Origin of the sequence: Sporosarcina beigongshangi (assembly GCF_033485195.1) — a bacterium.
Lineage (GTDB): Bacteria > Bacillota > Bacilli > Bacillales_A > Planococcaceae > Sporosarcina > Sporosarcina beigongshangi.
Map to the genome: position 1 here is coordinate 1 of NZ_JAWLIR010000039.1, position 47045 is coordinate 47045.

Sequence of the window (47045 nt, forward strand, 5' to 3'; positions counted from 1 at the left end):
TTGTCTAAAAATAAAAACCGAAGGTTTGTCTTGTGAACTTGTACAATGGAATGCGAGAAAGGGGAGGTGTGGTGGAGTTCGAAGAAGTGAAGGAAGGAGGATCGAAGCGAAAGTCGTTACGAAGAACGGCTTTTGCGAACAAGAGCGAAGGGTTGAGCGTACGGATTTTAACACGGAAGTTAAGCTTTCCAGCGCCGATGGTAGTTGGGGGTTTCCCGCTGCAAAACGAAAGGCGGCCTTTCGTTTCTGCGTGATTTACGTGCTTTTTGCGTAAATCAAAGCAAGGATTTTCAGGACGTCGCCGAGCACATGGTCATTATAATTAGGTAATGGCTTTTTTGTTGTTTATTTTTAATGAAAACTCATTAAAAGTCATATAAAGACTTCGAATTTCTAGTTACAGACTGAATAAATCCCAGGTATCCTCTATAATAGAGAGAGGTAAAGGAAGTGAAATTCACGATGGGAAATTCAAACCGCCCGCTTGTTGAGGCATTACTAAAATTTAATGCAGCAAACCCTGTTTCGTTTCACGTACCAGGACATAAAGGAGGAAGTCTTTCTGGGTTACCGTCTGACTTACGTTCGGTGCTTCGTTATGATTTAACGGAGTTAACAGGCTTGGATGATCTTCATGAGCCGGATGGGGCGATTGACGAAGCACAAAGGAAGCTTTCTTCATTTTATGGCTCGGATCAAAGTTTTTTCCTTGTTAATGGATCGACAGTCGGAAACTTGGCAATGATTTATGCGACGTGTGGTGTAGGTGATACTATTATCGTTCAGCGCAATGCACATAAATCAGTGTTTCATGCTATAGAGTTGACTGGTGCGAGGCCGGTGCTTGTTGCGCCGGGGTGGGATCAGACGACAAAGACAGCTGGGCTGATGACAGTCGTTCAAATACGTGAAGCGCTAGTGGCTTATCCTGACGCGAAGGCGGTTGTTGTGACGCATCCAACCTATTATGGGACAACTGGGGAAGGCTTGGAAGAGATGATAAAGGCTTGTCATACATACGGGGTCCCGGTCTTAGTCGATGAAGCTCACGGAGCACATTTTGCTGTTGGGAAACCGTTTCCTCGCTCAGCGTTGGATATGGGGGCAGATGTTGTTGTCCACTCAGCACACAAGACATTGCCAGCCATGACAATGGCTTCATTCTTGCATGTAAGGTCAGACCTTGTTTCTACTGAAAGGGTTGCGCATTATTTGCAAATGCTACAGTCAAGTAGCCCATCGTATGTATTGATGGCATCATTGGATGATGCCCGGGCATATATAGAAACTTATGATGGAGACGATAAAGTTTTATTTATAGAGAGACGTTTGGCTTTTATAGAACGGTTAGCGACGATTCCCGGGCTCCAGGTGATTGGGTCGAATGATCCGTTAAAGCTGATTATACGGGTAAAGGATTGTTCTGGGTTTGAATTGCAGAGGGAGCTGGAAGTGGAGGGCATTTACGCAGAGCTTGCAGATCCATATCAAGTGCTTTTCGTTTTACCGTTGTTGAAGGTGGGCACGGATTATCCATTCGAGGAGATTGCTAAGAGGATGGAGTCTGCTGTTACTCGTTTACACTTAGTGCGTGAAAAGCGGAATGTGCTTGAAATGCCTTTACTTAATGAAGGAATTTCTTATCTTACATACACAGCTAGGCAAATGGTGCAAATGGAGACGGAATGGATTTCGTATGATGAGGCGGTAGGCCGCGTGGTGGCAGCTTCTATCATTCCTTACCCACCGGGGATTCCATTGCTAATCGGAGGAGAAAAGATTGGTGATGGGCATATTCAAACGCTGATGAACTTGCTTCAAATGGGGGCAAAATTTCAAGGAGCAATTCGAGTCGATGAAGGGCAGATAGTTGTCGTAAAGGAAGGGACTGAGGAATAACATGGTACAGAAAGGTATTTTTATAACATTTGAGGGGCCTGAAGGGGCGGGGAAGACAACAGTTATTGCGGAGTTGTATAATCGCTTGAAGGCTGAGGGACGGGATGTACTTCTCACGCGTGAACCGGGTGGTATACGTATAGCGGAGAAAATTCGTGAAATCATTTTGGATAATCAGCATCAGGAAATGGATGCAAAGACAGAAGCACTGCTTTACGCGGCTGCGAGGAGACAGCATCTTACGGAGAAGGTGATGCCTGCACTTCGTAGTGGTTCGATTGTGTTATGTGACCGTTTTGTCGATAGCTCGCTGGCCTATCAGGGGCGTGGTAGAGGGCTTGGTATTGATGAGGTGTTGTCTATAAATGAGTTCGCAATTGGCGATACAATGCCGGATTTGACTGTTTTCTTCGATATCGACCCGGAAATAGGGCTGGCACGTATATTGAAGAATAATGAACGTGAACAAAATCGGTTGGATAAGGAAAGCCTTGATTTTCACAATAAGGTTTATGAAGGATACCAAGAAATTATACGTCGCTATCCGAATCGGATTGTTCAGACGGATGCTTCTCTTTCTGAAAAGCAAGTAACGGAAAACGTTTGGGAAATTATATGCACGCGACTCATGTAATAAGCTAATTCATGATATAATAATGGAAAGCGGAAAAAAGGGGAGATTACCGTGAAATTAATTGTGGCAGTTGTACAGGATCAGGATAGTAACCGGTTGTCCGCAGCGTTGACTAAAAATGACTTCCGGGCGACAAAGTTAGCCAGCACAGGAGGATTTCTAAGGTCAGGAAATACAACGTTTCTAATTGGTACCGATGATAGCCTTATTCCAAAGGCGCTTGAACTTATCCGAGAAAATTGTCGTTCACGGGATCAGATGGTAGCACCTGTTTCTCCAATGGGTGGTAATGCCGATTCTTACATTCCTTATCCAGTAGAAGTTGAAGTTGGCGGGGCAACGGTATTTGTTCTACCAATCGAACATTTTCATCATTTTTGATGAACAGAGGTGAAGCGAAATGAAGGTCAATGGCGATTACCGTGCTGGTCTTGATAAAATGAGAAAAGATCCCTTGCAAACACCACAAGGCGGAGCAAGATTTGGGCAAATGGTTGTCAAACAAGAGCAGCGCCTTCATGGTGAGCAGATCACTAGGTTGCTTGGTGATATTTCATCAGCCGGTGATCGAATTGCACGTTCACGTAATTTACGTGATATGGCTAAGTTTAAAATGCTTGTCCGACGTTTTCTCAAGGAAGCTGTTGAGTCAGGAATGGGATTGAAACAGTCGCATTCGTGGAATCGTTTTGGCGAGGGGCGCCGTTTAAAACTTGTCGAGACGATAGATGAGCGGCTGATCGAGTTGGCAGAAGACTTATTGAATGAAGAGAAGACATCTGTCGATTTATTAGCTAAAATTGGTGAGATTAAAGGTCTCCTCATTAATTTATACATGTGATCCCGTGTTTTCTGTCATATGAGAAACACGGGCTTTTTTCAAAATAAGGGGTGTGTCAGGAGAAATGAAGCAGCGACTTTTTAAAGAGCAAAAAATTGTCATGGAACGATTAAGTTCTTCCTATAAAAATGGACGAATTGGACATGCGTATCTATTTGATGGTGAATCAGGGACGGGAAAAGAATTGGCAGCCCTTTTTTTTGCTCAACTTCTTCTGTGCAGTCAACCTGAAAATTTTGTTCCATGTGAAACATGCCATTCCTGTCGACGTGTCACATCCCATAACCACCCTAACGTCACTATGATTCAACCAGACGGACAAGATATAAAAAAAGAGCAAATGTCTACCCTGATTTATAATATGACTAAAAAAGGGTATGAATCAGGCAGGAAAATTTACATTATTTCAAAAGCTGATCGTATGAATGTTGCCGCGGCGAATACACTGCTGAAGTTCCTCGAGGAACCTGAGGGAGATGTAACAGCTATTTTGTTAACAGACGCTTATCAATCGATCTTGCCGACAATTCAATCGCGTTGTCAGCGAATTTCCTTCCTACCACCATCAAGAGAAGTGATGATTAAAGGGCTTGTTGAACAAGGAATTACTTCGTCGATGGCAGCAACAGTGACGATGGTGACAGCTAGTCCGGAGGAAGCATTTCGGCTTGCTAGTGACGATCAATTTGCACACATGCGAAAGACAGTGTTAAAATTGGTTGAAGCATCGGATCGACATGTCCATGAAGCATTGTTATTTATCCAATCGGAATGGTCTCCTTTATTTAAAGAGAAGGAAGAATCTGAACGTGGTTTAGATTTGTTACTATATGCTTATCGAGATGTGGTGGCATTTAAAGCAGGTCTACAATCAACGCCAGCATTTCCAGACCAGCAAGAATTTTTTAGGAGTCTTTCGATGAAGATGACATATAGTCGATTGTCTGCTAATATGGAGGCAATTTTGCAAGCGAAAAAGCAGTTGCACGGCAATATGAATCGAATGCTTTTAATGGAACAATTGGTGCTCAACATGCAGGAGGGGTTACTTGTTGTATAAAGTCGTAGGAGTCCGTTTTAAAAAAGCGGGTAAAATATATTATTTCGATCCAGTTGAATTTACACTCAATGAAGGTGATTATGTCATCGTTGAGACTGTGCGCGGGATTGAATACGGTAAAGTTGCAGGTCAAGTGAGGGAAGTAGAAGAACATGATGTTGTACTACCACTTAAAAGAATTATTCGTCCAGCACAGACGGAAGATCTTGAGAAGGTAGAGGAGAATCGTTTAGAAGCTGAAAGAGCTTTCACAACGGGTGTTGACAAAATTCAAGAGCATAAATTAGAAATGAAGCTTGTCGATGTTGAATATACGTTTGATCGTAATAAGATTGTTTTCTATTTTACAGCAGAAGGTCGTGTTGACTTCCGAAATCTTGTGAAAGATTTAGCGGCGATATTCCGAACACGTATTGAGCTTCGGCAAATTGGTGTACGTGATGAGGCGAAGATGCTTGGTGGTATTGGACCGTGTGGGCGAATGCTTTGCTGTTCGACATTTCTGGGTGATTTTGAGCCGGTGTCTATTAAAATGGCGAAGGATCAGAACTTATCACTCAACCCATCGAAGATATCAGGGCTTTGTGGTCGCCTCATGTGCTGTCTAAAGTATGAAAATGACGAGTATGAAGAAGCAAAAGCACTAATGCCGGATGTTGGAACACATGTTAAAACACCGGATGGACCTGGCAGAGTGGTTGGCCTTAACCTTCTTGAACGTTTGCTTCAGGTAAGTTTGGCGGATCAGGATCATGTGTTGGAGTATACGTTAGAAGAATTAATGGGGCAGCAAAATAGTGTAGCTCAATTGACGAAATGATGAGGTGAGACAGTTGAAAGAAAGGAACTTTCTGGACAGGGTAATGGAATTTGAACAACAACTCGGCTCCATGCATAAGCAATTTCATGAATTGATTGGATTTGTAGCACAAATGACGGAAGAGAACCATTCACTTCAACTTGAAAACCATCATTTGCGAGAGCGGCTGGAAGAAATAGATGGGCAAACACAAGTTGCGAATAAACGTCAAGATCATAAGAAGTCAAATACAGTAGACATCGGGGAAGGTGTCGACAATTTAGCACGTCTTTATAACGAAGGGTTCCATGTCTGCAACGTCCATTATGGAGGAAGCAGAAAAGGAGAGGACTGTCTGTTCTGTCTATCTTTTTTAAATAAACAAAATGTGTGAAATGAGCCGATCCTATTGCAATGTAGGCATCGGCTTTTTTATCTGAATTCAGTGGGATACCGAATACGCTATTTCTGTATAGTGTGGGGTAAATGATTGGTAGTTTTATGAGGAGCGTAGAAATATGAAGGAAATTTTAAGGGATGACGAGCGTCTCGATTTTTTGTTGGCAGAAGACTTACGTATTATTCAAAGTCCGTCTGTTTTTTCATTTTCGTTGGATGCGGTGCTATTGGCAAGATTTGCGTATGTACCAATACGTTCAGGAAAAATTGTTGATTTATGTGCAGGTAATGGCGCAATACCGTTATTTTTGAGTGCCCGGACAAATGCGGATATTACTGCGGTTGAGTTGCAGGAAAGACTTGCGAACATGGCAGAAAGAAGCATTCATTATAATTGTTTAGAAAATAGGATTCGTATAATCAATGATGATGTCATCGGTATTGCTGCAAAAATTGGCTATGAAACATACGATACGGTGACGTGTAACCCACCTTACTTCCCAGCACATGAGGCAAGCGAAAAAAATTTGTCGGAGCATGTGACGATTGCAAGACATGAAATCCATTTGACGCTTGAACAGGCGATTCAATCAGCGAGTGCATTGCTAAAACAAGGCGGGAAGGCGGCGTTTGTTCATCGTCCTGGGCGTTTACTGGATATTGTCACCGCGATGCGCGCAAATCGACTGGAGCCGAAGCGAATTCGTTTTGTATATCCAAAGGAAGGAAAAGAAGCGAATACATTGCTTATCGAAGGGATTAAGGATGGGAAGCCAGATTTGAAAGTATTGCCTCCGCTTTATGTATACGGTGCTGATGGTGAATATACGGATGAAGTGAGGATATTACTGTATGGACAACAAGGCTAATCATCTCTTTTATGTGCTGGAATGTAAGGATGGCTCTTATTATGCCGGTTATACGAATGATCTGGAGAAGCGTGTCCGTGTGCATAATGAAGGGAAGGGTGCAAAATATACGCGTGCAAAAAGGCCAGTTCGTTGTATTTATTATGAGGGCTTTGAGACAAAACGGGAAGCGATGCAGGCAGAATATCAATTTAAACAATTAAAAAGAGAAGCGAAAGAGCGATATATTGTAAAGGGGCAGGTATCGGATGAAGTCACAAAAAAGTGCTGAACTAGGTGGAGGTAAATTATTTCTTGTCGGAACACCGATTGGAAATTTGGAGGACATGACATTTCGTGCAATCCGTATTTTGAAAGAGGTCGATACAATTGCGGCCGAAGATACTCGCAATACAATTAGGCTGTGTAATCATTTTGAGATTAAAACGCCGTTGATGAGCTATCATGAACATAACATAGAAGTTGGTGGAGAAAAGATTTTGGCTATGCTCGCAGAAGGAAAGTCCATCGCGCTTGTCAGTGATGCGGGAATGCCGTGTATTTCAGATCCGGGTGCAGATATTGCAGCCAAGGCGATTACTGCAGGATATGATGTTGTACCTGTACCGGGAGCCAATGCAGCAATCAGTGCACTAGTTGCTTCAGGGTTAGTGCCGCAGCCTTTTTTGTTTGTTGGTTTTATATCCCGACAAAAGAAAGAACGGGCAAGTCAGTTGGAAGCCTTGAAGCAACGAGAAGAGACTATTATTTTGTATGAGGCACCCCATAGGCTAAAAGAGACTCTGCATGCGCTTGAAGGAAGCTTTGGTGGGACACGTCGCATAACATTAGCTAGGGAATTGACGAAGCGCTTTGAGGAATTTCTGCGCGGCACGCTTGAAGAGGCTGTCTTGTGGGTAGAATCAAGTGAGGCACGTGGAGAGTTTTGTATTGTTATTGAAGGCAGTGACGGAACTATTGTAGAGCAACAAGATGTCTGGTGGGATGCTTTAGATGTGCGTCATCATGTGATTGAAGTGATGGAAAGAAAAGAACTTCGATCGAAAGACGCTATTCGAGAAGTAGCTAACGAACGAGGCATGAGCAGACGCGATGTTTATAAGGAGTACCACGTAGAGAATGAGTGATACTATCTTTTTTTGTAAATAACAATATCCAGAACGAAGAATCGTCCTGGACATTGTTATAGCAAAATTATTTTTTAAGGTTTTCTTGAATTTCTTGAATCAATTGTTTTGCGCCTTCAGGGCTCAAAATCAATTTTCCATCAATTAAACGTAAGTTGTCGTCAGACACGTCTCCTGTAATTGAGCATGTCATATTAGGCATATATTTCTTCAAGATGATCTTGTCTTCATCCACATAGATTTCCAAAGCATCTTTTTGAGCGATACCGAGTGTACGGCGTAGTTCGATTGGAATAACAACACGTCCAAGCTCGTCAACTTTTCTTACAATACCAGTAGATTTCATAATAAGAACTCCTTCCAAATTTATAGTTTTCGTCAAAATTCGACAAAATTCTCTTGTCTGCTTTTTATCATACCAAGACTTCCAATTATCGTCAATACAACTTACTTAAAACTATAATAAAAATAATAGTTTTGTTTTCAAAGAGGGCCTTAAAGCATGTAGAATCAGGCTTGTTAGAGTTGGAAAATGGAGTTCAATGAGGAATTTGATTGTATCGATGAGGTGCTTTCGATAGAATAGAATGTATATTTAATTACACTGGAGGAATATTCGTGGCAGATCAGAAAAACACATTTTATATTACAACACCAATTTATTACCCAAGTGGAAAATTCCATATTGGGACGGCTTATACAACCGTTGCTTCGGACGCTATGGCTCGCTACAAACGACTTCGCGGATACGATGTACGCTTTCTAACAGGAATGGACGAGCATGGCCAAAAAATTCAAGAAAAAGCAGAGGAAGCAGGACTTCCACCGCAGGAATATGTGAATGGTATTGCAGAAATAGCAAAAAAGGTATGGGGCATCATGGACATTTCTTATGATGACTTCATTCAGACGACAGAAGAGCGGCATAAAAAGGCCGTCGAAAAGATTTTTCAGACATTTCTCGATAATGGGGACATTTACAAAGGGGAGTACGAGGGATGGTATTGCGTACCTTGTGAAACGTATTTCACGGAATCGCAACTAGATAACGGTAATTGTCCGGACTGTGGGCGACCTGTTCAAAAAGTAAAGGAAGAATCGTATTTCTTTAATATGAAGAAATACGCAGATAGACTGCTGAAGTTTTATGAGGATAATCCGAAATTTATCGAACCGGAGTCACGAAAAAATGAGATGATCAATAACTTCATCAAACCGGGGCTTGAGGATTTGTCCGTTTCACGCATGTCATTTGATTGGGGCATCAAGGTGCCTGGAGATCCAAAACATGTCATCTATGTGTGGGTCGATGCATTGACAAACTATATTACAACACTTGGGTATCAGTCCGAGGATGACTCGTTGTTCAATAGGTATTGGCCAGCAGATGTCCAAGTTGTGGGGAAAGATATTGTGCGTTTCCATACTATTTATTGGCCGATTTTCTTAATGGCACTAGATTTGCCATTGCCGAAAAAAGTATTTGCGCACGGCTTCATTATGATGAAAGATGGCAAAATGTCGAAGTCAAAAGGAAATGTCGTCTATCCTGAAATGCTTGTTGAACGTTATGGCTTGGATGCAACACGTTATTTCCTTCTCCGTGAATTGCCATTTGGTCAGGATGGTGTGTTTTCACCAGAATCCTTCATTGAACGAACGAATTATGATCTTGCGAATGATTTAGGAAATTTATTAAACCGAACCATTTCGATGATTAATAAATATTTCGATGGAAATATTCCAACAACAGGGCTTGTAGCGACAGAGTTCGATGCTGATTTAACGGATTTCATCACGAAAACAGTAGAGAAATACGAAGCTTCGATGGAAGATATGCAATTTAGTACTGTGCTATCTGAATTATGGGCGCTCGTTTCACGGACGAACAAATATATTGATGAAACATCTCCGTGGGTTTTAGCGAAAGAGGAGGCAGATAACGGCAAGTTAGCATCTGTTATGCTACATTTAGCTACTTCACTTCGTCATATCGCAGTGCTGTTACAGCCGTTTATGACGGAGTCCCCAAAACAGATTATGTCACAGCTTGGTTTAGATGAAGCACTACTTGCTTGGCACACGTTAGGTCAGTTTGATATTATTCCGGCGGGTACGAAAGTGGTAGACAAAGGTGTACCGATTTTCCCACGCCTGGATTCAGATGTTGAAATCGTTTATATCCGCGATCAAATGTCCGTCTCAGCTCCAGCTGAAAATAAACCAGCAGAGAAGGTTGAAGCGGAAATCGCTGAAGTAGATGAAATCACATTCGAAGACTTTATGAAAGTTGATTTACGTGTAGCGACAGTGACAGCATGTGAGAAGATCCCTAAAGCAGATAAGTTGTTGAAGCTACAATTGGATCTTGGCTACGAGCAGCGTCAAGTTGTGTCAGGAATTGCAGAGCATTACGAACCGCAGGCGTTGATTGGCGAGAAAGTAATTGTTGTTGCTAATTTGAAACCGGTAAAATTACGCGGTGAACTATCGCAAGGTATGATTTTGGCGGGGAAATCGGATGGCATTTTGAAGCTAGCAACCGTGGATCCGACATTGGAAAATGGTGCGCAAGTTAAGTAACTAAGAAAAAAACGGCGTCCCTCATGGAAACGCCGTTTTTCTTTATTAATAAATAGATGGTGAGGCGGAAAATTGATGTTTATCGACACACATGTCCATTTAAATGCAGATCAATATGAAGAAGATGTAGAAGAAGTAATTGAACGTGCCTTAGCGGTAGGGGTGGAAAAAATGGTAGTCGTTGGATTTGACCGCAAGACAATTACTAGAGCGATGGAGCTCGCGGAGCATTACGCATTCATCTACGCGGTCATTGGCTGGCATCCTGTTGATGCAGTTGACTGTACAGCAGAAGATTTGGCCTGGATTGAATCACTGGCTGCACATCCGAAAGTCGTTGGGATCGGTGAGACAGGCCTCGATTATTATTGGGACAAGTCACCGAAGGATGTTCAGCAGGAGTTGTTTAGAAAACAAATTCGCCTAGCGCAGAAAGTGAAGCTACCGATCATTATTCACAACCGGGATGCGACAGCGGATGTTGTCTGTATTTTGAAGGAGGAAGAGGCAAAGAAAACAGGTGGTATTATGCACTGTTTTGGTGGCAGTGTAGAAACGGCTCAAGCGTGTATTGCTATGAATTTCATGATTTCACTCGGAGGACCAGTGACGTTTAAAAATGCAAGGATGCCAAAAGAAGTTGCCGCAGCTATTTCACTTGATCATTTATTGATTGAAACGGATGCACCTTACTTGGCACCGCATCCTTATCGCGGCAAGCGTAATGAACCGGCTTGGGTGACGTTAGTAGCCGAAGAAATCGCACGGTTAAAGGATTTACCGGTGGAGGAAGTCGCGCAAAGAACGACTGCCAATGCGTTAAAAATATTTAATATCAGATGAATAAATTACCAAGAAGTTTTCCATACTTTTCATGTGGAGGACTTCTTGTTTTTTGGAGAAACGAGTTCGAATGGGTTGACAGGTACGAAAGTAACCTTTATAATCAGCCGAGTGATAAAGGAGGAGTTTTTTTCATGTCAAAATGGATCATGGAAAACCTGTTCTTTCAGTCATTGAGGAGTAAACAAATAGCTGTAACCGTCGTATCACTTACACTATTTGTTGCTATTACAGCACTTGTCCTTTTTGAAGGGACACAGAAGTCGGTCACTTTACAAGTGAACGGTGAAGAACTTAAAATCAAGACGCACGCACATACAGTAGGTCATCTTCTTTCTGAACAAGAAATCGAAGTTGCCGAGCATGATTTAGTAACACCCTCAGTGAATACATCTATCGAAGACGGTCTATCGATTAGGTGGGAACAGTCGAAACAAGTTTCAATACAGGTCGATCAGGAGTATACGGATATTTGGACAACGGGTAGTACGGTTGGAGAAGTGTTGGCGATAGCTGGCATTGAATTAACCGAACACGACACTGTAAGTCCTAGTCTATCGGCTAAGCTTGAAGCAGATAATAAGATTACCGTCCGCAAAGCGTTCGAGGTAACGCTGAATGACGGGGGAGTAGAGAAGAGTGTCTGGTCTACTTCGACTACGGTCGCTGACTTTTTAAAGAGAGAGAACATTCAACTGAATGATGACGACCGACTAACTGGAAAGGCAGAAGAATATCTGAAGCCCGGCTCTGTAGTAGAGGTTGTACGAGTGGAAAAGGTCACCGATGTAGTGGAAGAACCAGCGGGCTTCGCAGTTGAAACACGCAACGATTCATCTTTGCTAAAAGGACGCGAAAAAGTTGTCCAGGAAGGAAAGAAAGGAACGGTTTCACGGGAGTTCGAAATTGTGAAAGAAAATGGTAAGGAAGTTTCTCGTAAGCTACTAGCAGAAAAAGTAATTACAGAACCGCAAAAGAAAATTGTTGCAGTCGGTTCGAAGGTAATGCTGGCAAGTGCATCCACGGGACGATCAGGTGTAGGCATATCTCGTAGTAATACCGATGCCCCATCGGGAGGTCAGGAGTTTTATGTAACAGCTACGGCATATACAGCGTATTGTAATGGTTGTTCTGGAATTACAAAGACAGGTATTAATCTACGTGCGAATCCGGATTTGAAAGTGATTGCAGTCGATCCAAATGTTATTCCACTCGGTTCAAAAGTATGGGTGGAAGGGTATGGATACGCGATTGCTGGGGATACAGGTAGTGCAATTAAGGGCATGAAGATCGATCTTCATGTACCAACGAAAAATGCAGCCTATAAATTTGGGCGACGCCAAGTGAAGATGAAAGTCATCGATTGACATAATATCCGTAGGACTGTAATTGGTCCTACGGATATTTACGTTATAGCTTACTTCTGTTGAAGCAAGCTATAACCCCGGCGGATGTCACAAATTGTGACGGGAGTTAATTGCGCGGGCGCAATCCAAAATTTGGACGCAATTACGCCGAGGCGTAATTGATCACAGCTTTTATATAATTGATCATATGCCTTCCTGTACATCCATTAAGCCACGGAGTAGAATTGAAGAAAGAATGCAATGGGAAAGAGGATTTTTGTGAACATAAAAGAAATTATCGTTGTCGAAGGGAAATCGGATACAGTTGCCGTTAAACGTGCGACAGGTGCTGATACGATTGAAACCAATGGATCTGCTATTGACGACAAGACACTTGTACGTATTCAGCACGCCTTAGAAACGCGCGGTGTAATTGTTTTTACCGATCCTGACTTCCCAGGGAGGCGGATTCGTGCAATTATCGAAGAGCGTGTCCCAGGTGTCAAGCATGCATTTTTGAAAAAGGAATTAACGATTGCTAAAAATGGGCAAGGACTTGGCATTGAGCATGCACATGATGAGGATATAAGGCGTGCAATTAGCGCAGTTTATACGGTAGAAGACCAGCCTGTGGTTGACATCCCGCTTGCCGAATTGATGGCGGCGAGGCTTATTGGACATCCCGCTGCTAAAAAACGGCGCGAACGGCTAAGTGAGCTGTTACAAATTGGTCAAGTCAATGGCAAAGGCTTGAAGAAGCGGCTTGAAATGTTTCGGATTAGCCATGAACAATTAGCGGAAGTATTACAAGTTCTCGACAAGGAGGAAAATGAATGAGAAAAGATATCGCGACTCCAGTCAGGACAAAAGAGATTCTCGATAAGTACGGTTTTTCATTTAAAAAAAGCTTAGGGCAAAATTTCTTAATCGACCCAAATATTTTACGCAATATCGTGTCACATGCAGAGCTGACCGAGAAAACGGGTGTAATTGAAATTGGACCTGGTATTGGTGCACTGACTGAGCATATTGCTAGGAGTGCGGGTAAGGTAGTTGCTTTCGAAATTGATGGGCGGCTATTGCCGGTGTTGGAGGATACATTGTCGCCTTACGACAACGTGACCATTGTACATCAGGATATATTGGAGGCAGATCTGGCTCAAGTTGTAGCAGAACACTTCGCGGATTATGACGATGTCGTTGTTGTAGCGAACTTGCCTTATTATGTGACGACGCCTATTATTATGAAATTCCTATTAGGAAAAGTGCCTATCTCGGGTATGGTCATTATGATGCAAAAGGAAGTCGCGGATCGGATAACAGCTCTTCCTGGGACAAAAGCATATGGCTCGCTGTCTATTGCCATTCAGTATTATATGGACGCAGAGGTGGCAATGATTGTACCTAAGACAGTATTTATGCCGCAACCGAATGTCGAGTCGGCTGTCCTCCATCTGACGCGCAAAGAAACAGCCCCAGCTCATGTGTTGGATGAAGACTTTCTGTTTGAAGTATCAAAAGGGTCATTTGTTCAGCGTAGAAAAACGATCTTGAATAATTTACAGTCCTCATTACCAAATGGTAAAGAAAAGAAACAACAAATTTTAGACGCATTTGAAAAAATAGATATGGACCCTGGCAGACGTGGAGAAACACTAACTATTGAAGAGTTTGCGAATCTGTCAAATGCTTTATATGAAGATTTTTTTGTTGCAAAGAAAAAATGACATATCAATTATGCTTTGGCATAATTGCGTCCGGAGCTTTTCGAGCTCGCTAAAAAATCCGTGACATCCGCCGGCGGCTTTTTCTTCATTCGGCAGAATCTTTCTGTCGAATGAAGAAAAAAAGATTGACAAACTTACTGATGAATTGTTAAAATAAAACTTTTAATTGACAGAACCTTTTAAAAGTGTTATGCTTAGACTTAGTGAGGTGTAAGCGACATGCCAAAAACATTAGCGGACATTAAGAAGTCATTGGATTCTCATCTAGGGAAACGTTTGCATTTAAGAGCGAACGGTGGTCGTAAGAAAACGATCGAAAGAGCTGGTGTATTGCGTGAAACATATCGTGCAGTATTCGTAGTTGAACTTGACCAGGACGAAAATGCATTTGAAAGAGTATCTTACAGCTACGCAGATATTTTAACCGAAGCGGTTGAAATAACGATTCTTGACGGCGTAGATTCTACCGAGTTTATCGTCAAATAATTACAGCATTTATGATTTTATTCATTTTGTAGGACATCCTTATGATCATTCTGAAAACGAGTGATTATAAGGGTGTTTTTTCTTTTGCATGGTACATACTACAATCGTCAGCTTCAAAAGGAGGAAAACCGAATGGCGAAAAAACGTAGTATTATGTCTGAGCGCTTGAAGGAAGAAATTGCGAAAGAGCTTGGGTTTTACGATGTTGTGGAGCGAGAAGGTTGGGGTGGCATTAAGGCACGTGACGCTGGAAATATGGTGAAGCGAGCTATCGAAATGGCCGAACAAGGAGTAGCACAAAAGCAGAAGTAGCTATGAAGGACCCTGAATTCCATTAAAGGCTGACAGAGGAAGAGTTGCATGTAGCGTCTATACGGCGTCTCGTGCAACTCTTTTTTAGCTAACTTCAGAGGGATCTTGCACATTTGTTCTAACCAAAACAAATCCCCCTATGGTAAAATAGGAAATAATGACAAGCTGGAATGGAGGGAGCCGGATGCTGTATGAGAAGGCGCCAGCAAAAATCAATTTAACACTAGATGTGTTACATAAACGGCCAGATGGTTTTCATGAAGTTGAAATGATTATGACGACTGTGGATTTGGCTGATCGGGTATGGATTCGTCCGACGGATAATGGACGGATTACGATCAAAACGTCTGAACGTTTTGTGCCGAATGATAGAAAAAATTTGGCTTACCAAGCAGCTGAGCTGCTACAACGGCAATATGGCATTAAAAAGGGAGTTGAGATTACACTAGAAAAAAGTATCCCTGTTGCTGCCGGTCTTGCGGGAGGTAGCTCGGATGCAGCTGCCACACTGCGGGGCTTGAATAGGCTGTGGAACTTAGGGATCGGAGCGGACGAGCTTGCTACGCTAGGTTCGAAAATTGGTTCGGATGTATCTTTCTGTGTCCACGGTGGAACAGCGTTGGCTAAAGGGCGTGGAGAGATTATCAAAAACTTACCTGCACCTCCCAATTGTTGGGTGATACTTGCAAAGCCGGCTATTTCGGTTTCGACGGCAGACATTTACGGTAACCTTGACCTCTCTATGGTCAATCATCCACGGACGTCGAGCATGATTGAAGCGCTTGAAATGGGCGATTACGATAAGATGTGTGCATCTGTTGGCAATGTCCTCGAAGGAGTGACGATGGATCTACACCCGCAAGTTGTGATGCTGAAAGAACAGATGAGGAAATTTGGGGCAGATGCTGTTCTGATGAGTGGGAGTGGTCCTACTGTTTTCGGCTTGGTTAAACACGAATCTCGAGTACCACGCATATACAATGGGCTAAAAGGATTTTGTCCGGAGGTTTATGCGGTTAGAATGGTCGGAGAGCGTCACTTTCTTGATTAAACACGTATGATTGTGGTAATGTACGATTAAAACATTCGGGTTTAGGAGATGGTACCATGAAGTGGAAAAGGAGCGAGCGTCTTGTCGATATGACCCGACATTTATTGGAATATCCACATGAACTCATTCCACTGACATTCTTTTCTGAACGTTATACCGCGGCGAAGTCCTCGATTAGTGAAGACTTGACGATTGTAAAAGAAACGTTTGAAGAAAAAGGGGCGGGAAAACTTGTGACGATGCCGGGGGCAACTGGCGGTGTGAAATATATCCCGAAAATGGCTGAGTCAGATGTCCGTGAAGTGATGACACTCCTGATGGAGCAGCTCGGTCATTCAGATCGATTATTGCCTGGCGGCTACTTGTTTTTGACAGACCTACTTGGAAATCCACGTATTATGGATCGGGTCGGGAAAGTGTTTGCTTCGGCGTTTGCGGAAACGGATATCGATGTCATTATGACTGTAGCGACGAAAGGAATTCCGATTGCACATGCCATTGCGCGTCATCTAAACGTTCCAGTCGTTGTCGTTCGTCGAGATAGCAAAGTGACAGAGGGACCAACAGTAAGTATTAATTATGTCTCGGGTTCAACTAGGCGTATTCAAACAATGGTGTTATCGAAAAGAAGTATGCGAAGTGGTCAAAAGGTCCTCATTACAGATGATTTCATGAAAGCTGGCGGTACAATGGTAGGGATGAAGAACTTGCTTGAGGAGTTTGGCTGTGAGCTGGCAGGTATTGCTGTTCTCGTAGAGGCTATTCATCCAGAGGAAGTGCTCGTCGACCATTATTTATCACTTGTGAAGCTTCATGCAGTTAATGAGAAGGACCGGACGGTTGAATTGGAAGAAGGTAACTACTTTTTGGAAGGTGGAAAATGATATGAATTATGTGGCGACAGAAAATGCACCAAAAGCAATTGGACCGTATGCACAAGCAGTTAGCGTGAATGGATTCATTTATACTTCAGGTCAAATTCCGTTAACTCCAGAAGGCCTCCTTGTCGAGGGAACGATTGAAGAACAAACGCATCAAGTATTTGCTAACTTGAAAGCAGTTCTCGCGGAAGCGGGTTCTTCATTAGATAAGGTTGTGAAAGCAACTGTTTTCATTAAAGATATGAATGAGTTTGTTGCTTTAAATGATGTCTACGCACAGCATTTTGGAGCACATACGCCGGCGCGTTCAACGGTAGAGGTAGCAAGATTACCGAAAGACGTAAAAGTTGAAATCGAAGTTATAGCATTAGCAAATTAATGACCTGTACCCGCCCTGTAACCTGGAGCGGGTTTTTTTAAGTTTTTAGCGAGAACCTTCCGTTATTCCTAATGTTTAAAAAATTGTGTAAGTAAAAGAAGGAAAACGCTTTCTTTTGTGGAATATAGACGTCATGCGCTGTAAAGACAAAAGGAGTGGTAAAGGAATGGAAGTAACAGATGTACGGTTACGCAGGGTTGAAACCGATGGAAGGATGAAGGCGATTGCGTCAATCACGATTGACGATGAGTTTGTAGTTCATGATATTCGGGTGATTGATGGCAATGAAGGGCTTTTTGTGGCTATGCCAAGTAAACGGACACCTGATGGAGAGTTCCGGGACGTAGCACACCCAATTAATTCAAATGCCCGCACAAAAATTCAAGATGCGGTGCTTACGGCATATTATCTCTCTGTCAAGGAAGTAGTATTTGAAGGAGCAGGTGCGTGAATAAAGGGAGTGAATTGCACAAGTGTAATCCAAAATATGGACGTAATTACCCCTAGGTGAGATTGGTTTTCTCCATTTAACTATGTATAGGCTGCCTGTAATAGGCAGTTTTTTTATCTGTGTGAACATATTCGAGAAAATGAAAATGATAATAATAAAAGATTATTATCAAATTGTCAAGTATATGTGGTTGAAAAAAACGGAACTTTCGGCTATAGTCAATAGTGAAAAACAAAAAAGAACGTTTAGAATTTATTTTTCATTGATGGGGGAAGTCGCATGACGAATACATATGCTGTTGTACTTGCTGCTGGGCAAGGAACACGGATGAAGTCAAATTTATATAAAGTACTCCATCCCGTTTGCGGAAAACCGATGGTTGAACATGTTATTGACCATATTCGTGGTCTTGGGATTGATAGAATTGTGACGATTGTAGGTCACGGTGCAGAACAAGTGGAAGAGACACTTGGAGAAAAGAGTGAATACGTTCTCCAAGAACAACAACTTGGGACGGCGCATGCAGTTCAGCAGGCGGAGAAGCTCATCGGTGATTTAGATGGCACGACGATTGTTGTGTGCGGAGATACACCGCTCATTCGATCTGAGACGATGGAAGCACTTATCGCGCATCACAATGAAACGGGTGCAAAAGCAACGATTTTGACGGCCAATGCAGATGATCCAACGGGCTACGGACGTATTATTCGAGGGGAAGACGGTCAAGTTCTTCGAAACGTCGAACAGAAGGATGCAACGCCGGAAGAACAAGCAATAGTCGAAATCAATACAGGTACGTATTGTTTCGATAACCGAGTACTGTTTGAAACGTTGAAAAAAGTGAAAAATGATAATGTACAAGGTGAGTATTATCTTCCAGATGTCGCTGGCATTTTGCAAGCAGAGGGAGCGCTCGTATCAGCGTATATGACGAATGACTTTAGTGAAACGCTAGGCATTAATGATCGCGTCATTTTAGCAGAGGCAGAAAGCGTCATGCGCCGCCGTATTGCTGACAAGCATATGCGCAACGGTGTCACGATTATTAGCCCGGATCATACGTATATTAGTGCTGCTGCCGAAATTGGACGTGATACGATTCTACAACCAGGCACAATGATTGAGGGGCAAACCGTTATTGGAGAAAATTGTATAATTGGTCCTAATAGTCAGATTGTAGATAGTGTTATTGGTGATGGTACGACTGTTCACTCGTCAGTTGTCTTGGCTAGTACAGTTGGCTCCACTACAACTGTAGGACCGTTCGCGCATATCCGTCCAGATTCAAATCTAGGCGATAAGGTGAAAATTGGTAACTTCGTTGAAGTGAAAAAATCAACACTTGGAGAAGGAAGTAAAGTATCTCATTTGAGCTATATTGGTGATACGTCAATCGGTTCACGTGTCAATGTTGGTTGCGGCACCATCACAGTTAACTATGACGGTAAAAACAAACATATCACAACAATCGAAGATGATGCTTTTATCGGCTGTAATTCTAATTTAATTGCACCGGTGACGATTGAAAAAGGTGCATATGTAGCGGCTGGGTCAACGATTACGAAAAATGTCCCAGAAAGTTCACTTGCAATTGGGCGCGCGCGCCAAGAGAATAAAGAAGGCTATGTTAAAAAACTAAATCTCAATTAACCAGGAGGGCCACGATGCCTAATCATTATCCAGACGATAAACTGAAGATATTTTCTTTGAATTCTAACCAAACACTTGCGAAGCAAGTAGCAGATGAAGTTGGACTTCCACTTGGCCAATGCTCTGTCAAACGATTCAGCGATGGTGAAGTCCAAATCAATATTGAAGAAAGTATCCGTGGGTGCGATGTATTCGTCATTCAGTCTACTTCACAGCCGGTCAATGAAAACTTGATGGAGCTGTTAATTATGATTGACGCATTGAAGCGTGCATCTGCACGTGCTATCAATGTCGTTATGCCTTATTACGGTTATGCACGTCAGGATCGAAAAGCACGTCCACGTGAGCCGATTACAGCTAAACTTGTTGCAAACTTAATTGAAACAGCTGGGGCAGACCGTGTCATTGCAGTAGATTTACATGCACCGCAAATTCAAGGTTTCTTTGATATTCCAATCGATCATTTGGTAGGCGAACCAATTATGACGGAATACTTTAAAGGAAAAGGCTTGAATAGTGATGAACTTGTTATTGTATCTCCTGATCATGGCGGCGTAACACGTGCACGTAAGATGGCGGATCGTATGAAAGCACCTATTGCAATTATCGATAAGCGTCGTCCGCGCCCGAACGTTGCTGAAGTGATGAATATTGTCGGAAATGTTGAAGGCAAAACTGCTATCCTGATTGATGATATTATTGATACAGCTGGGACGATTACAATTGCCGCGAGCGCATTAATCGAAAGTGGAGCAAAAGAAGTGTATGCTTGTTGTACACACCCTGTGCTATCAGGACCAGCAATCGAGCGGATTGAAAACTCACAAATCAAAGAATTGGTAATTATGAATTCAATTGAGCTTCCAGAATCAAAAAAATCCGCAAAAATCATCGAATTATCACTTGCTAAACTTCTGGGTGAAGCAATTGTTCGTGTGTTCGAAGAAAAGTCCGTTAGCCCATTATTTGGATGATAGTTTAAGTAATAAGGATTGTAAAAAGCGGTGGTATGTTTCATGTCGTCTGTCATTGGGTATTTCTAGGGTGGAGTAACTTTTTCAAAAGAAAGGTGACTAAACAAAATGAGTACAACAATTCAGTCAGAAATGAGAACAACAGCAAAACAATCAACACTTACACAATTAAGACAAAACGGTATTGTTCCTGCGGTCGTCTACGGTTACAATACGGAAGCAACAACGATTTCAGTAAAAGAGCGGGACCTCTTGAATACACTTCGTGTAACCGGTCGTAATGGCGTGATCAAACTGAATGTTGATGGGAAAAGTATTAACGTAGTTTTGAATGACTATCAGTCCGACGCGCTAAAAGGGCATATTCACCATGCAGATTTCCTTGCAATCAATATGACGGAAGAGCTTGAAGTGGATGTTTCTGTAAATCTGGTAGGCGATTCTCCAGGCGTGAAGGAAGGCGGCACCCTTCAGCAACCAAACCGTGAAGTGACGGTTAAAGTGAAGCCTTCAGAAATTCCAGAGACCTTTGATATCGATATTTCACAACTGCAAATTGGTGAAACCATTACTATCGTAGATATCCGTGAAAAGTCACAGTATGAGATTTTGAACGATGATGATTATGCACTTGTCCTCATTTCTGCTCCACGTACGCAAGCAGAAATGGACGAGCTTGAAAGTGAAGTGTCAGAAACGAGTGCAGTGACTGACGAAAAACAAGACGAAGAATAATATAAAACGAGCGCACGGACAAACCGTGCGCTTCTTTTCTGTTCGACTATCTACTGTAAAAGGGAAGAGAAAACTATGAAAATGATTATTGGACTCGGAAATCCGGGTAAACAATATGAAAAAACCCGTCACAATGTGGGTTTTCACGTTATTGATGAGCTTTGTGATCGGCTGACAGCACCCGCGATGCAGGCAAAATTCAATGGCATGTATACGGTCGTTCATCGCCCAGAAGGAAAAGTGATGCTAGTCAAGCCCTTAACATATATGAACTTATCGGGTGAGTGTGTCCGACCATTAATGGATTACTTTGAAATTGATGTAGAGGATGTCGTCGTTTTATATGACGATCTTGATATTGCACCTGGAACCATTCGACTGCGTCAAAAAGGGAGTGCGGGTGGTCATAATGGGATGAAATCACTTATTGCTCATCTTGGTACAGACCGGTTCAATAGAATTCGTATTGGAGTTGGACGTCCACCAAGTGGCATGAAAGTACCTGATTATGTGCTGTCGCCATTTGGTAAGGAAGAAAGTCCATTAATTAAGGAAATGGTAGAAAAAAGTGCTTCTGCTTGCGAAGCATGGCTCGCCAAACCTTTCCTTGATGTCATGAACAACTTTAACTAAATTCAATAGGAAATAGCGGGATGAATGCTAGAAATGCATTTATTCTGTGGGAGTTCAAAATCAGCGTCATTGATCTAGTCAATTCTTGCTGAACGAAGTTATAGTAGTGTGTTACGAATAACGGAGCCGTCTTTTGCCTATACTAAAGGTAAAAAGGGGCGGAGAATAATGGCGATTCGTTATACATGTCGGCATTGCGCAACAGAAATAGGTACACTTCCTTTCGAATCTGTGAAGGATACTATCCTTCAGTTACAACAGACAGACGAGGGGCAAGAGGAACAGTTTTTGACGTATGGAAAAGATGGAGATATGACGGTGCGCTGCATATGTGAGCAGTGTCAACAGTCCCTTCAACGTTTTCCGGACTATTACACACTTCATAAGTGGCTTCAATAGAGGTATGCTTTGACGCTTTATAGCGTTCAAAGCTTTTTCGCTTTAACTTGACTCAGTGGGATGGGGGTACCCTCCCCACTGAGTCAGGTTAAAGCCTCCGGCGTGTTTGATTTTCTACTTGAACCGGTGTATTTAATGAAAAGAAAGGAAGTGTACGAGTGGAAGCGCTGTTAGATTTATTTTTACAAGAAAAAGAGATTCGAAATCTAGTTGAAGAGTTAGAGTTAGGGAAAGACCGCCAGCTCGTCGCCGGACTATCAGGAGGGGCAAAATCGGTATTTTTCAAAACACTCCAACAATCAAGTCAGCAACCGGTTCTGATTGTGTCTCCTAATTTACTACAAGCACAACGTACATACGAAGACCTTGTTAAAATGTTAGGTGATTCTCTCGTGCATTTATACCCTGCAGAGGAACTCATTGCAGCTGATTATTCGATTTCCAGCTATGAGCTCCGTGCTCAACGTGTCGACACAATCGATCATATGGCTCGGATTGGAAAAGGAATATATATTACCCCTATTGCGGGTATGAAAAAATTATTGCCGACAAAAGAGCGATGGCTGAACAGTTCGCTGTTCGCAAAAATAGGCGATACGATAGATATCTCACACTGGCTAGATCAACTTGTTTCGATGGGCTATACGAGGCAGCCAATGGTAACGGCTCCGGGTGAATTTGCGCTACGCGGAGGTATTTTAGATTTATATCCATTGAATATGGAAGATCCTGTTCGGATTGAATTATTTGATACGGAAGTCGACTCCATCCGTACTTTTTTGGCAGAGGATCAGCGCTCCACAGGCAAGCTTGAAGAGGTCACTATTCTTCCGGCCTCGGAGTTTGTTTGGGCATCGGCAGATTTGATGACCGTTGCAGACAAGCTAGAGCAAGCACTTGGCGCTAGTTTGAAGAAGATGAAGGATGCGGAAGCGAAAGAACGGTTAACGCTACATATGACAGGAGATATTGGCTTATTAAGGGACGGTATGATTCCGGAGAATATGTTGAAATATGCGTCATTTTCAGCTGTGACATCTTCCTTCGAAAGTTATTTCCCGAGTAATGGTACCGTTTTATTTGATGAGATTGGACGTGTTTTGGAAGTCGTTGCATCGCTTGAAGCGGAGGAAAAGGAATGGATGATTGCACTTCTAGAAGAAGGAAAGATTGTTCATGATGCAAAAACCTCCTGGTCGTTTGATGAAATACACAGCATGTTAGATCAGCGAAAAGTTTATTTATCACTATTTGTTCGCTCGATACCAGGTATCACGGTGAAAAAGACCGTTACATTTTCGTGTAAACCGATGCAGCAGTTTCATGGTCAGATGAATTTATTGAAGAATGAAATGGAGCGCTGGCAGCAAGGTCGTTTCAATGTGTTCATTGTTGTGAATGGAACAGAACGTATGAAAAAAGTACAATCGATTTTGCGAGATTATGATATGGAATCCGTCTTGTCTGGCAAACCATCGAGTGCAGGCGCAGTACTTGTTATCGATGGAGATTTGTCTGCTGGTTTTGAGTTGCCATTCCAACAAATTGCGGTCATAACAGATTCGGAATTATTCAAAGGGAAGCCTAAGCGTAAAACTCAACCACAAAAGATGACCAATGCAGAGCGTATTAAAAGTTATTCAGAAATCAAGCCTGGAGACTATATTGTCCATGTTAACCACGGTATCGGGAAATATATCGGGATTGATAACTTAAGTCAGGGTGGCATAGATAAGGATTTCCTTGTTATTCATTTCCGTGGGGAGGATAAGCTGTATGTTCCGACCGACAAAATTGATTTAATCCAAAAATATGTTGCATCTGGTGAAAAAGAACCGAAGCTGCATAAAATGGGCAGTGCAGATTGGAAGAAAACGAAAAGTAAGGTATCGGCTGCTGTTCAGGATATTGCAGATGATCTAATCCTTCTCTACGCCAAACGTGAATCAGAAAAAGGGCATGCTTTTGCGCCGGACGATGATTTGCAGCGTGCATTTGAAAATGCATTCCCTTATGACGAAACAGATGATCAGCTTCGTTCGATTCAGGAAGTAAAGTTGGATATGGAAAAAGAGCGTCCGATGGATCGGTTGCTGTGTGGAGATGTAGGCTACGGGAAAACAGAAGTGGCTATCCGGGCGGCGTTTAAGGCTGTGGCAGATGGGAAACAGGCTGCGTTCCTTGTGCCAACGACAATTCTCGCACAGCAGCATTATGAAACGATGAAAGAGCGTTTTTCTGGTTTCCCAGTAGAAGTGTCGTTGTTAAATCGTTTCCGGACAAAAAAGCAACAAACGGAAACGTTAAAAGGAATGAAGGCTGGTACCATCGATATTGTCGTAGGGACGCATCGTCTTCTTTCAAAAGATGTTGTCTATCAGGATCTAGGTCTATTGATCGTCGATGAAGAGCAACGATTCGGTGTGACGCATAAAGAGAAATTGAAGCAGCTGAAAACGAATGTGGATGTCCTGACACTGACTGCAACGCCGATTCCACGGACGCTTCATATGTCGATGCTAGGTGTTCGCGATCTTTCTGTCATCGAAACACCGCCGGCAAATCGTTTCCCTGTTCAGACGTACGTGATGGAACATAACTTTGGACTCGTTCGTGAGGCCATTGAACGGGAAATGGGTCGTGGTGGGCAAGTGTTCTACTTGTACAATCGTGTTGAGGATATGACGCGAAAAGTAGATGAAATCAGGCAGCTTGTTCCAGAAGCTAGGGTAGGGTTTGCGCATGGACAAATGGGCGAGTCGGCACTTGAATCGGTTATTTTAAGTTTCCTTGAAGGGGAATATGATGTGCTGGTTACGACGACGATTATTGAAACAGGTATCGATATTCCAAATGTCAATACGCTAATTGTGCATGATGCGGACCGTATGGGCTTATCGCAGCTGTACCAGCTTCGTGGTCGTGTAGGACGCTCGAATCGTGTGGCATATGCCTATTTCCTTTATCAGCGTGATAAGGTACTGACGGAAGTAGCTGAAAACCGTCTACAGGCGATTAAAGAATTTACTGAACTCGGTTCCGGTTTTAAAATTGCGATGCGTGACTTGTCCATTCGTGGGGCAGGTAATTTGTTGGGCTCGCAACAGCACGGCTTCATCGACTCAGTCGGTTTCGATTTGTATTCGCAAATGTTGCAGGAAGCGATTGAAGAGAAGCAGACGGGTATTGTGAAAGCAGATATTCAGGAGATGGAAATCTCATTGCCGGTCAACGCATATATTCCGGATGAGTATGTCCGTGATGGTTTCCAGAAGATTCAAATGTACAAACGGGTGAAAGCAATTGATAGCGATGAGGATTATAGTGAGCTTGTGGATGAAATGACAGACCGTTTCGGAGACATGCCGCTTGAAGCCGACCTACTGCTGCGTATTGCGCGCATTAAGGCGTGGGGACGTCTGGCGGGTGTTGAATCGATTAAGAAAGTGAATACACGTATTGAGGTGCGGATATCGCCGGAAGGAACAGCGACAACAGATGGTGCTAAACTGGTATCTGAATCGATGAAATTTGGTCGTGCGGTTGGTTTTACAATGGAAGGTGGTCAGCTCATCATGACTGTCGATGAGCGCCATACAGGGAAACAGACCGCATTTGATGTGTTGGAAGAAATGATGAAGCTTCTGAAATCTGCTGTAAAGGAAGCAGTTGTTTCTGATTCCGTCTAAAGGGCATGTTGCATATTTTGTCCAAACATGATGCATACTACAATTGAAACAAGATTTAACTTGAATCAGCAGAAGTTCAAACTCTTAGCTGATTCAAGCTAAGCCTCCGGCGGATGTCAGGGATTTTGAATTGTGCTGTGCACAATTCAAAATCCCGATGCAATTACGCCAAGGCGCAATTGATATTCAATTTTGTGGAAAGTGAGGCATCATGTTATGAAGGCAACGGGAATCGTCCGCAGAATCGACGATCTAGGAAGGATAGTTATTCCGAAGGAAATTAGGAGGACACTCCGAATTCGTGAAGGAGATCCGCTCGAAATTTTCACTGATCGAGATGGCGAAGTGATTTTGAAGAAATATTCCCCGATATCGGAACTGGGAGAGTTTGCGAAAGAGTACGCGGAAACGCTGTATGAAACGCTCGGCACACCTACGCTGATTAGCGATAGGGATGAAATGATTGCTGTCTCAGGTTTATCGAAAAAGGATTATTTAAATCGCCAGCTATCTCCAGACATCGAGGAAATCCTAGCAGGTCGTAAAATCGTCACTGAAAAACTTGAAAAGGCGGTGGAATGGATACCGGGACAAGTTGAGCAGGTCAAATCCTATTGCATCGCACCCATCGTAGCAGGCGGCGACACAATTGGGGCCGTTTACTTGTTATCGAAGGTCCATTTCATCGGCGAGCCAGAACAAAAAGCCGCAGAAACAGCTGCACATTTTTTATCGAAACAGATGGAGCAATAAGAATAGCCCACACGGACCGAGAGTTTGCGGTTTTTGTGGGCTGTTTTTTAATGGATAGAAGTGGTGGTAAAGGTTCTCTTTAAATTTGCTTCGGTACTTAGGGGATGCGCTTGCATAATTTACTTGCGAAAAGAATTCACCATAAACATGGGGAGAAAAGAAAAAGTGAATCCTGATAGAAGTGGTTGAATCAAAGATTCAATGAAATCTCTTTTTCATAGAAACGACTTTTACAGTAACCCCATCCGGTTTATAGACAACTTCCTCATCACAAATCTCATATCCTATGGATTGATATAATGCAATATTCTTAGGTACAGACATACGAACTTTGCATTGGATCAGTGACTTATCTTGTTCAAGTGCATACACTTCTAATGCTTTCAGTATTTCCTTTGCAATGCCTTGACCTTGTTTTTCTGGAATAACGGATAATCTATAAAAATAAATACAGTCCTCTTGTACTTGGAATCGGACCATGGCCACAGGTTGATTAGCCATATAGCCAATCAATACTTGCTCGTCATCCTCCAAAGCTGTTGCTATTGACTGGATGGTCTCCTCTAAAGCACTGGAAGGCGGAGTTTCATTTTTGTAGACTATAAATGCTTGCATCATTAAATCATGAATGATGGCGGCATCGGATGTTGTTGCGAATTTTATTTCCACGGCAATCACTCTCCTTTGAATAAATATACACAATAAATAATGTTTACTCAATGAGGTGAATAAAAAACCAACCCACATAAACCAAACTATCGGTTTACATGGGTTAGTTTCTCACGCGATCAATCCATCCTTCATCGTAATTACCCGATCCGCATACGACAACATTTCCTCGTCATGTGTCACCATCAATGTCGTGATATTCAGTGTCTTCGTTAACTCTCGAATTAATTCCATAACGTCTTTTGATCTTTTTGAATCCAGACTCGCAGTCGGTTCATCCGCAAATAACATTTTCGGTTTGTGAATAATCGCGCGGGCAATGGCGACGCGTTGCTTTTCTCCGCCAGATAGGGAAGCAGGGTAGGCATCTTTTCGACGATACATATCGACTAATGTCAGTACCTTTTTTATTTCGTCTTTTTGGACGTGTTTATTCATTTTTACTTCCGACACATCAAGCATCAGCAGCAGCTGCTCTTCTACTGTCAAAAAAGGGACGAGGTGAGAGGACTGAAAGACAAACCCAAACTCGCTCGCTCTAATTTTTCGAATTTGCTCCTGGCTCATGCCCGTCATATTTTGTCCTTCAAAAAGTATTTGCCCATCTGATGCCTGCTGCAATCCCGCTGCAATCGTTAGAATGGTACTTTTTCCAGATCCGGATGCGCCGACTAATGCGGTGATTTCGCCTTTTTGCAAAGCAAGGTTAATGCCTTTTAATACTTGTTCTTCAACTTCGCCGTTAGTAAATGTTTTGGTTACTTCATCAATTGTGAAAATGGTCATCTTATACCTCTCCTTGTTGGATGGCTTGTAGTGGTTCTACTTTTTTAATTTGCATACCAGAAAGTGTTGCACCTATGAATCCAATACCTAAGAATAGGATGGACAATTGAACCGTTGTGGCAAGGGTTAAGCTGAAGGGCATTCCTTCAGGGGCAATAAATGCAAAGCCTTGGCTGAATGCAACAGACAGTCCGAGTGCAATAACGGTGATGACAATCATTTGGTACCACATCATGCCAAATAATCGGCTCGTTTTCACACCGAGTGCTTTTAAGATGCCGTATAAACCGATTTTCTGGACGTTCATCATATAGAAGAATATCGCGAACAACATGCCGCTAATGGCGACTAAAAACCAAATAATCATATTGAGTGACAGTTGTTCTGCACTGTAGCTTGGAATAGTGTTGAGAAATTCTTTATTTGAAAAGGCTTGTAAGGACGCAATGTCCTGTGCTTTGTCCTGTCCTGGGACGAACACTAATTGCATTTCAAGGACACGGTAAATTTCTTGATAGTTGATCATACTGATGAAAGCGACAGGTGCATGGCTATATTTTTGTTGATCGACAAATCCTGTTACTTTGAATTCTCCACTAAACTGATTGTTCGTTAAGACATCTCCGACCTTAATGCCATTCGCTTCTAATGAACGATCTAGAATGATCTCTCCTGGTGCAACTGCCGGAAACAATTCTGAATCAGTTGATGTGACGAAAGCTACGCTACTTTGTTTGTCATCCTTATCGTTGATAAAGCCCATTTGAATTGACAAAGCGGTTGCTGCTGGGTGTTCTTTTAAGAGAGTAGCCTGCCTATTTTCATCTATTCTTGAAAGATTGTATGTTTCATTGGCGTCGGCATTCATGTAAAACTGTCCGTCCGGCAAATCTTTTATTAACGCTGCATTATCTTGTGATAGTCCGTTAGATAAGCCGGATATGATAAATGTTAAAAAGCTAACGAGAAAAATGATGGAGCCCAAAATCGTAAACTTTACTTTGTTCTTGCTAATTTCTTTCCATGCAATATTCATTTTTTTACGCCTCCGTTTGTTGTGAATAACTAGAGTATAGGGGAGTTAGATGAACGGAGAATGAACACAATATTACAGTTTTGGCGCAACAAAAAAGAACTGATTGTTAACAGCAAATCAGTTCCAGGGTATTAATGTTTATTAGGCGGTGCATAGTCCTTGATACTTATTCAGAAGTTGGTCCAGCTCTTGACTACAAGTAACAACAATTGGATGGGTAAAGCCAAAAAGACTAGCCTTGGCATACATATCTTGTTGTTTTAACTTGATTTGTCTTGCAAGAATGTGTTTTCTAGGAATTTTTTTGACCACAATTATCCCTCCATTAATTTTTTTTATGATAGTATCTTTAATTTAACTGGTTATATTAGGATGTACCCCAGACTTTACCAAACTAAACTTATTTTGATTAAATAAAATAAAAAAGAGCTGCAACTAGGCAACTCTTTTCCATAGAATAGTTTTCAGCAGTTCATACCTGGTTTTTTGTACCCCAAACCTTTCTTGGTAAATAGCTATCTATATCGCTGGAATCCATTCATGAATGAGACTAATGGTATACTGATTTCATTACATATAGAAAGAGGGTCGGGCATGTCTTCTGTGGATTGGAATATGAAAACGTTCATGAAAGGTGCGTCGATCTTGACGATATCGGCGATAGTTGTGAAGTTGCTTGGTGCGGTGTATCGGGTGCCGTTTCAAAATCTAGTTGGGGATAAAGGGTTTTACATTTACCAACAGGTGTATCCGTTTATCGGAATTTTTATTGTTTGGACGTCGTATGGTTTTGCGGTTGCGGTGTCGAAATTGTTGGCAGGCAGTGCGAGTCGTGGTGAGGCGAAGGCTATGATGCGAGTGGCGTTTAGCTATTTACTCGTGTTGTCACTAACATTTTTTGTGGTGTTGACGGTCTTTTCCCCGTTTTTTGCACGGGCTATGGGAGATCCAGAGCTTGTGACCTTATTGCGTGCGGGTGCTTATATTGTGTTAGTTATGCCGGCGCTTGCGGTGTTGAAGGGGTCGTTTCAATCAGAAGGTCGGATGGTGCCTGTTGCAGTGTCGGGAGTTGGTGAGCAAGCATTTCGTGTCGTAGTCATTTTGGTTGGGACATGGATTGCCGTACGTACGGGCGCTTCGCTATACGTAGCTGGCGAGGTGGCGATGTGGGGTGCGGTTGTTGGAGAAACTGCGGGCGTTGTTATTTTGGCACTCTATTTTCGAAATACATTTAAAGGACCTTTGGAAAAGGTGGATACATGGGGCGTCGTTAAAGAATTGACGGTGGTCAGTTTGAGTGTCAGCGCCAGTTCACTCATCCTTCTATTGTTTCAGCTCGTCGATTCATTTACTGTTTACAATATTTTGCTGACAAATGGTTTTGCGCAGGATGCAGCAATGGAGATGAAAGGTGTCTATGACCGCGGGCAGCCACTTGTGCAAATGGGGATTCTCATTGCTTCAACGCTGGCTTTGGCAATTGTGCCGCTCATTGCACATCACTCAACGAAAAGGGCAGGGCAGGGGGCTTTGCCTTTCATCCGCCTAACGTTTCGGACGGCATTTTTGTTTGGCTGGGCAGCAGCCGCAGGACTGGCGCTCGTGTTGCCCTATGTCAATGAAATGCTATTTGAAACACGCGCTGGATCTGTTGCCCTTATTATTTTTTCGCTGCAAATTTTTTGGCTGTCATTGATTTTACCGCTTACCGCTATTTTGCAAGGAGCAGGAAAAGTGAAAATCCCGACGTTGTTGCTGATGGCTGGACTTGTTGTAAAAATGATTGCCAATCAATTGCTTGTTCCTCTATGGGACGTCAAGGGGGCGTCGATTGCGGGTAATATCGGTTTCGCAGTCATTACGCTAGGACTCATACTGTATTTTAAAAAGGTCCATCCCATCCAGCTTGCGCCTCGCAGGTTTTACGGTTGGGTCATGGCTGCAACCGCGCTGATGGTTGCAGTAGTGCTACCGTGGATGGTCGTAGCGGACGGCTTTTTATTTGACGGATTATCAAGCCGGATGGGGGCGACGGTTATTGCATTGACGGCAGTTACACTAGGAGCGTCCGTTTTCCTGCTCGTTATTATGAAATCGCGTATAATGGCAGAGAAGGAATGGTATCTCTTGCCGTTCGGCAAACGTTTAGCTACATTACAATTACGACTGAATCAAAGAAAAGGTGACTAATATGCATTCAATAACAATTATCGGTCTCGGTGCTGGGGATTTAGACCAACTCGCCCTCGGGACCTATCGACAACTAAAAGCGGCAACAACTATCGTTGCGCGGACAGACCAACACCCAGCAATTGTTGAATTAAGAGCTGAGGGCGTGGAGTTGACAAGCTTCGATGCGATTTATGAAAAACATGATGCATTCGAGTCGGTTTACGAAGAAATCGTCGCGGAACTATTGGTTATGTGTGCCGAACAACCAGTCACATATGTCGTGCCAGGGCATCCGCTAGTGGCAGAACGAACGGTGCAATTATTAGTAGAAAAAGAGCAAGCGGGCATTGTCGAACTGAATATTGCCGGGGGAAATAGTTTTCTAGACCCGATTTTTGCGGCGCTACGCATTGATCCAATCGAGGGTTTTCAATTGCTCGACGGCACAGATATGAAACGCGATGATGTGCAAATGACGCAGCATGTCCTCATTGGACAAGTGTATGATGCATTTGTGGCATCGGAAGTGAAGTTATCATTGATGGAGAAATATGCATACGATCATCCTGTGACGATTGTAACAGCGGCAGGCTCTACAGGTGAAAAGCTAAGTACAGTTCCGTTATTCGAGCTGGATCATGTAACGACCATCGATAACTTGACGACAGTGTACGTTCCGCCAGTGCTCGAACGGGAAGGTCGATTGAAGGATTGGTCAACATTCCGTGAAATCATCGCTGCATTACGCGCACCTGATGGCTGTCCATGGGATCGTGAACAGACACATGCTTCGTTGAAAAGATATTTAATCGAGGAAGCGCATGAACTGCTGGAAGCCATTGAGCAACAGGATGATGATGCAGTCATTGAAGAGCTCGGTGACGTCTTGCTACAAGTATTTTTACATGCTCAAATTGGCGAGGACGATGGTTATTTTGCAATGGAAGACATACTTGAGTCTGTTGGTGCGAAAATGATTCGCCGTCATCCGCATGTTTTCGGGGATAAAAGCGTAGAGAACTCCGAAGAGGTGTTGTCAAATTGGCAGGACATTAAAAAAAGCGAGAAGCCACAGGTGGAATCGCTGTTGGATGGGCAAGATCGGTATTCATCTGCTCTGTTAACGTCCTTTAATTATCAAAAAGAGGCGGCGAAGGTGGGATTTGATTGGCCGACGATTGATGGTGCTTTGGATAAGTTTGCAGAGGAATGGCAGGAATTCCATGCAGAAGTGAAGAATGGTACAAAAGAAAGCCAAACAGACGAACTCGGTGACGTGCTGTTCACCATCGTCAATATCTCACGGTTTCTCAAGCTGTCTCCGGAAGAAGCGATGGTCCACGCCAACCACAAGTTCCGTTCACGGTTTTCATTCGTCGAAACAAGTGTCAAAGAAGGCCGGGGAGAATTTGCCGACTACACACTCGACGAACTCGAAGCGTTTTGGCAATTAGCGAAAGGTAGGGAACAACAATGAGACTCGATAAATTTTTAAAAGTATCCCGTCTAATCAAACGACGGACATTAGCAAAGCAAGTAGCCGACCAAGGTCGGATTACAATCAACGGCAAAGTGGCAAAAGCATCATCCGTCGTCAAAGAAAGCGATGAATTAGCCATCCGTTTCGGTCAAAAAATCGTCACGGTAAAAATCAATTTATTGAAAGAATCAACGAAAAAAGAAGACGCAGCTTCGATGTACACGATTTTGAAAGAAGAGAAGCTGGAAAAAGTGGAACCTGAATTTGTGGATGATGAGGATTGAGATTATAAAATGAGTGCTACGTGAATAGCTGTTTTGGATTGAACGGATTCTATATGATTACGAAGATATCTTGATGTGTGGGGATGCGATTTTATAGCGTCCCCACACATTTTTTTCGGTAATATTTTGGTGTTTGTTCATTTTCGAGGTGTGTGAGGAAATGGAAAACAGCGTAGTGAAGTGATTGTTTAAAATGGTGCACAGAAGCAACAGGGATTACAAAAGGTGTTTTCCGCGTGACTGTGGGGGTACGTAGCTTCTGACTCCCGGTGTTATGTCTACTAGAGGTGCATGCAACATATAAATCCGTTCAGCGTCGAATGAATTGTCGAACTAATGCGGCAGTTAAGTTTAATAGGAATGTTGCGCAAATTCTCTAAGGCAATGAACGTTTATTTATTAGAGAGGCGGGATAGTATGAGTTCTTTGGAAAAACGATATAACTTTTGGTCTCTTTATTTAATACTTGTTTGTTTAAGAGCGGCATTCTATTCGTTATATTCCAATATTAACAACACTTGGTTAATTTCACCGCCAAATTACATTCTCTTTATAATTAGTGTACTAGCCTTTATTTTAGGAATTAAAGGTCTTAAAGATAAGAGAAACTGGCGGATAAAAACAAGAAGTTGGTTAACGATAACCTTGTCGTCGATGTTATCTATCGCACTTTTTTTAGCGCTATCGTTTACATTCTTTTTTTCATCATTTGGAGCAAATGAACATATAAAGAGGGTGAGTTCTCCAGACAATAGCTTAATCATAGATTTCCATCGTTGGGACGCAGGAGCAGCGGGAACATTTGTGATAAGAGGAGAATTGAATGGACCACTTTGGTTTAAAAAGAGAATTTATTATGAAAAAAGAACTGAAAACATAAATGTTGAATGGAAAAGCAATAATAAAGTTTCGATTAACAATCATGTTTTGAAATTAAACGAAGGCGAAACTTTTGGATATTAATGTTTGTTAGCAACAATCTACTTAAATTAAGGGTGTGCTTTACTTGAAGAAAAACAGATTTGTAGCATTGACTGGAACCATATGCATATAAAAGGAGGAAACGACAAGTTGAAACTAATTTGTAAAGTCTGTAATTTAGAAATTACAGAACCATTATCGGAATTAAAAGACCTGAATTTGATAAATAAAAAAGACGGTCATGATTATTAAAATGTACCCTTTGTAAAGGACATTTTAAAAAAAGTCCTTGTATAAGCTGAACTAAAGAATCTAACCAGCTGCTGATTTCCGTTCCGAGCGTACGCTTTCCGCGGGCACGGCCTCAGCCTCCTCGTCACTGCGTTCCTGCGGGGTCTTCGGCTCGCGCTGTTCCCGCTGGAGTCGCCGCTCTCCACTTCAATCAGCTGAAGTGAGTAAGAATCATACATTCAACATATTTAGGAAACTTGAAGAAGATGGTGTCTGTATTCTACAGTCGTCATCTTCTTTAAATTCCACTGACCTCGATAATGATTGTAGTAGGTCATATAACTCTTTATCTCTCGTTTTACATCTTCCAAAGCTTCACATGATTTCATATCTATTTCATCTTTAAAATGACCAAAGAATGATTCTTGGGGAGCGTTATCCCAACAGTTCCCACGACGTGACATTGACTGGCCTAAACCCATTTTCTTCACAAGCTTTTGGAAGTGGGGGCTAGTATAATGAACACCTTGATCTGAGTGGATGGATGAATGCACCAGCAGCTAGCTTTCTACCATTCTTCTTTAATTTCTTTATTGTATTTAGGGCGATATCTAGCGTTATTTTATCGGATGTTTCATAGGCTAGAATTTCATTGGTTTCCGCATCTTTGATGGTGGATAGATAGGCACGTTTTCCTTTCCCATAACTTAAATAGGTAATGTCCGTCAATAATACTTTTCCGGCAATCCCTTGCTTAAACTTGCGATTTAAAAGGTTTGGTAGTGTACGATGTTCCTTTGTTGCTTTTGCCATCCTACGATAAGGATTCGCTTTTCGAATCGGACATACGATATCAAATTTTTTCATAATACGATGAATTCGTTTTAAATTATATGTAATTTGATACTGGCGTTCTAATGTCATTTTTATCTGGCGAGCCCCCTTGGGACGACGTCGAAAATGAATGGCCTTTAAAATGATGGCTTTGACTGCTTCATCAGCTTGATGATTTGTTTGTCGTTTTTCCACTTCCTCATCTGAAAAATATCGATAATATCCCGAACGGGATACCCCTACTAATTGACAAAGGTAGCGTACCATTCGTTTTAAATCATGCTTTTCGATGACGGTGTGTATCAATTGGAATTGTCGTTCCTCTGTTAGTTTTACTTTTTCTTCCCCAACATCCTTTCTGCTAGTTCTATCTTTCTTAGTAGTTCATTTTCCGCACGCAGAAGGGCATTTTGCGCTTCTAATCTGGCATACTTTTCATCTAAACTTAATTCACGCTTCAAAGGACGTCCTGAATGATATTTACGTGTATCTTCTAGCCCAGATAGACCATTTTCTTTATAGGCTGCACGCCAGCGTTTCAAAGCTGATTTTGCTCGTTGAATCCCCACGATATCAATATCGACCCCCGCATCTTCAAAGATTCTCCGTGAACTTTTTCCTTCTTCAAATTCTTTAATAGCCATAGCTTTAAATTCATCTATATATGTAATTCCCCTTTCACTAACAGCCTTTACATAGGAATTTCTCCTCAGCATTTTTTGTTCTTAATCATTAAATAATTTCTTTGATATAAGTTCTGCTCCGCTCTATCTATATATGTTGGATTTATGTTTTTCTTGTAAACTCCAGCGAAGGCGCCTTACTGGGGTAGCCGAAGCAATAAGACTGACAGTGATCTTCTGTCTGGCTTATTGCGGGAGGCAACCCCAAGCGACAAGCGTTGTTGGTGGAATTCTTTATGTCAACATATAATCGTTGTTATTCCCATTATAAATAAAAGTACCCCATAAGAGAGACTTTTTTTAAGTGTCTATCTCATAGGGTACATTTTCTCAAGTGAGTGCGTTTTTTTCTTTTATTGTAATTAACTTTTTGCGTTTGAATCCGTCAAAGGCTCAATATTAAACTGATAATCAATCTTAATGTCCATCTTCTCGAAAAGTTCAATCCATTTTTTTTCATCCATTGGTTTTGAGAATGGTTTTAATGTATGAATGCCTAGCTGTAATGGATCCACATTCAATTCTTGCATCTTTTTTACTAGTTCTTGTGTTTGTTTTTCAAGATTGGATTGGATATCTTTTTTTAAATCTTCTAAATCCTTCGGGTCAAATAATTGCTTTTCTCCCCGGTATTCTTCAATTCTTGAGTCTATATTCACTGTATAGGTCATTGTAGACAAGCTTTTATTGATATCCACTTTCGTTTTAGACCTAACATGACCTAGAACAACTTCTAATTCTGGGATCGGTAAAACTGCTAAGTAGTGATCGTTGTGTAACAGCTGGAAGATACGATCATCAAAAGTTGTTATTATTTCAACTAGTTTATCATTTTGAAACAGGGCTGTACCTTCATAGCTGATAGCGTCATTTTCTATTTTGAATACAGGTAAGAAAGGATCTGAATAAGGAGTATATAACAAATTTTTAAATTCATGTAGATTAACGACACTTAATTCTCCCTGATTTTTTTCCTCATAGTGCTTCAGCATTCGGTAAAAAGAGTAATCAAGATTGTCTTGTTCGTCCAATTGATTTTCCAAATATTCTTCAAAATTTCCTTTTACGATAACTAAATAGATTCTCAAAGAAATATCCGGATCAGTCAATAACACATTAATAATGGACATAATCCCCTCGTTTCTTCCGAGGTCTTCATTAATTATCAGCATTCGCATTTGCCCAGTTTTTGTTTCCTGGTAGAAGTTTATATTAAAATTCCTTAATCCCTCCTTTATTAAGCTTACTTCTTCCGTCATTACACTCTTTTTTTCTTTGCTTAGAGAAGGCAAAATCGTACTGATTTTTATTTTACCTTCATCCCCTTTACTAAGTGATAAAAATGTGACTGGAGCAAGCTCTTCAATAATGTTATTTTCAGTAAAAGGGGCACATCCAGTTAACCATAATGCCATAAATATGATTGACAATTTTTTAGCCATCTTCTTTCGTAGTCTCATGTTTATTAACCCCCTTTATCTTCATCACTACGATAATAGTAATTGGAACCACTAAGTAACTTAAGCTTCCTGCTAAAATTTGAAGATTAAGTAAAATAACCTGCTTTTCATCTGATTTCCAAATCCATTCATTCACAAGAATCATTCCAATTAAAATAATGAATACACTGAATAAAAAGCCTACTCGACTGGGTGGTCTCTCCATTTTCCCATTAGCTATTTTAGATGCTCCATAAAACAACAGTAGAAAAATTGAAACCGCAAAGACGATGTTAAATAATGTCAAAGAAAGCATGACCATATCAATACGTTCAATTACTGGATTTTGAAAATAACGGGCCATAGTGACAATTGGAAATTGACTTTTGCTTAAATAATTGGAACCGAAATAGAATAAGGACGCCATATATAAGGATACATACTCTATAACGGTTAGAGCATTGCCATAAGACAAATAGCGAAATGTCTTATTATTTGTTTTAAACCACGGTCCCAAAAATACCAGAAATTCAGGCCCTGAAAATGAAGATAAAATTAAAAATATTCCTTTCCAGGAATCCCTACTTAATTCCATTGGAATAATCGGATACAAATCACTGAGTTGAGCTATTGGAGGAAAGAAGAAAAAAGCAAAGAATAAGAACATCCAAAATGTACATAAAAATGAAATCACGACAAAACGTATAGTTTTTTCAACGCCCTTCCATGCTACATACAAACAAGACAACAGAATAAAAAAGATAAGCCAATTTGAATCTGTAGCTGGAAACATAAATATTTGAACCATTTCCGAGAATCCTAACATAATCACGAAAAGTTTAAGCAGGATAAAGAACAACCCGATGAATGAAAGGAGACGTACAAGTTTTTTTCCGAATAATTGGACAAACCCGTTGTATCCTTCGCTAGAAAACCGGGTTAAAAACCATTTGGATAAAAGAAGAATGTTTAGTTGAGACAATATGCCGACCGCTATAATCACCCAAATCATATATGAATGGATCAAAAACCTTGGCATAATCAAAAAAAAGTAAAGCATTTGGAGGCGATTTACCATCAACATGACATAGAACCCATTATAGGTTTCATTCTTATTAAATAATTGAAGGGCTTCCATCAGTTCATCTCCTAGTTTGATATCTCTTCATCTTCAGCGGTTTAAGATGTTCTGGACGCTCCTTCATTTTGACTAAAGGCCCTCGAATGAATAGGTCAAGCCAATCTTTTCCGTAGAAAGGGGCAACAGGGGATAAATATGGCTGCTTGAGTGAAGACAAGCCATTAAGGTGGGCTAAAACGATAATCATTGCCAGAACAATCCCTACTATCCCAAGAAACGAAGAAAATACAAGAAAAATGAATTGAATCAATGAATTCGCCTTTGTCACAAGGTAATTAGGAAAAAGAAAGGATCCGATAGTTGAAATCCCTACCATGACAATTAACACCTTACTTGCCAAACCAGCCTCAACTGCTGCTTGACCAATTACAATGCCCCCAATAACCCCAAGCGTTTGACCAGTCTTTGTTGGCATCCTTAAACTTGCTTCTTTTATAATTTCAATAAAAATCAACATGATAAATGCTTCCCAAAAAGGAGTAAACGGAAGCTTGCTCCTTGACTCCACCAAGATGAAAAGTGTTTGTAAAGGAATCATTTGATAGTGATGAGTTGTTAAAGCCACGTAGAATGGGACCAATGTGATAGACAGAATAAAACTTACATATCGGATGATGCGCAAAAAACTGGCAACTACCCATCGATTAATATAATCCTCTGGTGATTGGAACAAATGAAAAATAGTAATTGGGGCAACGAGAGCAAAAGGTGTATTGTCTACCAGAATCGTAATTTTTCCTAATCCCAGAGAATAAGCAACAACATCAGGTCGGTCAGTTTGCTGAAACTGAGGAAAAATACTATCTTGATGTTCCTCCATGAATTCCGCTACTTGAGAAGAATCAGAGAAGAGATCATAATTAATTTCCGAAATCTTCTTTTTGGCGGTTGAAACAAATTCTGGATTGGTCAGCCCTTCTATGTACAATAAAACCACATTTGTCTCACTTAAAGAACCAACGGTGAACTTCTCTGTTTTCAGATCAGGTGTTGGAAGACGTCTACGAATGAGCGTAATATTTTGTTCTAGCTGTTCACTAAAACTGTCTTTTGCTCCTAAAAGGATGGTTTCAGTATCGGATGGTTCAATTGCACGTCCAAGTGGATTTTCTAAAGGGATAGCGAACCAAAGGTTTGACGAAGAGTCAAATAACAAGACAGATCCTTTAAACAGCTGCTTTTTTGCCTCTTTAAAAGTGGAAATGGAGTTTATTGTTGAGTGAACAATGCATTCCTGAATGGATTGTTTGGAACAGTTATATAAAGGTTTTACAATGCTTTCATTTAATCTTTCTTGGTCAATCAGGGTTCTTACGTAGATAAGATCAACATTTTGATTTTCAGAAATGTTGATTTCCACAAATTCCGCATCATCCATTTGAACGAGGGCTTTTTTTAGAGCCTCTACTGATAATTCTGATTCTGCGTTTGATTGAGAAACAGGCTTATTTTCATTTGATTGTTTTTTCCAAAACATGTACATCCCTCACCTCTAAATGTAAAAAAGCATTTTTGGAAGAACGGTAAAATTCCATATTAATTCCATTGTTAGCTTTTTAAGTTTAAAATATACGAAACTAAATTAATAAGATGCAGAGGCACACCCTTACCTTCTTAACAGGAGGGATTATATGTTAAAAAGGATATTGATTATTAATGGAATACTTATAGTGGGAATAGCATCATTTAGCATGTTAAATAAGCATTCAGAAGTTGATACTCCCGTTGCGAATAAGGATGAACCAGAACCTTTATCTACTAAAGAACAAGAATTACAATTTTCTGCATTGAATACGGTAACTGAAAAAAATATGAGAAATATAGGGATTTGGAGTTTACAGTAAGTTCGAACTTGGAGATAGAATTGAAGGTAAAAGTTAAAGAGAATAAAGAATATTTTAATTCAGTAAAAAAGGATGTTGAGTCCATTGCAAAAAATGTAATTAAATCCGTTGTTGACATAGATATAAGCACGTATTCGGAAATATAAATACTGAGTATCAAAAAACCATTATCATTCAAACATCAATAAAAGGTTCAGATAAAGATGCACATAGTTAGCAATGGAAATTGTAGAGACAGTGAATGAAATCCTACATTCTAACACGCGTGTTGATTATCTAGTTTCTACCAATAAATAACTACAAAAAAGAGAGACCCTCTTGTACAATGTAAGTTACCACACCAACATTGACGAAACGAGGAATCTCTCATGAACAAGAATACCACGTCCCACACACTGATTCAAAAATTTCTTTCAGAAGCAGAGCTACAGGCTATTTTAACGGAGTTTAACTATACAGATACAGCCCGAAAATGCACGGTTTCTACAGTCATTTCATATTTGATTAGTGCTGCAACAAATGAATGGAAGAGCCTCCGTCACGCAGCCGATGTGGGTCCAAGTATAGGACTTATTTCTGTGGATCATTCATCACTGTCAAAGCATATGAAAACGTTAGATTACGCGATTATGAAACGTATTTTCGAAGTCATTGTTTGCGGCTATGATTGCCTATGTTTTACTGAAATTTATTCATGTACAAGGAAGTAAGGTAAAGCACATAAAACCCTTATCATTTGCAGGTTTTACACGCATGTTTCTTTGTGATGAGCTGCCAATTGAGTGGCGTATTAGTTTGAATGAAACCATAGATTTTCAATGGAGGATAAATCAATTGAACACTGTATAATTTTGGTTAATCAACACGCGTGATAAATTTACATAGTTTCCGATTGTGTGTGGATCACGATTGGCCGACTAGACACTGGACGAACTCGAAGCGTTTTGGCAATTAGCAAAGCAAGTGTGCATATAGACCTGTTTACGGTCACAGAACACACATATATCGAAAAGGATTTCATGAAAGTCCTCTTCGATCCAAACAATAAATTAGAGAAATTCAAACAAAACCAGAATCTGAAATTATCCGATAATGAGTTTCAGGATGCTGTCGACGATGTTGCATGGTTCCTTTTTCAATATAAGAAATCGTCTGCTCGGGGCAATGATATTTGGTTAGTAAGTATGCTCCACCATGTCATGACGCATTTATCAAGAGTGTTACTTCACAGGTACAATCCGGACAGGGCACAATTGGGAATGAAAACAATTGAGACATCACTTCCAGAAGGCGTCGTCCGTGTCATTAATCAGGTCTTTAAGAATATGACACCCCAAAAACATAAACATGCAGCTCAGCTTATATGTGAACTGTTGTCCAATGAAACTGAATGGGTTTTATCTTGCGTTGCAGACCCAGTTAAAATTAAACCATTGTGGGAACGAATGGTCTCTTCCTTCTGCTAAAACAAAACTACCCCTATTAATTGGATTTTTTTTAGATGAAGATGTTCAATCATAGCCCTGAAAGCGTCATGGTAAGATACCTTGATATTATCCAGGATGACATGGATGTAGCACATTTATTGTTACGATGTTGATTTTCGGTTTTGAGAGAGGGGCTGGTAGCATTTGTAAAGCTGCAATTTTGGTTGCTGAAGCCTTCCCTATCTACTAGTGTTTCCATTTGTGATTTTAAAAAAGTAAAGAAGGAATACATCGTACAAAGTGCCAGAGTCCCCGAAATTACATCTTCGGGGACTTACACTCTTTATAGAAAGCCCTCTATTCTTTATTTTCCAATCTCTTCTCTCGGGTATATTAAACAAGTAAAAAGTTCATCAATCGATATGAACTTAACCAACATGACAGAGAAATTCTCCTGTCATGTTTTTTTAGTCCTTAGCATAAGATGACTGTGAACATACAAGCGAAGGGGGAAGCATCATATGCAATTCCAGACGGACAGTCCTACGTACACAATCCCATCAGGTGATCATGTTGTGACAATGCGCAACAGAAAGAGGATGGATCTCACATCAGTAAAATCAATCGATCGCTTCGATCAAGAAGAATTTTTGATTCGGACATCGCAAGGATTGCTGCAAATACGCGGAGAGGAACTGCGCATCGTCCATCTCGATGTCGATAAAGGACTTCTCACATTGGAAGGCACGGTTGCCACCATCCAATATGACGAAGAAGAAGCAGGTTCGCGGAACTTCCTCCATAAATTGTTTGGATGAGTCTATCCGTTCAGTTTCTTAGTCTACTTGCAATGATTGGGACAGGTATTGTTGCCGGGGCATTCATGGATATGATTGGGACTGGAACTGCGCATGCCGGAAAGAAGTCATTCATTAGAAGGCGTGCGGTATGGTTTGAGGTCATTGGCTGGTTTGTTGTCGGATGCGGGACATTTTATGTCCTTTTTCTTGTTCGGGACGGGGCATGGCGAATGTATGACCCGTTTGCGCAGATTAGTGGACTGCTATTGTATGCTAGTTTATTTTATAAGCCATGCCGTTTGCTCGGGAGAATCATCTTGATGATTTTCATCAAACCGTTATGGTTCATTATTCGGTTGGTTATGTCGATTATCCAGCAAGTCTTTCGTATGATAATTAAGATTGTCGTGTTTCTTTTCACCCCATTCGTGAAGCTATTCCGCATCATTTCGAGAAACCTCTTTAATAAGAGGAAGAAATGATATATAATCGATAGACTAACGATGGTGATGTGATGAGAGGACGTGCGGGACTTGGAACAAAAGCAGCAGAGAAAATCGCCGGCAACGGTTGCAACGATTCAAACTGAATATGTCCGTTCCCTGCAACAGAAAGAAAATCGAAAAAATGCAAGGAAAGTAAGGTTATATCGCAGGTTGACGGTGTTTGCCATTATCGTAGCTGTTACCTTTGGCGGTTTAATACAAATGCAAATCAAACAAAAGCAGGTTTTGGCGGTAAAGGAGCAGCAGCGGAAGGATGTGCTTGCGCAGCTTGAAGTCGTACAAGAAGAACAAGAAATGTTGAAAAGGCAGCTTGTTAAATTGGATGACGATAATTATATTGCAAAGCTTGCGCGGAAAGAATACTTTTTGTCTGAAAATAATGAGATTATTTTCTCCGTGCCAGAAAATAAGAAGAAAAACGATAAAAAAGACGACGGAAAAGAGTAGTCTTATTGACACTCTTTTTTTGTTGGCTATAATAAGAGTAGGGATTCTGTATTTTTTACTTGAATCAGCAGAAATCCCCTGCTGATTCACGTTAAGCCTCCGGCGGATGTCAGGGATTTTTAGGGGAGTTAATTGTGCGAGCACAATTAAAAATCCCGACGCAATTACACCGAGGCGTAATTGACAGAATCATTAATACGGTTGCAAGGCTCCTAAAAGGAGCCCGCTTAAATTCTAAGGAGGAGCATTTTTTTTATGTCAATTGAAGTAGGCAGCAAGTTACAGGGGAAAATAACAGGAATCACAAACTTCGGAGCATTTGTTGAGCTACCGACGGGTGCGACAGGTCTTGTCCATATTAGTGAAGTGGCAGACAACTATGTCAAAGACATTAACGAACATTTAAAAGTAGGCGACATGGTTGAAGTGAAAGTGATGAATGTAGGAACAGACGGTAAAATTGGGTTATCGATTCGTAAAGCGAAGCCTGAGTCTGAGCAACGTCCAGAACGTCCGCAACGCCCTCAACGTCCTCGCCAAGGTGGTCGTCCTAGCCCGGTGGATCGTCCAGAGAATTTTGAAACGAAAATGGCAAAGTTCATGAAGGATAGTGAAGAACGCCTCTCGACTTTGAAGAGAGCGACAGAATCGAAACGCGGTGGCCGCGGCGCAAGAAGAGGGTAACTTGCTAGCTGTTTCAATTCAATAAAAAATATATGTCATATACAAAAGCGACAGACAATGGGGAAATCCCGATGTCTGTCGCTTTTTTAGATATGAAGCCGATGTCTAGCTCCAACAAGCACTATGCTTACTTCAGTATGGCGGCAGAGGGGATCGAACCCCCGACCTTACGGGTATGAACCGTACGCTCTAGCCAGCTGAGCTACGCCGCCGTGATTGTATCTTCTTCCAGAACAACAATATTTATATTACATGCGAACTATCATAGTGTCAAGCTATCGTAGGAAAAAAGAAAAATAGTTCGTAACGAGTCGAAACATTTTGTTTTGTAGTCGTCACGAACAGACAATTTCCCGCCGTTTCCCTATGTATACTGGGAGCATAGTAGACATAGGGGGAATGGGAAATGAAATTGATAGACAGCGTGACACGTCCGGTAGGTCAGCCAATTCGTATGTATATCGGAATGTTTAAGAAGCACAAAATTGACATGCTCGTTGCAACCTTATTTTTGTTTGGCACCTTTTTCTTGTCGCAAGCTGTGTTATTTGACGCAGCGGTGCCCTTTTTCCTTCCTGTCTGGGCTCTAGCACGAGCACGCTTTAAAAAATACCTCGTGTGGGTTTTTGTTGGAGGGATGGTAGGGAGTGCTTTTTTAGGTGTAGGACAGGCAGTTATTCAGCTACTGTTACTTGCCCTTTTCAATACAGTTGTCAGATACCCGTTCTTCCGAAAATCAGTGCCATTAACCGTAGCTGGCTGTATCATCCTAGTGCAAGTATCATGGCAATTTGTCATGTATGTAGGGCAGCCGCCTATCAACATCCAATTATCTATCGGTTTTGAGGCAATACTAGCATTAATCATGACTTTTTTTCTATTTATCGCATTTCCGCCCGTGGATCGAATCTTTTTTGGCAAGTGGACGCCGGAACGCCTCGCCGCTGCTTGTCTAGTTGGGGCGATGGCGACTACGGGGATGAGTGGACTTATGCTGGGCTATGTATCAGTGGCTGGAACACTTATTCATCTCACGATTTTGCTTTCTGCGTTAATAGGGGGGCTACCATTTGCAACAACGATTGCGATGATTATCGCCGCGATTATTGGAGTAGCAGAGTTATCATTTACCGGTATGATGGCTGTATATGGGATGACAGGCTTTGTCGCAGGTACGCTCAGTCGTTTTGGAAAAATTGGGATTGTAATAGGGGGAGCGTCTGTATCGCTCTTTTTCCTTCTATATGATTTGACATTGCCGTTAGATAGCTCGCATTTTGTCACAATCGGTATTGCGACGCTTCTCTTTTTATTGATTCCATCGCAAAAGCTAGGGGCTATTCGCAGTGTCTTCTATCCAGAAAAACAGGAGTCCACAGAAAAACGTCAAAAATGGTTGGCGGAACGTTTGGATGAACAATTGGTGGATTTCCAGCAGTTCTCCGAATTCATGTCAACGCTTGTTGGCGGACGATTTTCCTCCAGGGGGAATCAGGAAGAACCGATTCCCCAAGTAATCCCTAAAACGTGTGCGTCTTGTTTTCGTTATGCAAAATGCTGGGAATCGGCGGATGAAGATATGGCCAGGCTATTGTATGAATGGGAATCGACGTACTCTCCGACAAAAAAAGCCTCGCGTCATCGCGTTGAAGATAAGATAAAGTATAAATGTATTCGGTTTAACGGACTTGTAACAGAATTGGAGGAGCAGGCGACAACTCGTCTATTGACAGGCCAGCTTCAGCATGGTCGAAAAATGCTAGCGCTTCAATTGCGGGATATGAGCACGCATTTGGATAAGATTATGAATGAAGTGAAAGAGGATTTATCTGTGTACAAGCCTGCGGAAGATGAGCTTGCCAAGCGACTTCAAGAGAAAAACATTGAGTATTTTCAAATAGATATTTTATCGGGGGAACGAGGAGCACGTCGTATTGTTTGTTGCATCCCAGAAAAAAGGTCGGATTTTGAAACGGATACGACTGTGGCGGAACGACTTATTTTACCTGTTCTTGAAGAAATGTACGACGAGCCGTTTCAAGTCGCAAAGTCGATTGTGCAGCAGCAACCATTCCCGCATATTCAACTAACATTTGGTTCAGCCGTCCGCTTCGCACTCGATTACGGAATTGTCGCGACAGCGGGGAGTGAGTCGTTTCAAGCGGGAGATGCCTATGAGGTGTTTCCGATTCATGACGGACTTACGGCCGTTTTGCTGTCGGATGGCATGGGTCAGGATTTGAACGCTTATCGGGAGAGTCGTAAGGTAATCCGGTTAATGCGAGAATGCTTGGACCGTAAAATGGATCCAGAAACGGCGATGCATACGCTACATTATATGATGTCATTGAATGGATTGGATGATATGTATGCAACGCTTGACTTGGCGTTGATTGATTTGCAGGATGGTCGGCTTTGGTCGTGGAAGGCGGGTTCTATGAGCACGTATATTAAGCGCGGAGATGACTTTTTAAGATTGGATAGCGAGTCTGTCCCTGTCGGATTTCTCCCGTCCTTTTCTGTTGAAGCGAAAAATGAACAATTGAAGGCGGGGGATATTATTTTAATGATGACGGATGGAATGTTTAATGGGGAGGTAGCACTTGAGAAGCAAGAGAGAATTTTGTATGGCACGCTCGACAAATACGAAGAGTTCGATTGTGATAAAATCGCGGATCGCATTGTCAGTGAAATGGAGCGTAAGTTTGGAGTGGTGGCAGATGATCGAACAGTATTAGTGATGAAGATTGACCATGTCCTTCCGAAGTGGTCCAGCTTCACGCCTTACTCACAAATTATTTCTTGAAAAGTAATACGATAGGCATACCCTTGCTTCGCATAACTTGAAGTGAGGGTATTCTAAGGGTAAAATTTAACTTGAATCAGCAAATACATTTGTTGATTCAAGTTAAGCCTCCGGCGGATGTCAGGGATTTTTGGGGGAGTTAATTGTGCTATGCACAATTCAAAATCCCGACGCAATTACGCCGAGGCGTAATTGATGAAATGTAATAAATGAGGTGCTTATGCAATGGATACATTTAAACAGTCGATTTTTCAATTTATCAAAGAGTGGGCACTGATTGAGCCTGGAAGTCGTGTTCTTGTCGCGTGTTCAGGTGGTGTCGATTCGGTTGCGCT

Annotated in this window: 49 protein-coding genes, 1 tRNA gene and 1 pseudogene; 41 read left to right on the top strand and 10 right to left on the bottom strand. The window is 41.6% G+C overall.

The window, feature by feature from the left end; translation table 11 throughout:
* From R2B77_RS14985 to rsmI, 11 genes are all read left to right on the top strand, one after another.
* The coding region (locus R2B77_RS14985) for a hypothetical protein (protein WP_322555742.1) at nt 1-274 on the top strand (274 nt) is incomplete at its 5' end.
* Nucleotides 275-450: 176 nt separating this feature from the next.
* Nucleotides 451-1899 carry an aminotransferase class I/II-fold pyridoxal phosphate-dependent enzyme gene (locus tag R2B77_RS14990; RefSeq protein WP_203248935.1) on the top strand — a complete coding sequence of 483 codons (1449 nt, stop codon included), beginning with the start codon at nt 451-453 and terminating at the stop codon, nt 1897-1899.
* Between the two features lies 1 nt (nt 1900).
* Nucleotides 1901-2533 (top strand): dTMP kinase, encoded by a 633-nt coding sequence (tmk, locus tag R2B77_RS14995; protein WP_203248936.1) that lies wholly within the window; start codon nt 1901-1903, stop codon nt 2531-2533.
* A 51-nt stretch (nt 2534-2584) separates the two neighbouring features.
* Complete coding sequence (locus R2B77_RS15000; protein ID WP_203248937.1) at nt 2585-2914, top strand: cyclic-di-AMP receptor; 330 nt, start codon at nt 2585-2587, stop codon at nt 2912-2914.
* A gap of 19 nt (nt 2915-2933) precedes the next feature.
* A complete protein-coding gene (locus R2B77_RS15005; protein ID WP_203248938.1) occupies nt 2934-3374 on the top strand; it encodes a DUF327 family protein in 441 nt (146 codons plus the stop codon).
* A gap of 64 nt (nt 3375-3438) precedes the next feature.
* The gene (holB, locus tag R2B77_RS15010) at nt 3439-4434 is read left to right on the top strand and encodes a DNA polymerase III subunit delta' (protein ID WP_203248939.1); all 996 of its coding nucleotides are present in this window, start codon (nt 3439-3441) and stop codon (nt 4432-4434) included.
* On the top strand, nt 4427-5254 hold the full coding sequence (locus R2B77_RS15015; protein WP_203248940.1) for a PSP1 domain-containing protein: 828 nt from the start codon (nt 4427-4429) through the stop codon (nt 5252-5254). The genes holB and R2B77_RS15015 overlap by 8 nt, the downstream gene beginning before the upstream one ends.
* A gap of 13 nt (nt 5255-5267) precedes the next feature.
* On the top strand, nt 5268-5627 hold the full coding sequence (gene yabA / locus R2B77_RS15020; RefSeq protein WP_212391878.1) for a DNA replication initiation control protein YabA: 360 nt from the start codon (nt 5268-5270) through the stop codon (nt 5625-5627).
* A gap of 124 nt (nt 5628-5751) precedes the next feature.
* The gene (locus R2B77_RS15025; RefSeq protein ID WP_203248941.1) at nt 5752-6501 is read left to right on the top strand and encodes a tRNA1(Val) (adenine(37)-N6)-methyltransferase; all 750 of its coding nucleotides are present in this window, start codon (nt 5752-5754) and stop codon (nt 6499-6501) included.
* The gene (locus tag R2B77_RS15030; RefSeq protein WP_203248942.1) at nt 6485-6772 is read left to right on the top strand and encodes a GIY-YIG nuclease family protein; all 288 of its coding nucleotides are present in this window, start codon (nt 6485-6487) and stop codon (nt 6770-6772) included. The genes R2B77_RS15025 and R2B77_RS15030 overlap by 17 nt, the downstream gene beginning before the upstream one ends.
* On the top strand, nt 6750-7628 hold the full coding sequence (gene rsmI / locus R2B77_RS15035) for a 16S rRNA (cytidine(1402)-2'-O)-methyltransferase (protein ID WP_203248943.1): 879 nt from the start codon (nt 6750-6752) through the stop codon (nt 7626-7628). The genes R2B77_RS15030 and rsmI overlap by 23 nt, the downstream gene beginning before the upstream one ends.
* A 67-nt stretch (nt 7629-7695) precedes the next feature.
* Here the strand turns inward: rsmI and R2B77_RS15040 are convergent, their stop codons facing one another.
* Nucleotides 7696-7974 carry an AbrB/MazE/SpoVT family DNA-binding domain-containing protein gene (locus tag R2B77_RS15040; protein WP_203248944.1) on the bottom strand — a complete coding sequence of 93 codons (279 nt, stop codon included), beginning with the start codon at nt 7972-7974 and terminating at the stop codon, nt 7696-7698.
* Between the two features lie 272 nt (nt 7975-8246).
* Between R2B77_RS15040 and metG the strand changes: the two genes are divergently transcribed.
* From metG to spoVT, 18 genes are all read left to right on the top strand, one after another.
* The gene (gene metG, locus R2B77_RS15045) at nt 8247-10211 is read left to right on the top strand and encodes a methionine--tRNA ligase (protein WP_203248945.1); all 1965 of its coding nucleotides are present in this window, start codon (nt 8247-8249) and stop codon (nt 10209-10211) included.
* 75 nt (nt 10212-10286) lie between these two features.
* On the top strand, nt 10287-11054 hold the full coding sequence (locus R2B77_RS15050; RefSeq protein WP_203248946.1) for a TatD family hydrolase: 768 nt from the start codon (nt 10287-10289) through the stop codon (nt 11052-11054).
* 134 nt (nt 11055-11188) lie between these two features.
* Nucleotides 11189-12421 (top strand): ubiquitin-like domain-containing protein, encoded by a 1233-nt coding sequence (locus tag R2B77_RS15055; RefSeq protein WP_322555743.1) that lies wholly within the window; start codon nt 11189-11191, stop codon nt 12419-12421.
* 258 nt (nt 12422-12679) lie between these two features.
* The gene (gene rnmV, locus R2B77_RS15060; protein ID WP_203248949.1) at nt 12680-13237 is read left to right on the top strand and encodes a ribonuclease M5; all 558 of its coding nucleotides are present in this window, start codon (nt 12680-12682) and stop codon (nt 13235-13237) included.
* Nucleotides 13234-14127 carry a 16S rRNA (adenine(1518)-N(6)/adenine(1519)-N(6))-dimethyltransferase RsmA gene (gene rsmA, locus R2B77_RS15065; RefSeq protein ID WP_203248950.1) on the top strand — a complete coding sequence of 298 codons (894 nt, stop codon included), beginning with the start codon at nt 13234-13236 and terminating at the stop codon, nt 14125-14127. The genes rnmV and rsmA overlap by 4 nt, the downstream gene beginning before the upstream one ends.
* Nucleotides 14128-14346: 219 nt before the next feature.
* Nucleotides 14347-14613, top strand: a complete 267-nt coding sequence (veg, locus tag R2B77_RS15070; RefSeq protein WP_203248951.1) for a biofilm formation stimulator Veg — start codon at nt 14347-14349, stop codon at nt 14611-14613.
* A gap of 132 nt (nt 14614-14745) precedes the next feature.
* Nucleotides 14746-14925 carry a small, acid-soluble spore protein, alpha/beta type gene (locus tag R2B77_RS15075; RefSeq protein WP_203248952.1) on the top strand — a complete coding sequence of 60 codons (180 nt, stop codon included), beginning with the start codon at nt 14746-14748 and terminating at the stop codon, nt 14923-14925.
* A 184-nt stretch (nt 14926-15109) separates the two neighbouring features.
* Nucleotides 15110-15976 carry a 4-(cytidine 5'-diphospho)-2-C-methyl-D-erythritol kinase gene (gene ispE / locus R2B77_RS15080; RefSeq protein WP_203248953.1) on the top strand — a complete coding sequence of 289 codons (867 nt, stop codon included), beginning with the start codon at nt 15110-15112 and terminating at the stop codon, nt 15974-15976.
* Between the two features lie 56 nt (nt 15977-16032).
* Nucleotides 16033-16860, top strand: a complete 828-nt coding sequence (purR, locus tag R2B77_RS15085; protein ID WP_203248954.1) for a pur operon repressor — start codon at nt 16033-16035, stop codon at nt 16858-16860.
* A gap of 1 nt (nt 16861) precedes the next feature.
* On the top strand, nt 16862-17236 hold the full coding sequence (locus R2B77_RS15090; RefSeq protein ID WP_203248955.1) for a RidA family protein: 375 nt from the start codon (nt 16862-16864) through the stop codon (nt 17234-17236).
* 166 nt (nt 17237-17402) lie between these two features.
* A complete protein-coding gene (spoVG, locus tag R2B77_RS15095; protein ID WP_203248956.1) occupies nt 17403-17687 on the top strand; it encodes a septation regulator SpoVG in 285 nt (94 codons plus the stop codon).
* 279 nt (nt 17688-17966) lie between these two features.
* Complete coding sequence (gene glmU, locus R2B77_RS15100) at nt 17967-19337, top strand: bifunctional UDP-N-acetylglucosamine diphosphorylase/glucosamine-1-phosphate N-acetyltransferase GlmU (protein WP_203248957.1); 1371 nt, start codon at nt 17967-17969, stop codon at nt 19335-19337.
* A 14-nt stretch (nt 19338-19351) separates the two neighbouring features.
* Complete coding sequence (locus tag R2B77_RS15105; RefSeq protein ID WP_203248958.1) at nt 19352-20311, top strand: ribose-phosphate diphosphokinase; 960 nt, start codon at nt 19352-19354, stop codon at nt 20309-20311.
* A gap of 108 nt (nt 20312-20419) precedes the next feature.
* Complete coding sequence (locus tag R2B77_RS15110) at nt 20420-21046, top strand: 50S ribosomal protein L25/general stress protein Ctc (protein ID WP_203248959.1); 627 nt, start codon at nt 20420-20422, stop codon at nt 21044-21046.
* Between the two features lie 75 nt (nt 21047-21121).
* Complete coding sequence (gene pth, locus R2B77_RS15115; RefSeq protein WP_203248960.1) at nt 21122-21679, top strand: aminoacyl-tRNA hydrolase; 558 nt, start codon at nt 21122-21124, stop codon at nt 21677-21679.
* Nucleotides 21680-21847: 168 nt separating this feature from the next.
* Nucleotides 21848-22078, top strand: a complete 231-nt coding sequence (locus R2B77_RS15120) for an anti-sigma-F factor Fin (RefSeq protein WP_203248961.1) — start codon at nt 21848-21850, stop codon at nt 22076-22078.
* 158 nt (nt 22079-22236) lie between these two features.
* On the top strand, nt 22237-25767 hold the full coding sequence (gene mfd / locus R2B77_RS15125) for a transcription-repair coupling factor (RefSeq protein WP_203248962.1): 3531 nt from the start codon (nt 22237-22239) through the stop codon (nt 25765-25767).
* 216 nt (nt 25768-25983) lie between these two features.
* On the top strand, nt 25984-26520 hold the full coding sequence (gene spoVT, locus R2B77_RS15130; protein ID WP_203248963.1) for a stage V sporulation protein T: 537 nt from the start codon (nt 25984-25986) through the stop codon (nt 26518-26520).
* Nucleotides 26521-26718: 198 nt separating this feature from the next.
* On the opposite strand, the gene R2B77_RS15135 is transcribed toward spoVT, so the two are convergent.
* The 4 genes from R2B77_RS15135 to R2B77_RS15150 form a co-directional block, all read right to left on the bottom strand.
* Nucleotides 26719-27189 carry a GNAT family N-acetyltransferase gene (locus tag R2B77_RS15135; protein ID WP_203248964.1) on the bottom strand — a complete coding sequence of 157 codons (471 nt, stop codon included), beginning with the start codon at nt 27187-27189 and terminating at the stop codon, nt 26719-26721.
* A 111-nt stretch (nt 27190-27300) separates the two neighbouring features.
* Nucleotides 27301-27975, bottom strand: coding sequence for an ABC transporter ATP-binding protein (locus R2B77_RS15140; RefSeq protein WP_203248965.1), 675 nt, complete (start codon nt 27973-27975; stop codon nt 27301-27303).
* 1 nt (nt 27976) lies between these two features.
* A complete protein-coding gene (locus R2B77_RS15145; protein WP_203248966.1) occupies nt 27977-29011 on the bottom strand; it encodes an ABC transporter permease in 1035 nt (344 codons plus the stop codon).
* Nucleotides 29012-29152: 141 nt separating this feature from the next.
* Nucleotides 29153-29323, bottom strand: a complete 171-nt coding sequence (locus R2B77_RS15150; RefSeq protein ID WP_203248967.1) for an aspartyl-phosphate phosphatase Spo0E family protein — start codon at nt 29321-29323, stop codon at nt 29153-29155.
* Nucleotides 29324-29605: 282 nt separating this feature from the next.
* On the opposite strand from R2B77_RS15150, the gene R2B77_RS15155 reads away from it, so the two are divergent.
* The 4 genes from R2B77_RS15155 (at nt 29606) to R2B77_RS15170 (ending at nt 33910) form a co-directional block, all read left to right on the top strand.
* A complete protein-coding gene (locus tag R2B77_RS15155; protein WP_203248968.1) occupies nt 29606-31201 on the top strand; it encodes a putative polysaccharide biosynthesis protein in 1596 nt (531 codons plus the stop codon).
* Between the two features lies 1 nt (nt 31202).
* Nucleotides 31203-32660 (top strand): bifunctional methyltransferase/pyrophosphohydrolase YabN, encoded by a 1458-nt coding sequence (locus R2B77_RS15160; RefSeq protein WP_203248969.1) that lies wholly within the window; start codon nt 31203-31205, stop codon nt 32658-32660.
* On the top strand, nt 32657-32947 hold the full coding sequence (locus R2B77_RS15165) for an RNA-binding S4 domain-containing protein (protein WP_203248970.1): 291 nt from the start codon (nt 32657-32659) through the stop codon (nt 32945-32947). Before R2B77_RS15160 ends, R2B77_RS15165 begins: the two co-directional genes overlap by 4 nt.
* Before the next feature lie 417 nt (nt 32948-33364).
* Complete coding sequence (locus R2B77_RS15170; RefSeq protein ID WP_203248971.1) at nt 33365-33910, top strand: DUF5412 family protein; 546 nt, start codon at nt 33365-33367, stop codon at nt 33908-33910.
* A 437-nt stretch (nt 33911-34347) separates the two neighbouring features.
* On the opposite strand, the pseudogene R2B77_RS15175 reads toward R2B77_RS15170, so the two are convergent.
* The 4 genes and pseudogenes from R2B77_RS15175 to R2B77_RS15190 all read right to left on the bottom strand — a co-directional run bounded on the left by R2B77_RS15175 (nt 34348) and on the right by R2B77_RS15190 (nt 39673).
* Nucleotides 34348-35649: pseudogene (locus R2B77_RS15175) on the bottom strand (IS3 family transposase).
* A gap of 329 nt (nt 35650-35978) precedes the next feature.
* Entirely contained in the window at nt 35979-37076 is a 1098-nt protein-coding gene (locus tag R2B77_RS15180; RefSeq protein ID WP_203248972.1) for a Ger(x)C family spore germination protein, read from the bottom strand.
* Entirely contained in the window at nt 37051-38193 is a 1143-nt protein-coding gene (locus tag R2B77_RS15185) for a GerAB/ArcD/ProY family transporter (protein ID WP_203248973.1), read from the bottom strand. The genes R2B77_RS15180 and R2B77_RS15185 overlap by 26 nt, the downstream gene beginning before the upstream one ends.
* Before the next feature lie 4 nt (nt 38194-38197).
* The gene (locus R2B77_RS15190; protein ID WP_203248974.1) at nt 38198-39673 is read right to left on the bottom strand and encodes a spore germination protein; all 1476 of its coding nucleotides are present in this window, start codon (nt 39671-39673) and stop codon (nt 38198-38200) included.
* A 154-nt stretch (nt 39674-39827) separates the two neighbouring features.
* On the opposite strand from R2B77_RS15190, the gene R2B77_RS15195 reads away from it, so the two are divergent.
* The 7 genes from R2B77_RS15195 to R2B77_RS15225 all read left to right on the top strand — a co-directional run bounded on the left by R2B77_RS15195 (nt 39828) and on the right by R2B77_RS15225 (nt 43904).
* Nucleotides 39828-40040: a hypothetical protein gene (locus R2B77_RS15195; RefSeq protein ID WP_203248975.1), complete on the top strand. Its 213-nt coding sequence runs from the start codon at nt 39828-39830 to the stop codon at nt 40038-40040.
* 368 nt (nt 40041-40408) lie between these two features.
* Nucleotides 40409-40750 carry a hypothetical protein gene (locus R2B77_RS15200; RefSeq protein WP_203248976.1) on the top strand — a complete coding sequence of 114 codons (342 nt, stop codon included), beginning with the start codon at nt 40409-40411 and terminating at the stop codon, nt 40748-40750.
* A 234-nt stretch (nt 40751-40984) separates the two neighbouring features.
* Complete coding sequence (locus R2B77_RS15205) at nt 40985-41506, top strand: hypothetical protein (protein ID WP_203248977.1); 522 nt, start codon at nt 40985-40987, stop codon at nt 41504-41506.
* A gap of 482 nt (nt 41507-41988) precedes the next feature.
* Nucleotides 41989-42285 (top strand): sporulation protein YabP, encoded by a 297-nt coding sequence (gene yabP, locus R2B77_RS15210; RefSeq protein WP_203248978.1) that lies wholly within the window; start codon nt 41989-41991, stop codon nt 42283-42285.
* On the top strand, nt 42282-42749 hold the full coding sequence (gene yabQ / locus R2B77_RS15215; protein ID WP_203248979.1) for a spore cortex biosynthesis protein YabQ: 468 nt from the start codon (nt 42282-42284) through the stop codon (nt 42747-42749). The genes yabP and yabQ overlap by 4 nt, the downstream gene beginning before the upstream one ends.
* 51 nt (nt 42750-42800) lie before the next feature.
* A complete protein-coding gene (locus R2B77_RS15220; RefSeq protein ID WP_203248980.1) occupies nt 42801-43220 on the top strand; it encodes a septum formation initiator family protein in 420 nt (139 codons plus the stop codon).
* A 255-nt stretch (nt 43221-43475) separates the two neighbouring features.
* Nucleotides 43476-43904, top strand: a complete 429-nt coding sequence (locus R2B77_RS15225; protein ID WP_203248981.1) for a S1 domain-containing RNA-binding protein — start codon at nt 43476-43478, stop codon at nt 43902-43904.
* A 138-nt stretch (nt 43905-44042) separates the two neighbouring features.
* Here R2B77_RS15225 and R2B77_RS15230 read toward each other — a convergent pair.
* Nucleotides 44043-44116 (bottom strand) — tRNA-Met (locus tag R2B77_RS15230).
* 194 nt (nt 44117-44310) lie between these two features.
* Here R2B77_RS15230 and R2B77_RS15235 point away from each other — a divergent pair.
* Complete coding sequence (locus R2B77_RS15235) at nt 44311-46710, top strand: SpoIIE family protein phosphatase (RefSeq protein ID WP_203248982.1); 2400 nt, start codon at nt 44311-44313, stop codon at nt 46708-46710.
* Nucleotides 46711-47045 lie beyond the last annotated feature (335 nt).

What these genes read in the sequence shown, in the direction of transcription:
- tmk (WP_203248936.1), top strand. Translation starts at nt 1,901, where the DNA reads ATGGTACAGAAAGGTATTTTTATAACATTTGAGGGGCCTGAAGGGGCG.
- R2B77_RS15005 (WP_203248938.1), top strand. Translation starts at nt 2,934, where the DNA reads ATGAAGGTCAATGGCGATTACCGTGCTGGTCTTGATAAAATGAGAAAA.
- holB (WP_203248939.1), top strand. Translation starts at nt 3,439, where the DNA reads ATGAAGCAGCGACTTTTTAAAGAGCAAAAAATTGTCATGGAACGATTA.
- R2B77_RS15025 (WP_203248941.1), top strand. Translation starts at nt 5,752, where the DNA reads ATGAAGGAAATTTTAAGGGATGACGAGCGTCTCGATTTTTTGTTGGCA.
- R2B77_RS15030 (WP_203248942.1), top strand. Translation starts at nt 6,485, where the DNA reads ATGGACAACAAGGCTAATCATCTCTTTTATGTGCTGGAATGTAAGGAT.
- rsmI (WP_203248943.1), top strand. Translation starts at nt 6,750, where the DNA reads ATGAAGTCACAAAAAAGTGCTGAACTAGGTGGAGGTAAATTATTTCTT.
- R2B77_RS15040 (WP_203248944.1), bottom strand. Translation starts at nt 7,974, where the DNA reads ATGAAATCTACTGGTATTGTAAGAAAAGTTGACGAGCTTGGACGTGTT.
- R2B77_RS15050 (WP_203248946.1), top strand. Translation starts at nt 10,287, where the DNA reads ATGTTTATCGACACACATGTCCATTTAAATGCAGATCAATATGAAGAA.
- R2B77_RS15055 (WP_322555743.1), top strand. Translation starts at nt 11,189, where the DNA reads ATGTCAAAATGGATCATGGAAAACCTGTTCTTTCAGTCATTGAGGAGT.
- rsmA (WP_203248950.1), top strand. Translation starts at nt 13,234, where the DNA reads ATGAGAAAAGATATCGCGACTCCAGTCAGGACAAAAGAGATTCTCGAT.
- veg (WP_203248951.1), top strand. Translation starts at nt 14,347, where the DNA reads ATGCCAAAAACATTAGCGGACATTAAGAAGTCATTGGATTCTCATCTA.
- R2B77_RS15075 (WP_203248952.1), top strand. Translation starts at nt 14,746, where the DNA reads ATGGCGAAAAAACGTAGTATTATGTCTGAGCGCTTGAAGGAAGAAATT.
- ispE (WP_203248953.1), top strand. Translation starts at nt 15,110, where the DNA reads ATGCTGTATGAGAAGGCGCCAGCAAAAATCAATTTAACACTAGATGTG.
- purR (WP_203248954.1), top strand. Translation starts at nt 16,033, where the DNA reads ATGAAGTGGAAAAGGAGCGAGCGTCTTGTCGATATGACCCGACATTTA.
- R2B77_RS15090 (WP_203248955.1), top strand. Translation starts at nt 16,862, where the DNA reads ATGAATTATGTGGCGACAGAAAATGCACCAAAAGCAATTGGACCGTAT.
- spoVG (WP_203248956.1), top strand. Translation starts at nt 17,403, where the DNA reads ATGGAAGTAACAGATGTACGGTTACGCAGGGTTGAAACCGATGGAAGG.
- glmU (WP_203248957.1), top strand. Translation starts at nt 17,967, where the DNA reads ATGACGAATACATATGCTGTTGTACTTGCTGCTGGGCAAGGAACACGG.
- R2B77_RS15105 (WP_203248958.1), top strand. Translation starts at nt 19,352, where the DNA reads ATGCCTAATCATTATCCAGACGATAAACTGAAGATATTTTCTTTGAAT.
- R2B77_RS15110 (WP_203248959.1), top strand. Translation starts at nt 20,420, where the DNA reads ATGAGTACAACAATTCAGTCAGAAATGAGAACAACAGCAAAACAATCA.
- pth (WP_203248960.1), top strand. Translation starts at nt 21,122, where the DNA reads ATGAAAATGATTATTGGACTCGGAAATCCGGGTAAACAATATGAAAAA.
- R2B77_RS15120 (WP_203248961.1), top strand. Translation starts at nt 21,848, where the DNA reads ATGGCGATTCGTTATACATGTCGGCATTGCGCAACAGAAATAGGTACA.
- spoVT (WP_203248963.1), top strand. Translation starts at nt 25,984, where the DNA reads ATGAAGGCAACGGGAATCGTCCGCAGAATCGACGATCTAGGAAGGATA.
- R2B77_RS15140 (WP_203248965.1), bottom strand. Translation starts at nt 27,975, where the DNA reads ATGACCATTTTCACAATTGATGAAGTAACCAAAACATTTACTAACGGC.
- R2B77_RS15145 (WP_203248966.1), bottom strand. Translation starts at nt 29,011, where the DNA reads ATGAATATTGCATGGAAAGAAATTAGCAAGAACAAAGTAAAGTTTACG.
- R2B77_RS15155 (WP_203248968.1), top strand. Translation starts at nt 29,606, where the DNA reads ATGTCTTCTGTGGATTGGAATATGAAAACGTTCATGAAAGGTGCGTCG.
- R2B77_RS15160 (WP_203248969.1), top strand. Translation starts at nt 31,203, where the DNA reads ATGCATTCAATAACAATTATCGGTCTCGGTGCTGGGGATTTAGACCAA.
- R2B77_RS15165 (WP_203248970.1), top strand. Translation starts at nt 32,657, where the DNA reads ATGAGACTCGATAAATTTTTAAAAGTATCCCGTCTAATCAAACGACGG.
- R2B77_RS15170 (WP_203248971.1), top strand. Translation starts at nt 33,365, where the DNA reads ATGAGTTCTTTGGAAAAACGATATAACTTTTGGTCTCTTTATTTAATA.
- R2B77_RS15180 (WP_203248972.1), bottom strand. Translation starts at nt 37,076, where the DNA reads ATGAGACTACGAAAGAAGATGGCTAAAAAATTGTCAATCATATTTATG.
- R2B77_RS15185 (WP_203248973.1), bottom strand. Translation starts at nt 38,193, where the DNA reads ATGGAAGCCCTTCAATTATTTAATAAGAATGAAACCTATAATGGGTTC.
- R2B77_RS15190 (WP_203248974.1), bottom strand. Translation starts at nt 39,673, where the DNA reads ATGTTTTGGAAAAAACAATCAAATGAAAATAAGCCTGTTTCTCAATCA.
- R2B77_RS15195 (WP_203248975.1), top strand. Translation starts at nt 39,828, where the DNA reads ATGTTAAAAAGGATATTGATTATTAATGGAATACTTATAGTGGGAATA.
- R2B77_RS15200 (WP_203248976.1), top strand. Translation starts at nt 40,409, where the DNA reads ATGAACAAGAATACCACGTCCCACACACTGATTCAAAAATTTCTTTCA.
- yabP (WP_203248978.1), top strand. Translation starts at nt 41,989, where the DNA reads ATGCAATTCCAGACGGACAGTCCTACGTACACAATCCCATCAGGTGAT.
- yabQ (WP_203248979.1), top strand. Translation starts at nt 42,282, where the DNA reads ATGAGTCTATCCGTTCAGTTTCTTAGTCTACTTGCAATGATTGGGACA.
- R2B77_RS15225 (WP_203248981.1), top strand. Translation starts at nt 43,476, where the DNA reads ATGTCAATTGAAGTAGGCAGCAAGTTACAGGGGAAAATAACAGGAATC.
- R2B77_RS15235 (WP_203248982.1), top strand. Translation starts at nt 44,311, where the DNA reads ATGAAATTGATAGACAGCGTGACACGTCCGGTAGGTCAGCCAATTCGT.